Below are 57,274 nucleotides of genomic sequence, written 5' to 3'. Positions count from 1 at the left end.
CGTCGTCGTACCACGCCGGGATTTGATGGCCCCACCACAGTTGGCGCGAGATGCACCAGTCCTGGATGTTGTTGAGCCACTGGTTGTAGGTGGTGCTCCAGTTTTCCGGCACGAACTTGATTTCGCCGTTGGCAACCTTGTCCAGCGCCGTTTCCGCGATCGACTTGCCGGGGAAGAAAGTGCCTTCCGGGGCCGGCTTGCTCATGGCGACAAACCACTGGTCCGTCAGCATCGGCTCGATGACGACGCCCGTGCGGTCGCCGCGCGGCACCATCAGTTTATGGGGCTTGACTTGCTCCAGCAAGCCTTGCGCGTCCAGGTCGGCGACGATCTGCTTGCGCGCGGCGAAGCGGTCCATGCCGCGGTAGGCCTCGGGCGCATCGTCCGTGATCTTCGCGTCCAGGGTCAGGATGACGATTTGCGCCAGCTTGTGGCGTTGGCCGACGGCGTAATCGTTCATGTCGTGCGCAGGCGTAATCTTCACGCAGCCCGTGCCGAATTCCTTGTCGACGTATTCGTCGGCGATGATGGGGATTTCGCGGTCCGTCAGCGGCAGTTTCAGCATCTTGCCCACCAGCGCCGTGTAGCGCTCGTCCGTCGGATCGACGGCCACGGCCACGTCGCCCAGCATGGTTTCAGGACGGGTCGTGGCCACCGTCAGGAAGCCGCTGCCGTCAGCCAGCGGGTATTTGATGTACCACATGGAACCGTCTTCTTCCTCGGAAGCCACTTCCAGGTCCGAGACAGCCGTGCCCAGCACGGGGTCCCAGTTGACGAGGCGCTTGCCGCGGTAGATCAAGCCTTGTTCGAACAGGCGCACGAAGACGTCGGTGACGACTTTCGAGCGCGGTTCATCCATCGTGAAGTATTCGCGCTGCCAGTCGGCCGAGGCGCCCAGGCGGCGCATCTGGCCGGTGATGATGGAACCGGATTTTTCTTTCCATTCCCACACTTTTTCCACGAATTTCTCGCGGCCCAGGTCATGACGCGAAATCTTTTGCGCGTCCAGTTGGCGTTGCACGACGATTTGCGTGGCGATGCCCGCGTGGTCGGTGCCGGGAATCCAGGCCGTGTTGTGGCCCAGCATGCGGTGGTAGCGGGTCAGGCCATCCATGATGGTCTGGTTGAACGCATGGCCCATGTGCAGGGTGCCGGTGACGTTCGGCGGCGGCAACTGGATGCTGAAGGAAGGTTTTCCGGCATCGAGGGTGGCGGTGAAGTAACCGCGCTGTTCCCACTCGGTGCGCCAGAATTGTTCAATGTCGGCGGGCTCGAAAGACTTGGCTAATTCCATGATTTGGCGTGTGATTGGCAAAAGGAACCATTATAAGGGGTGCATAAAGCATGCGCAGCAAATAGCGGCCCTGGATGGGCCGAAAAGCCGCGCACGATTGAGCAATATTGCTTCATTGTATTTTTTCTAAGCTATCATATTTGCAACATTACTTGAAAGCCCAGACTATCATGAAAAAAATGTGGCAATTGGCCGTGCTCGGGTTCGGATTGGCTGCCGGTGGCGCATGCGCCGGCGTTCCGGAGGGGATGGCGGCTTTCCAGGCCGGGCGCTGCAGCGAGGCCGTGAGGCAATTGAGCGGACCGGCGCAAGGTGGCGATGTCGAGGCGCAAAAAGCCCTCGCCGATATCTATCAGGGCGAGCAAGGATGCCGGGACGTGGCGCGCAGCGAGGCCGAAGCCGAGCGCTGGTATTTGCTGGCGGCCAAGGGGGGCGATCGCGCCGCGCAGAAGGCGCTGGTTTTCATGTATGCATACGCGCCGGGCCGCATGCGCAATCCCGCGCGCGCGCGGCCCTGGCTGGGCGTCATGGCCGCGCAGGGTGACGGCAAGCCGCTGCAGGAACTGGCGCAAATGCATGAACGGGGTGAAGGGGGGCCGGTCGACAGGGTGCTGTCGTACGCGCTCAACCTGCTGGCGCAGCAAGACAAGGAGTGGAGCGGCGCGGCCGCGATGGAGAAGTCCCTGCCGGCGCAGCGTGACAGGATGTCGCCGGACCAGGTCGATGAAGCCGTGCGCCTGGCTGCCGGCTGGAAGCGGGGCGCGCCCTTACCGGCGACGTCGCTGACGGGACAGCGTTCGCCGCAGGACTGGTACCGCCGCGCCGCCGAGGGCGGCGACATGGAAGCCGCCTACCAGTTGGGCTTGCTGTGCTGGAAAGGCACGGGCGGCCTGGATGAACCGCAGGCCGCCCGCTGGCTGCGCAAGGCCGCCGAAAGCGGCAGTGCCAAGGCCCAGTTGCAGCTGGCTGTTCTGTATGGAGAGGAGGCGGGCGTGCCGCAGGACTATGTGCTCGCTTCCATGCTGAGCCAGTTGGCGGCGGCGGGCGGCGCGGCGGAGGCCGGCGACGTCGTGGCCCGCTGGGCAAAGAAATTGAATGCGGCGCAACACGCCGAGGCGGATCAGCTGGCGCGGGCATGGAAGGTGGGCATGCCATTGCCGCAGGTCTCCGTGCACGGCATGGAACGCCTGATCAATTATGTGCACGAGGCACGCAACAAGCTGCCGCCGACGCCAGAGGTGACGGCGCTGTTCAAGGCTGCCAGAGAGGGCGATGAAGCGGCCTTCGGCAAGCTGCTTGCCGGTGTCGCCGAGCCGGGCAACTATGCGATCGACAGGCTTCCCTTGCTGAACTATTTGATCTTGCCCCCATCCGGCATGTTCAAAGCCGAAGCGGCATGGCTGAAGGCGCAAACGTGGCGGGACGACGATCAGGAGCGACTGGCGCAGGCGTCGGAGCCGGCCCGCCGCCAGGCGCTGCGTGAGCGGCACGCCGCGCTGTTGCCCACCAAGCTGCGCATGATGACGCTGCTGTTGCAACGCGGCGTGCCGCTCGGCGAAGGCGATACGCTGTACCACGCCGCGCCCCTGCATCTGGCTGCCCTGTATGGCAATGCCGCGATGGTGCGCCTGTTGCTGGCCCATGGCGCCGATGCGCGGCAATACGGCGGCGAAAACCAAACGATGGCGCCGCTGGAATACGCCTTGCAGCAGGAGGATGCGGGCATCTTGCCGGAATTGATCGACGCGAATGAACGGACGGCCAGCATGATCGCCTTGCTCGACGCAGGCGCGGGCCGGCCATATTTGCTGGTGGATCAGTATCTGGCAGAGAAAAAAGCCAAGAAAGGCGGGGCTGCGCAGCCAGCCGAACGGCCGCTGGCCGATTCGTTGACATGGGGGCGCTTGCTGCGCCTGACGCGCGGTACTGAAGTGCTCGACAAAATGCTGGCCACCGGCACCACGCCGAATATTGATGAGCAGGACAAGTCGCTGTACGCCTTTGCCGCCGAAGCGGGCAACGCCGGCGTGCTCGATTGGCTCAAGCAGCGCGTGCCCCGGCATGACGCGAAGGGCAAGGACCGCTGGCTCGATGCCGCGATGCGCGCCATGTACAACCATCAACCGGCGTCCGAAGACGTGCTGCGCCAACTGGTGGTGCCCGGCATGCCATGGCAGCAAGTCGGCCCCGCCGCCGAAGAGTCTTACAAGGGACAGGGGGCGGCGCTCGATTCGCGGCGCCTGGAAAAGGAGACGCTGCTGTGGCATGCCGTGCGCAGCCAGCGGCCAGACTGGGTCACCCGCCTGGCCGCGATGGGCGCGCCCGTCGTCAGCGACGGCTATCTTCCGCCCTTGCTGGCGGCCGTCGAAAATGGCGACGCGGCGATGGTCAAGCTGCTGCTGGGCCTGGGCGCCGATCCGCAAGCCGGGGGGATTTCCGTGTTGAAGATGGCGCAGCAACGGGCGTCGACGTCGGAAAACAAAGCCGTGCTGGCCGCGTTGCGGGCGGCTGCCGCGGCGCGCTAGCATCCGGCAGCCGCACCGCTGCACAGGGCAAGGACAAGGCCGCCAGCCTGCCGCCGCAATAGCGTTAGCCTGGCCGGCATGCGCCGCCTTGCGCGGCGACATCGCTGTGTTTTGGCGGCCTGGCGAGTCGTTTTACTGCAACAGAACGGGGATCAAGGCGCTGCCGATGCTATAATGCCGGCCTCGGCGCCTCCTGCCTCATCCTTGCGGACGGCGCCTGCAGACGCGGTTGTATCAACGTTTCATATCCAACACGCGCCCGCGTCTCAAGGCCAGCGCATCCGCGATGCCAGCCACCTTCAGCGCGTCCCCTTCGGGCCGGGCGCCTGAGCCACGCGCACCGCCAGCGGTGCACCATTCACGGCGGAATACCGCGCGCCATCGTCTTTATCGGCCGCGCCGCCACAGCTTAGCCAGGAATGTTGTTATCTGGCCCGTCGTCTTTCGATACGGCATGTAACTACGGCGCGCCTTGACGCCTGTGGCCGCGCCATGGCCGCGCGCTTTCCTGGTTTTGCCTTTACAAGGAAACCAGCATGAAAAAACTCTCGATCAGTGTCGGCCTCGTTTCGACCATCGCCACCCTGGGCGTCTTGCCTGCCGCCCACGCCCAGTCGTCTGCCGGCCCGTCGTCAGTCATCCCGTCGTCAGTCACCATCTATGGCTTGATGGATGCGGGCCTGGTGCAGGAAGGCGGCGTCAGCAAGCTCACCAGCGGCGTATCGGCCGGCTCGCGCCTGGGCTTGCGCGGCACGGAATCCCTGGGCAATGGCTTGCACGCCGTGTTCACCCTGGAAGCAGGCGTCCTGAGCGACTCGGGCCGCTCCGACCAGGCGGGGCAATTGTTCGGCCGCCAGGCATTTGTCGGCATCGACAGCCCGCTGGGCATGTTGACCGTGGGCCGCCAGTACAACCTGCAAAGCCAGGCGCTGACCGACGTGGCCGACCCGTTCGAGGGCGGCCTGGCCGGCGCGGCGACCAACCTGGCCGGCTATTCGGCCACGCGCATCGACAATACCGTGCGCTACACCTCGCCGGAATGGCGCGGCGTGACGGGCACCGTCATGTATGGTGCCGGCGAGCACACGGGGATTGCGGCAGATCAACGTTCGCTGGGCCTGGCATTGGGTTATGTCAACGGTCCCCTGACCTTGCGCCTGGCGCGCCAGAGCCGTGCCGGCGAGCCGGGCAAGGCCGACGTGAATAACACCATTCTGGCCGGTAATTACAACTTTGGCGTGGCCACGGCGTTTGCCGGCTATGGCCGCAACACGGGCGATGGCAGTAGCATGTTCTTTGCGGAAAATCCGTACGGCGCAGCGCAGGCGCCGGCCCAGTCCACCGACAGCCGCGACGCCATCGTCGGCGTCTCCGTGCCGCTCGGCGCGACGACACTGCTGGCCTCGTATGTGCGCAAGGATGACCGCGATGCGGCCAACCGCGACGCGCAGCAGCTGGCCATTGGCGCCACGTACGCCTTGTCCAAGCGCAGCAAGGTGTATGTTGCCTACGCGCATATCCGCAACCGCAACGACGCCGCCTACATGGTGGGCAATGCAACGGAAGTGGGCAGCGGCAACCGCGCCTTCAACATCGGTCTGCGCCACGCGTTTTAAGCGGGCAGCATGTTGCCTTCGAGCAGCAATGTTTCGAAAGCGGCGGCGGCCAGGGGGCGGCTGAACAAATAGCCCTGCATCTGGTCGCAGCCGTGCTGGCGCAGGAAGTCCAGCTGCTGCGCCGTTTCCACGCCTTCGGCGATCACTTTCAGGCGCAGGCTGTGCGCCAGCGAAATGATGGCGCGCACGATGGCCGCGTCGTCCATGCTGTGCGTGATGTCGCTGACGAAGGTTTTGTCGATTTTCAATACGTCGATGGGGAAGTGGCGCAGGTAGGCCAGGCTGGAGTAGCCGGTGCCGAAGTCATCGATGGACAGTTGCACGCCCAGTCCCTTCAGCTTGGCCATGATGACCGTGGCTTGTTCCACGTCATGCATGACCATGCTTTCCGTCAATTCCAGTTCCAGGTGGGCCGCGGCGAGTCCCGTGTCCGCCAGCGCCTGCGCCACCGCGTGCAGCAGGTTCTTTTGCTTGAATTGCCTCGCCGACAGATTGACGGCCAGGCGCAGCGGGCCATGGCCGGCCAGCTGCCAGGCACGCGCCTGGGCGCATGCCGTGCGCAGCACCCAGTCGCCGATGGGCGTGATCAAGCCCATTTCCTCGGCCAGGCCGATGAAGCTGGCCGGCGGAATCCGTCCCAGCTGCGGGTGGGTCCAGCGCAGCAGCGCTTCCATGCCCACCACCGTGCCGCTGGCCAGGTCCAGCTGGGGCTGGTATTCGAGGTGGAATTGCCCCCGCTCCAGGGCGTGGCGCAACTCGCTCTCCAGTCCCAGCCGTTCCAGGGTGCCCGTATTCATGCTCGCGGCATAGAATTGCCAGTGACCCCGTCCCTGTTCCTTCGCGCGGTACATGGCGATGTCGGCGTGCTTGATCAGCGTGTCGGCATCGTCGCCATCGTCGGGATACACGGCCACGCCCATACAGCAGCTGAGGAAAAATTCATATTCGCCCAGTTGCAGCGGTTGCGTCACGGCGTCCTGGATGCGCTGCAGGATGGCCACGCCCGGTTCGCCATTGCCGTGCTGGGGCAACAGCAGCACGAATTCGTCGCCGCCCAGGCGCGCCACGGTGTCGACTTCGCGCGTCGCGTCGCGCAGGCGCTCGGCCACGCTTTTCAGCACCAGGTCGCCCGCATCGTGGCCCAGGGTATCGTTGACGAATTTAAAGCGGTCGAGGTCGATGAAAACCACCCACAGGGGCAGGCCGCTGCGCCGCGTCACGGCCATCGCCTGCTCCAGCCGTTCGCGCAGCAGGGCCCGGTTGGCCAGGCCCGTCAGGATATCGTGCCTGGCCTGAAATTCCAGTTCCTGTTCGAAACGCATGACGGTGCTGATGTCGTATTGCGCTACGACAAAGTGGCTGACGGGGCCATCGCCATCGTCGCGCACGGGAGCGACGAACAGCTCGCTCCAGTAGCAGCTGCCATCCTTGCGGAAATTGCGCACGATGGCCTTGCCTTCGCGCTGTTCGCGCAGGGCTGCCGTAATGGCGTGCATGTCTTGCCGCCCTTGCTCCGGACCTTGCAAGTCTTCCAGGCGCTGGCCGATGACTTCGCCGGCCGCATAGCCGGTGATGCGTTCGAAGGCGGGGTTGACGTATTCGATCAGGTAGCCGGGCGCGTCGGCGCTGCACAGGATGATGGCATTGGCCGACACTTCGATGATGCGCTCGCGCAGCCGCAGCGACTTTTCATTGTGCATGCGCGCGGCGATGTCTTCGGACAGGCGCAAATTGGCAAACTGCAGCGCCGCCGTGCGTTCGCCCGTGATGCGGGCAATCACGGAATTGCGCGACACCAGCTGATACACATACGCGGCCGCCAGCAGGCTCGACAGCAGACCGCCCAGCAGCACGTACAGCGAGCCGCGGTGGTTGGCGTCCAGACCCATGCCTTTGGCCGGCAGCAGGGCGGCGCCCAGGGTGTGCGCGCTGGCGTGGTACTGCAGCAGCAGCCGGGTGCTTTCCGACTCGATCTGGCGCGCCGAGGCGTAGCACAGGGCCGTCAGGCACAGTCCGAACGCCAGGGTGAGCAGGGCCGAAGTGGAAACGGAAATGGAGATGCGCTTGAAGAATGATTGCATGGTGACGTCCCGTGGCAGCGCCGGTGCCGATCCATGATCAGGCAGGCCGGGCAGTGACTGACTGTAGGGCGGGCGGCGAAATACCGTCCGTTCGCTACCGAACGGACGGCCATGCCGGCAAGAAATATAGTCGGGGCACCGTGCCAGCGCTGTGTTACGCTGCACCACATGGCGGCCCTCGTTCGGACGCCTTTCATCGATCCCCTAGCTGACGACTGGAAACCAGGAAACCTGCCCATGTCGAGTCCGCATGCCCAGCTGCACAACCCGAATCAAAACCATTTGCTCGCCGCCATGCTCGACGCCGATTTCGCGCGCCTGGCCCCGTACCTGGAGCAAGTGTCGATGCTGCTCGGCGACGTGATCTACGATTCGGGCGACAAGCTGCAGCATGTGTATTTCCCCACCACGGCCATCGTTTCCATTCATTACCTGCTGGAAAATGGCGGTTCGTCGGAAATTGCCGGTGTCGGCAATGAAGGCGTCGTGGGCGTGTCGCTGTTTATGGGCGGCAACTCGACGCCGAGCCGCGCCGTCGTGCAGACGGGCGGCGTCGGCTACCGGCTGAAGGCGCATTTGCTGATGGAAGAGTTCGACCGCGCGGGGCCCGTCATGCGCTTGCTGCTGCGGTATACGCAGGCGCTGATCACGCAAATGTCGCAGACGGCCGTGTGCAACCGCCACCATACGGTGGAGCAGCAGCTGTGCCGCTGGCTGCTGCTGACCATGGACCGCTTGCCGAACCGCGAGCTGACGATGACGCAGGAGTTGATCGCCAACATGCTGGGCGTGCGCCGCGAAGGCGTGACGGAAGCGGCCGGGCGCCTGCAGCAGCGCGGCTTCATCAGCTACCGGCGCGGCCATATTTCCGTGCTGGACCGCGCCGGCCTCGAAGGCCATGTGTGCGAATGCTATGGCGTGGTCAAAAAGGAATTTGCGCGCCTGCTGTCGGACGTGCGCCAGCGCCAGTCTTCCTGAAGACCGCACTGCCTCGTATTCTTATCGTTGTCATAGCCCGGGCTACCTCATGCAATCTGTCGAAAACATTCCCCCGCGCGCACCGTCGCGCTGGCCCATGGCGCTGGCGTTTTCCTTCAGCGCCGTCGCGCTGCTGGCCGTCGGCGTGCTGGCCTGGCGCGCGCCGTTCGAGACGGCCTGCGTCATCGACGCGCTGGTCTTCTTGCTGCTGATGCTGCTCGTGGCGCTGTACCGGCGCACGGTGGCGGCCAGCCTGCCGCGCCAGCTGCTCAAGGCGGGCGCCTTGCAGGATGCGATCTTCAACAGTGCCAATTTCTCGTGCATCGCCACCGATGCGCAGGGCGTGATCCAGATTTTCAATGTGGGCGCCGAACGCATGCTCGGTTATGCGGCGAGCGACGTGGTCGACAAGCTGACGCCGGCCGGTATTTCCGATGCGCAAGAAATTGTCGCGCGCGCGGCCGCCCTCAGCGCCGAACTCGACACCGTCATCACGCCGGGCGTGGAAGCGCTCGTCTTCAAGGCCACGCGCGGCATCGAAGACATCTATGAACTGACCTACATCCGCAACGATGGCAGCCGCTTCCCCGCCATCGTTTCCGTGACGGCCTTGCGCGATGCGCAGAGCAAGGTCATCGGCTACTTGCTGATCGGCACCGACAATACGGCACGCAAGCAGGTCGAGGCGGAACAGGCGTTGCTGGATCAGCGCCTGCGCGAACAGCAGGCGTACACGCGCTCGCTGGTCGAAACCAACAATGCCGAACTGAAGAAGGCGCGCCTGGTGGCGGAAAAGGCCAACCGCGCCAAGTCCGAATTCCTGTCGAGCATGAGCCACGAATTGCGCACGCCGCTGAATGCCGTGCTGGGCTTTGCGCAGCTGATGGCGTCCGACGTGCCGCCGCCCACCGTGCCGCAGCAGCGCTCGATCGAACAGATCCTCAAGGGTGGCTGGTATCTCTTGCGTTTGATCAATGAAATCCTCGACCTGGCCATGATCGAATCGGGCAAGGTGACGTTGTCGCAGGAAGCGATGTCGCTGCTCGACGTGCTGCAGGATTGCCAGGCGATGATCGCGCCGCAGGCGGAAAAACGGGGCATCAGCCTGCATTTCCCCCGCTGCGGCGAAGCCTACTTCGTGCATGCGGACCGCACGCGCGTGAAACAGGTGATGATCAACCTGTTGTCGAACGCCATCAAATACAACCAGGGCGGCGGTTCCGTCACCGTCGACTGCAGCCAGCGCGGCGCCAAGGTGCGCGTCAGCGTGCGCGACAGCGGCGCCGGCCTCGATGCGGGGCAGGTGGCGCAGCTGTTCCAGCCCTTCAACCGCCTGGGACAGGAAAACAGCACGGAAGAGGGCACGGGCATCGGCCTCGTCGTCACCAAGCAGCTGATTGAATTGATGGGCGGCACCATCGGCGTCGACAGCACCGTCGGCGTGGGCACCACCTTCTGGTTCGAGCTGGCCGCCAGCAATGCGCCGGCACTGATGCTGGGCGACGGCGACGCGCTGCCGCAGGCGCAGGAAGCGCAGGAAAGCCAGCGCACCTTGCTGTACGTGGAAGACAATCCCGCCAACCTGGCGCTGGTGGAGCAATTGATCGCCCGCCGCAGCGACTTGAAGCTGCTCACGGCCATCGATGCGCACCTGGGCATCGACCTGGCGCGCACGTATCAGCCGGATGTGATCTTGATGGATATCAACCTGCCCGGCATCAGCGGCTATGGCGCCCTGCATATCCTGCACGACGATCCGCTCACGAAACATATTCCCGTGATGGCCCTGTCGGCCAACGCCGTGCCGCGCGACATCGAGAAGGGCCTGGAAGCGGGTTTCTTCCGCTACCTGACCAAGCCGATCAAGGTCGTCGAATTCATGGATGCGCTCGACGTGGCCCTGCACCATGCGGCCGCGCACGGCCTGGCCGACGACACTCATGCAGTACGCTAATTCAGCATTTATTTTTAGGAATACCGCCATGCTTCAAGCCACCGAGATCCTGAACGCCAGCATCCTCATCGTCGATGACCAGGAGGCCAACGTCATGCTGCTGGAACAGGTGCTGCGCAATGCCGGCTATACGCGCATCACCTCCACCATGGACCCGCAAGCCGTGCGCGCGCTGCACCAGCAGCACCGCTACGACCTGATCCTGCTCGACTTGCAGATGCCGGAAATGGATGGTTTTGAAGTCATGGAAGGCTTGCGCGACCTGGAGGCGGGCAGCTATCTGCCCGTGCTGGTGATCACGGCCCAGCCTGGCCACAAGCTGCGCGCGCTGCAGGCGGGCGCCAAGGATTTCGTCAGCAAGCCCTTCGACCTGGTGGAAGTCAAGACGCGCATCCACAACATGCTGGAAGTGCGATTGCTGTACCAAAAGCTGGCCGAATACAACAAGTCGCTGGAACAGATGGTGGAAGTGCGCACGGCGGAGCTGCGCGAAAGCGAAGCGCGCTTCCAGCGCTTCACGGAACTGTCGTCCGACTGGTACTGGGAACAGGATGCGCAGGGCAACTTGACGCGCTTTTCCGGCCCCGTGGCTGAAATGCTGGGCATCGGCAGCGAGGAAGAGCCGCAGCGCTGGAACGCGGCCGAACGCGCCTTGCTCGACGCCAAGATTGCCGCGCGGGAACCGTTTCTCGACTTTATCTACAGCCGCGCCAACCTCGACGGCAGCACGCAATACCTGCAGGTGAGCGGCGAACCGATGTTCGACACGGGCAGCCGTTTCATCGGCTACCGCGGCATCGGCCTCGATGTCACGGAGCGCCATCGCAGTGCCTGATTTATACTGGGCGCCATCGATACAGACCAGGAAAAATCATGACCGACAAATCTCCCTCCTACTGGTTCCCCGCCAAGACCTATGGCTGGGGCTGGGGCTTGCCCATCACCTGGCAAGGCTGGCTGGTGTTCCTGGCCGCGCTGGCGCTGTTCGCCTGCGGCGCCTTCCTGTTCCCCCCGCAAACCATGCTGGTCGGCTACATCGTCTATGAAGTGGCCATCGTTGCCGTGCTCATTTTCATCTGCCAGCTGAAGGGCGAACCGACCAGCTGGCGCTGGGGCAAGAAGAAATAAGCGCGATGGCGTCTGTTGCAATGCAGCAGATGCGCAAAGACGACACCTGCAAGAAATCATCTGGCCACGCGGCGTGAACCGCGTATAATTGGCTCGCTGCCGCAAGGCGGCAAACGCTAGGGGTCCTGCCTTTCGCTGTGGAAACACAGTGCAAGCGCGGGTGAGAAATACCCTCCGAACCTGATCTGGATAATGCCAGCGAAGGGAAGCTTTAGGATGACTGCACCCCGCTTTTCCGCGTGCGCAATTCCGAACCTCCTTAGCTGGCTCCAGGCTTAAAAATAGTCTAGCCAAGGAGCCAAAATGAACGCCAACCCGAAATTCCTCTCCGCCACCGCCACGGTCGACGAAGCCGCCATCGCGCCGTTGCCCAATTCGCGCAAGATTTACGTGCAAGGCAGCCGCCCCGATATCCGCGTGCCCATGCGCGAGATCAGCCAGTCCGACACGGAAGCGTCGTTCGGCGGCGAAAAGAATCCGCCGATCTACGTCTACGACACCTCCGGCCCCTACACGGATCCGGACGTGAACATCGATATCCGCTCCGGCCTCGATACGCCGCGCCTGCCATGGATCATGGAGCGTGCCGACACGGAAGAATTGCCCGGTCCCACTTCCGATTACGGCATCGCCCGCCTGGCGGACCCCAAGCTGGCCGAGCTGCGTTTCAATTTGCACCGCAAGCCGCGCCGCGCCATCGCCGGCAAGAACGTGACGCAGATGCATTACGCGCGCCAAGGCATCATCACGCCGGAAATGGAATTCGTTGCCATCCGCGAAAACATGCGCCGCCAGGAGTATTTGCGCGAACTCAAGGCTTCCGGCCCCATGGGCGAGCGCCTGGCCGACCTGATGGGCCGCCAGCATCCGGGCCAGTCCTTCGGCGCCAGCATCCCGGTCGAAATCACGCCGGAATTCGTGCGCGAGGAAATCGCCCGCGGCCGCGCCATCATCCCCGCCAATATCAATCACCCGGAAGTCGAACCGATGATTATCGGCCGCAATTTCCTGGTGAAAATCAATGCGAATATCGGCAATTCCGCCGTGACGTCTTCCATCGGCGAGGAAGTGGAAAAGATGACCTGGGCCATCCGCTGGGGCGGCGATAACGTGATGGACCTGTCCACAGGTAAACATATCCACGAGACGCGCGAATGGATCGTGCGCAACAGCCCCGTCCCCATCGGCACCGTGCCCATCTACCAGGCGCTGGAAAAGGTCAATGGCAAGGCGGAAGATCTGACGTGGGAAATCTTCCGCGACACCCTGATCGAGCAGGCCGAACAGGGCGTCGATTATTTCACCATCCATGCGGGCGTGCTGCTGCGCTATGTGCCGATGACGGCCAAGCGCCTGACGGGCATCGTTTCGCGCGGCGGCTCCATCATGGCGAAATGGTGTCTGGCGCACCACCAGGAATCGTTCCTCTACACGCATTTCGAAGAGATCTGCGAAATCATGAAGGCGTATGACGTGTCGTTCTCGCTGGGCGACGGCTTGCGCCCCGGCTCCATCTACGACGCCAATGACGAGGCGCAGCTGGGCGAATTGAAAACCCTGGGCGAGCTGACGCAAGTTGCCTGGAAGCACGACGTGCAAGTGATGATCGAAGGTCCGGGCCACGTGCCCATGCAATTGATCAAGGAAAACATGGACTTGCAGCTGGAACAGTGCGGCGAGGCGCCGTTCTACACCTTGGGGCCGCTGACGACGGATATCGCGCCCGGCTACGACCACATCACCTCGGGCATCGGTGCAGCCATGATCGGCTGGTATGGCACGGCCATGCTGTGCTACGTGACGCCGAAGGAACACCTGGGCCTGCCCAACAAGGCGGACGTCAAGGACGGCATCATCACGTACAAGATCGCGGCGCACGCGGCCGACCTGGCGAAAGGCCATCCGGGCGCGCAAATCCGCGACAACGCACTGTCGAAAGCCCGCTTCGAATTCCGCTGGGACGACCAGTTCAATATCGGCCTGGACCCGGACAAGGCGCGCGAATTCCACGATGAAACCTTGCCCAAGGATTCGGCCAAGGTGGCGCATTTCTGCTCCATGTGCGGCCCGCATTTCTGCTCGATGAAGATCACGCAGGAAGTGCGCGAATACGCGGCCGGCATGGGCATCGCGGAAGACAAGGCGCTCAAGCAGGGCATGGAAATCAAGGCCATCGAATTCATCAAGAACGGCGCCGAGCTGTACCGCAAGGTCTGAAGGAGGGCGTGATGACTGCATTGATCGACATCACGCTCAACGGCGCGCCGCACCAGGTGCCGCTGGGGCAAACCCTGGACCAATTGATCGCCGCGCTGTCGCTGGAAAACCAGGCGCTGGCGTTGGCCGTCAACCGCAACGTCGTGCCGCGCAAGGCGTGGCACGACCGGGTCCTGGAAATTCAAGACCAGGTGGAAATCGTACGCGCGATTGGCGGCGGTTAAGTTGAGAATAGACAAGGAAACGCACATGAATACCGCAACAAACAACGATCTGCTGACCATCGCAGGCAAACAGTACCAATCGCGCCTGCTGGTGGGCAGCGGCAAGTACAAGGATTTGCCGCAGACGCGCGAAGCGACGGACGCGGCCGAGGCGCAGATCATCACGGTGGCGATCCGCAGGGTAAATATCGGGCAAGATCCGAACGCGCCCAGCCTGCTCGATTTCGTGCCGCCCGACCAGTACACGATCTTGCCGAACACGGCCGGCTGCTACAACGCCAAGGATGCCGTGTACACCCTGCAACTGGCGCGGGAACTCCTGGGCGGGCGCAATCTGGTGAAACTGGAAGTGCTGGGCGATGAAAAGACGCTGTTTCCGCACATGCCGGAAACCCTGGTCGCGGCCGAAGCGCTGGTCAAGGATGGCTTCGACGTGATGGTGTATTGCAGCGACGACCCCATCCAGGCGAAGATTCTGGAAGACATCGGCTGCGTGGCCGTCATGCCGCTGGCGTCCCTGATCGGTTCGGGCATGGGCATCTTGAATCCGTGGAACTTGTCCTTGATCATCGACCAGGCGAAAGTGCCCGTACTCGTCGATGCGGGCGTGGGCACGGCGTCGGACGCGGCCATCGCCATGGAACTCGGTTGCGATGGCGTGCTGATGAATACGGCGATTGCCGGCGCGCGCGACCCCGTGCGCATGGCGCATGCGATGAAGCTGGCCGTGCGGGCCGGGCGCGAAGCATTTTTGGCGGGCCGCATGCCGCGCAAGTTCGCCGCCTCGCCTTCGTCGCCGATGGCGGGCCGGCTGGCGTGATGGCGCGACGGCGTCCCACCGTGCTCGTGTTTGCCGGTGCCGACCCGTCGGGCGGCGCCGGCATCGCCGCCGATATTCTAGCGATCGCGGCGCAGGGCGCGCATGCCTTGCCCGTCATCACGGCGCTGACGGTGCAGGACAACGACCGCGTGTTTGCTGTCGAGCCCGTGGCGCCGGAATTGCTGCGCCGCCAGACGCAGGCGCTGATCGCCAAGGTCGCCATCGATGCCGTGAAAATCGGCATCCCCGGCAGCGCGGCGAATGCGGCCGTCATCGCGCAACTGATCGCCCAATTGCGGCTGTCCCGCCCAAGCTTGCCTGTCGTGCTCGATCCCGTGCTGGCCAGCGGCCATGGCGACGTGCTCAGCCGGGACGACGCCGTGCTGGCGCTGGCGCCCTTGCTGCCCGTGACTACCGTCATCGTACCGAACGGGCCGGAAGCGCTGGCCCTCGGCGGCGAAGACAACTTGCGCGCGCAAGGCTGTGGACACGTGCTGGTGACGGGCGGCCACGGCGACGGCGAGGAGATCGTCAACCGCTGGCTGGACGGTGACGGGCGCGCGCGCGAGTGGCGCTGGCCGCGCCTGCCCGGAGAGTTTCATGGCAGCGGTTGCACGTTGGCGTCGGCCATCGCGGCCCGCCTGGCATTGGGCCAGCCGCTGGCGCAAGCGCTTGACCGGGCGCAAGCCTATTGCCATGCGGCCCTGGCCGGCGCGTATGCGATTGCGCCAGGTCAACTCATGCCGCAACGATTCATTGAATAAGGAAAACATCATGCGTGGACTGTATCTGGTCACCCCGAACTGGGATGACACCGACCGCCTGCTCGATATCACGGAGCAGGCTTTGCATGGCGGCGTGGCGCTGCTGCAATACCGCCACAAGAGCGCCGACGCGGAGCAGCGGCGCGAACAGGCGGGCGCCTTGCTGATCCTGGCCCGCAAGTATGGCGTGCCTTTCATCGTCAATGATTTTCTCGAGCTGTGCGAAGAGCTGGACGCGGATGGCGTGCACGTGGGCGGCACGGACGCGTCCGTCGCGCAGGTGCGCGCGCGCCTGGGCAAGGACAAGATCGTCGGCGCTTCGTGCTATGGCGACATGGCCCTGGCGCGCACGGCAGCAGAGGGCGGCGCCAGCTACGTGGCCTTCGGCGGCTTTTATCCATCGCTGGTGAAAAAGTATCCGGTGACGACGCCCCTGGATATCGTGCTGCAGGCGAAACGCGAAATCGCCTTGCCCTGCGTGGTGATCGGCGGCATGACGCCGGAGAACGCGGCGCCGCTGGTGGCGCGCGGGGCCGACATGGTGGCGGCGATCAGCAGCGTATTTGGGAAGGGATCTCAGGCGGACGATGTGGATATTGCAGTGCAGCAATTCAATCTGCTGTTTGCGCAGGCCGGGGAGGCGTGAGGGGGCGGATTTGGCGGATAATCGGCATATAATAAGGGCATCATTCATTACCGAGGTCCCTTTACCCATGAGTCAGCCAGCCGCCGCGAAACGCCTTATCCTGATCGTTGACGATGACCAGCTCCTGTTGGAATTCCTTGGCGAAGTCCTGCGCCATGCCGGCTACGAGACGGCCCTGGCCCATTCGGCCGAAGTGGCGCTGCAGCTGATCGCCCAGCGCGAGCCTGACCTGGCCTTGCTCGACATCCACATGCCGGGCATGTCCGGCCTGGAACTGGCCAAGCGCCTGCACGGCGAAACGGCCGTGCCATTCATGTTCCTGTCCGGCAGCGGCGACAGCGAATCGGGCAAGCAGGCGGCCGCCTACGGCGCCGTCGGCTATGTCGTCAAACCCGTCGACGAAGGCCGCTTGATGCCGGCGTTCGAAGCGGGCCTGGCGCGCGCCGATGAAATCCGCCAGCTGCGCCGCACCGAGCTGAACCTGAACGCGGCCCTGGCCGCCGGCCGGGAAACGAGCCTGGCCGTCGGTTTGCTGATGGGCAAGTTCCAGACGGACCGCAACACGGCGTTCGAAGTGTTGCGCGACCACGCCCGCTCCAGCCGCCGCAAGATCAATGAAATCGCCAGCCAGCTGCTGCTGGCCGAGGAAACCCTGAACGGCTTGCACGGCGCGTTTTTGAACCGGGCGAAAACCAAGTAAGAGTTTCAAGTAAGTGTTTCAAGTAAGCGTTGCACCGGCGCCGGCGTGGCACGTCGGCGCCTGCCTTGTTATGATGTGACGATACGGCGCGCTGGCGCGCCTGGTTCAACCATACACAGGACACACATGAAAACCAAAGCAGCGATTGCATGGAAGGCGGGCGCGCCTTTGACCATCGAGGAAGTCGATCTGGCCGGCCCGCGCGAGGGCGAGGTACTGGTCGAGATCAAGGCCACCGGCATTTGCCACACCGATTACTACACCCTGTCGGGCGCCGATCCGGAAGGCATCTTCCCATCCATCCTCGGCCATGAAGGCGCGGGCATCGTCGTCGACGTGGGTCCTGGCGTGAAAAGCCTGAAGAAGGATGACCACGTCATCCCCCTGTACACGCCGGAATGCCGCCAGTGCAAATTCTGCCTGTCGCAAAAGACCAACCTGTGCCAGTCGATCCGCTCGACCCAGGGCCGCGGCCTGATGCCGGACGCGACGTCGCGCTTTTCCATCGACGGCAAGCCCATCTTCCACTACATGGGCACGTCCACCTTCTCGAACTACATCGTCGTGCCGGAAATCGCCCTGGCGAAGATCCGCGAAGACGCGCCTTTCGATAAAGTCTGCTACATCGGCTGCGGCGTGACGACGGGCGTGGGCGCCGTGTTGTTTACGGCCAAGGTCGAGGCGGGCGCCAACGTGGTCGTGTTCGGCCTGGGCGGCATCGGCTTGAACGTGATCCAGGCGGCCAAGATGGTGGGCGCCGACAAAATCATCGGCGTGGACATCAACCCGGCGCGCCAGGCCATCGCGCGCAAGTTCGGCATGACGCATTTCGTCAACGCCAACGAGGTGGAAAACGTTGTGGACACCATCGTGCAGCTGACGGACGGCGGCGCCGACTATTCGTTCGAATGCATCGGCAACACCACCACCATGCGCCAGTCGCTCGAGTGCTGCCACAAGGGCTGGGGCCAGTCCATCATCATCGGCGTGGCGGCGGCCGGCCAGGAAATTTCCACGCGTCCGTTCCAGCTGGTGACGGGGCGCGTGTGGAAAGGTTCCGCCTTCGGCGGCGCGCGCGGTCGCACGGACGTGCCGAAGATCGTCGACTGGTACATGGAAGGCAAGCTCAATATCGATGATTTGATCACACACAGGCTGAAGCTCGATGATATCAATCAAGGTTTCGACTTGATGAAGAGCGGCGAATCGATCCGCTCCGTCGTGCTGTATTAATGAATTGACATACGCCGTACCACGGCGTTTTTGCGGAGGCTGCGGCCTCCGTTTTTTTTGGCTATGTCACCGTCAAATGTGGGAATGCTCCCAGTGTTGCTTTTAATAACGTTTCTGGTGAGCGGATGCGCCTGGCGTCGAGTATCCAGCGCCAGCCCAGGTAATTCGGCAGGTAGCGCGTCGCCACGCCGCGAAAGGGCCGCAGCCAGTCCCGCAGACGGCTGTGATACGCATTGACGTTCTGCACATGCGCGGCGCCTTGCACACGGATGCCGGCGCGCAAGTTGACGGCCTGGTGGCTGATGCCCGCTTCCCTGGCAAACGCCCGGTAGGCGGCATGGCCATCCGTTACCAGCAGGACATCCTTATCGATGACAGGTAACAGACAGCGGTGCAGCTGTGCCTTCGTCAACGCCCCTTTGCCCGTGACGAAATCGAGGGTCTGGCCTGTGCGGTCGCGCGCCACCAGGATACAGACCTGCTCATCGGAAATGCCGCGCTGGCGGGCATGGCCGCCCCGGCGGCGGGCCGGACGCGTCATCTGCCTCGATCCCTTTTCCGATTCCAGCACATATAACTCGTCCGCCTCGGCAATGCCATGCAGGCCATGCGGCCGATCCGTCCTGGCGACGCGGAGAAAACGGTGGCGCCAGCGAAACGTGGTGTTGCGGTGCAATCCCAGCTGCTGAGCGGCCTGGCGTACCGACCTCGAATCGAGCAGGCAATCGGCATAGGCGATCCATAGGGCCTTGTGACGCAAGCGGGACAGCGGCGTGCCCGTCAAGGCATTGAAGGTGCGCCCGCACGGTACACAACGGTAGCGCTGCAAACCATGCGCATGGCCATGCCGGTGCAGCTGATGCGAGTGGCAGGCGGGACAGGCCAGGCGCGGCTGCGCCACGCTTTCCAGCAGCGCGACGGTCGCGTCATGTGGCGCGTTGCCACGCAGCAAGGTTATGCCTGCCTGCCGCTGGCGCCGGTTCAGGTAAGCAAACTGTGCGATAAAGCTGATCCAGTCGGCTGGCTGCATGATCTACTCCCTGCGTGGTGAATATGCAGAGTCAGACAGCGCAGCCAACGGAAGATTCCGGCATTTCCCCTACTTGCCGATGACAGAGCCTTTTTTTTTGCCCGGCATGCCATCCATCGTCCGTGTTTGCCATCCAGGCAGGTCTTTTTGCAGCCTGTCGCACGGCGCTGGAGGCCAGGTCCGCTTGCCGCTACAGTCAACGCTCCACTACTTTTGCGACGAGGCAGCCATGACCACTTCCCATCGTTTGATCCTCAGCCTGGCCGGTATCCTGCTTGGCGGCAGCGCGCTGGCCGTGCAGCCGCCGCAACCGCCCGCGCCACCGGCCCCGCCGGCCGCACCCAGCGTGCAGGTCAGCCGTTCGCTCGACAAGGGCGAAAGCTATGCGCTGGTCGATGGCACCAGGGATAGCGAGGGCGTCATCGTCATCGACAGCGATATTCACTCGGAGCAGGTGGAAAAACTCAAGCGCTCGATCAAGGGGCCGTTCCTGTGGTTCCGCGACCAGGGGCAGGCCTATGTGCTGCAGGATGCGGCCTTGCTGGGCAAGGTGCGCACGGCATGGGAACCCTCGAAACAGCTGGGCAAGGAGATGAGCGCGCTTGGCGATCAAATGGGCGCGCACGGCAAGGCCATGGGGGAAATGGGCCGCAAGATGGGCGCCCGCAGCCTGGAAAAAGGCAGCGCGCGCGAATCGGAACAGCTGCGCTTGCTGGGCCGCCAGCAGCAGGAGCTGGGCCGCAAGCTCGGCGACGCCTCGCGCCGCCAGGCGCTGGCGACGAGCGACACGGCGCGCCGCGCGGCCGAGCGCGACGTGGAAGGCCTGCAGCAGCAGATGGAAGATGCGCAGGACAAGATGGAAGAGATCAACGACCGCATCGCCGACGTACACGAGCGCGAGGCCGAGAAAATGGAGCAGATGTCGCGCCAGATGGAGCAGCGCGGCAAGCCGATGGAAGCGCTGGGCAAGCAAATGGGCGACCTGGGCCGCCAGCAGGAAAAAGTCGTCAAGATCGCGGACAAGACCACGCGCCAGGTGATCGCCCAGGCGCTTAGCGAGGGCAAGGCCAAGCTGGTGCGCTGAAGGAGGTGCTCAATTAGCAGGCCAGTGGCTTGCGCATCAGGCAGCGCAGCGTCGGATCGTGTCCGTCCTGCGCTTCGTGCGCCAGCTTGAGCGCGTGGCCTGCGCCCAGCGCCGCAGCCCCGATTTCGCTGAAACCATGGCGCGCATAGTAGGGTGCGTTCCATGGCAGGTGGCGATACGTGCTGAGCGTCAGGCAGGCGCAGCCCAGCGCCTGGGCATGTGCCGCTGCCGCGTCGAGCAAGCGCGCGCCCACGCCCTGCCGTTGATGCGGCAGGGCAACGGACAATTCCACGATGAACAGTTGCCCGTCGAGCGGTTCGGCGGCCAGGAAGCCTGCTGGCGCGGCGTGCCCATCGGCGGCCACCCATACGCCGCCCTCGCGCTGCAGCGCCTGTAAGGTGCTCAATGGTAAGGGTTCTCCCTGCGCCAGCCACGCCAGTCCGGGGCCGGCCTGCGCAAACAGGGCCGCGGCGCTGCGCTCGACCTGGGCCAGCAGGGGCAGGTCGGCGCTGCTGGCTGTGCGGATGGCGTACTTCACGGCGTATGCCACGCGGCGGCCACGGCGCGGTATTGCGCCGGCAACTGCCTGGCGTCGTCCTCGCTGGCATATGCGTCATCCTGCACCGTGTCCCAGCGCGCGTCGCAGCTGAAACGGTAGACTTGCGCTTCGTCCCCGTAGCGGCATACGGCCAGGCCGTGGATGGCGATGGGGGCGGCGCCATCTTCAGCGGCAACATGGCCGAAAGGCAAGTCGGACCAGGCCCAGGCCAGTACGCGGGCGCCGTCGAGGTGGCTGGGAGGTGTCATGGGCGTTGTTTCCATCGGCTGTGCAGTGATGCCGATTGTAGCGCGCACGCGGCGAATCCGGCGCGACCGCTGGACAAATGCACAGTATTTTTAGCCATGCCGGTATAATCACGGCATGCAAAATCTTCTTCACAACCTCAATCCCGAACAATTGGCTGCCGTCACCTTGCCGGCGCAGCATGCGCTGATCCTGGCAGGCGCCGGTTCGGGCAAGACCCGCGTGCTGACCACCCGCATCGCGTGGCTGATCCAGACCCAGCAGGTATCGCCGCCCGGCATCCTGGCCGTGACGTTTACCAACAAAGCCGCCAAGGAAATGCTCACGCGCCTGTCGGCCATGCTGCCGATCAATACACGGGGCATGTGGATCGGCACCTTCCACGGCCTGTGCAACCGCTTGCTGCGCACGCACTACCGCGACGCGGCCTTGCCGCAAACGTTCCAGATCCTCGATTCGCAGGATCAATTGTCGGTGATCAAGCGCTTGTTGAAGGCGAACAATATCGATGATGAAAAATTCCCGCCGAAGACGGTGATGTATTTCATCAACAACGCCAAGGACCAGGGCTTGCGCGCCACGGATGTGGAAGCGTACGACGCGCACGAGCGCAAGATGGTCGAGCTGTACCAGCTGTACGACGACCAGTGCCAGCGCGAAGGCGTCGTCGATTTTGCCGAATTGCTGCTGCGCACGTATGAATTGCTCAGCCGCAACCAGCCCTTGCGCGAACACTACCAGGCGCGCTTCCGCCATATTTTGGTGGACGAGTTCCAGGATACGAACAACCTGCAATACAACTGGCTCAAATTGCTGGCCGGCCACGGCAGCCGCGATGGCGGCGCCCTGTTTGCCGTCGGCGACGATGACCAGAGCATCTATGCGTTCCGCGGCGCCAACGTGGGCAATATGAGCGCCTTCGAGCACGAGTTCCAGGTGAAGAACTTGATCAAGCTGGAGCAGAACTACCGCTCGCACGGCCACATCCTCGACAGCGCCAACGTATTGATCGCGAACAATAGCAAGCGCCTGGGCAAGAATCTGCGCACGGACGCGGGCCATGGCGAGCAGGTGCGCGTGTATGAAGCCAGTTCAGACTTGCAGGAAGCGCAATGGATCATCGAAGAGGCGAAAAGCCTGATCGCCGATGGCGCGTCGCGCAGTGAAATCGCCATCTTGTACCGCTCGAATGCGCAGTCGCGCGTGATCGAACACGCGCTGTTCTCGGCCGCGATTCCATATCACGTGTATGGCGGCCAGCGCTACTTCCAGCGCGCCGAGGTCAAGCACGCAATTGCCTATCTGCAATTGATGGACAATCCGCACAACGATTCGGCCTTCTTGCGCGTGGTCAATTTCCCCACGCGGGGCATCGGCATGCGCTCGATCGAGCAATTGCAGGCCGCGTCGGAACAGTACGGTATTTCGCTGTATGCGGCCGTGCCGTATGTGGCCGGCAAGGCGGGCAGCGTGCTGGCCGGCTTCGTCAAGCTGATCGAAGGCGTGCGTTTCGAAACGCAGCAATTGTCCTTGCCGGAAATGGTCAGAGTGGTGCTGGAAGCGAGTACCTTGCTGCAACATTATCAGAATGAAAAGGAAGGCGCCGACCGCATCGAGAACCTGGAGCAGATGGTCAGCGCGGCCAGCCAGTTCATTTCCGAAGAAGGTTTTGGCCAGGGCGCACCGGCGCATTTGGGGCCAGCCGCCCAGGCGCAGTCGGGCGCGCCCGTCGTGAACCAGGATGGCATCGAAATCCTGGACGCGGACGCGCCGTTGCCGGCCGTGATGTCGCCGCTCTCCGCCTTCCTGTCGCACGCGTCGCTGGAAGCGGGCGATAACCAGGCGCAGGCGGGCCAGGATGCGCTGCAGATGATGACGGTACACTCGGCCAAGGGCCTGGAATTCGACAACGTGTTCATTACCGGCCTGGAAGAGGGCCTGTTCCCGCACGAAAGCAGCTCGAAGGAAGACAACGGCGTGGAAGAGGAACGCCGGCTGATGTACGTGGCCATCACGCGCGCGCGCAAGCGCTTATATATGAGCTTTTCGCAGACGCGCATGCTGCACGGCCAGACGCGCTACAACATGAAGTCGCGCTTCTTCGACGAATTGCCGGAAGAATCGCTGAAATGGCTGTCGCCGAAGGTGCAGGCGAACTGGTTCGGCAACCGCAAGTCGGCCTGGGACGAGGCGCCGAAGCTGGCCAGCCTGGGTTCGGACAATGCGATTGCGCAAAAGATCGCGCAAAAAGCCACGGGCGGCGGCTGGCGCATCGGCGAATCCGTGGCGCACGCCAAGTTCGGCGAGGGCGTGATCGTCAATATCGAAGGCGGCGGCGGCAATGCGCGCGCGCAAATCAACTTCGGCCAGCACGGCATGAAGGTGCTCGACCTCGGCATCGCCAAATTGGAACGCCTGGGCCGCTAGTTTGCTGAGTAGCAATAAAAAAGGGCAGCCTGCGCAGGCTGCCCTTTTTTCATGCGGCGTGAAAATCAGTCGTTCGGCTTGTCCAGCGACACCGTCTTGCTCTCATCGACGGGCAAGCCGAAGATCTGGCGGTAGGCGGCGTAGAACGAGCAATGCATGATGATGGTCAAGATCATCGACAGCGGCATCATCAGTTGCATCATCAGCGGTGTGCGGCCAAAGATGACGGCCAGCAACTGGCTGGTGACGACGCTGATGGCGAACCAGGTGGCGGCGAAGACGATGAAGGCCGACAGCGAGCGCCAGACGGCGAAAAAGCTGAAAAACAGCGCCTTGCCCAGCCCGGTTTGTTTCCAGTAGATCAGCGGTGCGGCAAAGCAGAAGGCCATGGCGGCCGGCACGTACAGTACGATGGCCAGCAGGATGCCGAGACCCAGGCGCGATTCGGGGATGGCGGTGCGCGCCGCTTCTTCCGTCAATTGCCCCGTGACCAGTTGCCACAGCAAGCCGTCGTCCACCAAAGTCGAGGCGCCGATGGCTACGATGGCCATCAGGATGTACAGCACGCCCAGGCCGAACAGGGAAGGAAAGGCCGGCTTGCGGAAGCCCGAGATCAACAGGCTGGGCAAGACGCGCTTGCCCTGGTCGATGTTCAGGCAGCCTTGCACGAAGGCGACGGAAAACACGGGGACGAGGATGACGGGCAGCATCTGGCCGAGCACGGGCACGATGCTGACGGCCAGCATGCAGAACATATAGCCGAGAAACAGCATCGACATACCGCCAGGTTGCTTGCGAAACAGGGCGAAGCCTTGTTTCACCCATTGCCAACCTGTACTTGCAGGTAATTTTTCCATGTTTAAAACAGTTCCGGAGCAGGTGTGGCGATACGTTCGCGCAGAATGCGTTCGAAATGCGTGGGATCGTGCGGGGTCAGCATTTCCGCTTCGCGCGGCTGGTAATAATCGTACAGGCGCGACAGCCAGAAGCGCAGCGCGGCGGCGCGCAGCATCGGTTGCCATGCAGTCTGTTCTTCATGCGTAAACGGACGCACGGCCCGGTAGGCGTCGAGCAGGGCGCGCACGCGCACCGTGTCGAGCACGCCCGTGGCCAAGTCCACGCACCAGTCGTTGACGGTGACGGCCACGTCGAACAGCCAGGTGTCGCAGCCGGCAAAGTAAAAGTCGAAAAAGCCCGTCAGTTGTTCGCCGTCAAACATGACATTGTTGCGGAACAAGTCGGCATGCACGGGACCGCGCGGGATGGCTTTATAGGTATCGCAGGCAGCAAAGGCGTCCTGGAAGTGGATTTCCGCGCGCAGCAAATGCGCCCTGGCATCGTCGAGGTGGTGCAGGACGAGGGGCGTGGTGGTGTTCCACCAGTCCAGGCCCCGCAGATTCGGCTGTTGCAGGGGGAAATCCTGCGCCGCCAGGTGCATCTTCGCCAGCATGGCGCCCACGGCCGCGCAATGCACGGCTTGCGGCGCCATCTGCGAGCTGCCGTCGAGTTTGCTGACGATGGCGGCCGGCTTGCCTTGCAAGGCCGTCACCAGTTCGCCGTCCGCATTGGCGATCGGCGCCGGCACCAGTACGCCCCGGTCCGCCAAATGGCGCATCAGCTGCAGATAGAACGGCAATTGCTCGAAGCTGAGGTTTTCAAAGATCGTCAGCACATACTCGCCGCGCTCCGTGCTCAGGAAGAAATTGCTGTTCTCGATGCCGGACGCGATGCCCTTGAGCGCCAGAGGTTTGCCGAGTGGAAATTGCGTGATCCACTGGCCGATATCGTCCAGGTGTAGCGCGGTAAAAACTGCCATGGGAAAGAGAGGAATGGTCTAAAAGGTCAAAAAAAGCCGGCTGCCCCGCAGGTGGCCGGGGCAGGGCAGAAGAGAGTGGCTGCTTACTTCGCTGGTGCGGGCGGCGCTGGCGCGTCCGCGGCCTCTTCGTCGCGTTGTTTCTGTTTCTTCTTGCCCAGATCAAATTCCAGCACTTTCCATTGCGGGCCGCGCAGGGCGCCGCTGTGGGCCTGGTCGCCGCCGGCGGCCGGCTTCATGTAATAGGTGCTGCCGCCGCTCGTCACTTTCACTTCGGACGTCACGCCCGCTTCGCGTTTTTCGGTAATCTGCTGCTTGGCCGCGGCCGGCGCCACGGTGATGGGCGCTTCGCCCATTTCCTCGATGCGTTCCAGTTGTGGCGGCGCGTCGCTCGGTTTGGCCGGCGTCTGGGCGCTGGCGATGGCCGAACATGCCAGCAGGGGCAGGGCGAGGAATGTCCAGAGTGTCGATGTACGCATCATGATGGGTTCGCTTCCATGTGAGGGACTGCAGCGTGTGCAGTAGTGTAATGCCGTCAATTTATCTATAAGGCATTGTAACAAACTGGTAGGCAATGCTGTTTAATACGGCTGATTAATGTGCCGAAATGGCCGGCAGTGGCGGCCCGCGCGCCCGCACGGGGCCGCCAGGGTGGCAAAAACGCCGGAAGCGGCAGGCGTTGCGGCCGGTGGCGCGGCCCTAAACTCTGCGATAATTGGGCGATATTCCGCCCGCCCGCCGCTGTTCCTTCCCGGCTGGCGCGGCTCACCTTATTTTATTGGCATTATGCAAAACACCCTGCTGTTAGTCGACGGTTCCAGTTACCTCTATCGTGCCTTCCATGCGCTGCCCGACCTGCGCAGCCCGGACGGTTATCCCACGGGCGCCATGCACGGCATGGTCAATATGCTGCGCCGCCTGCGCGCCGACTACCCGGCCGCCTATATCGCCTGCGTTTTCGATGCCAAAGGCAAAACTTTCCGTGATGACATGTATCCGGAATACAAGGCCACGCGCGCCTCGATGCCGGACGACCTGCGCCTGCAGATCGAACCCATCCACGAAGCCGTGCGCGCCATGGGCTGGCCGATATTGATGGTCGACGGCGTGGAAGCGGACGACGTGATCGGCACCCTGGCCGTGCAGGCGGCGGCCGCCGGCATGGACGTGGTGGTGTCGACGGGCGACAAGGACCTGGCGCAGCTGGTCAACAGCCAGGTGACCCTGATCAATACCATGAGCAATGAAAAGCTCGATGAAGCGGCCGTGCTGGTCAAGTTCGGCGTGCCGCCGAACCGCATCATCGATTACTTGTCGCTGATCGGCGATACGGTCGACAACGTGCCGGGCGTATCGAAGTGCGGCCCGAAGACGGCCGTCAAATGGCTGACCTTGTACGACAGCCTGGAAGGCGTGATGGAAAACGCGGCCAAGGTGGGCGGCGCCGTGGGTGAAAACCTGCGTACGGCCCTGCCATGGCTGCCGCAGGCGCGCGCCTTGATCACCGTCAAGACCGATTGCGACTTGTCCGAACATATGACGACCATCGCCGATTCGCTGGTGGCGAAACACGAAGACAAGGAAGCGCTGCTGGCCTTCTTCCAGCGCTACGGCTTCAAGGCCCTGCTGCGCGAACTGGGCGCCACGCCGCCGCCGATGTCGCCCGTTGGCGCACCGGCAACTGGCGGCGCTGCCGCCAACACGACGGGCGACATGTTTGCCGATGCCGCTCCGGCCGTGGAAGCCGTGTATGAAACCGTGCTGACGGACGAGCAGCTGGACAAATGGATCGCCCTGATCGATGCGGCGGCTTTGACGGCCGTCGATACGGAAACCACGTCGCTGGAACCGATGACGGCGCAAATGGTCGGCATTTCCCTCTCCGTGGCAGAGCACGCCGCCTGCTATATCCCGCTGGCCCACGATTACGCGGGCGCGCCGGAACAGTTGACGCGCGAACACGTGCTGGCGAAACTGCGTCCATGGCTGGAAGATGCGAACAAGCCCAAGCTGGGCCAGAACCTCAAGTATGACAGCCACATCTTCGCCAACCACGGCGTGACGTTGCGCGGCATCGCCCACGATACCTTGCTCGAATCGTATGTGTTCGAATCGCACAAGAAGCACGACATGGACAGCCTGGCCCTGCGCCACCTGAATTACACGACCATCCCGTTCGAGGACGTGTGCGGCAAGGGCGCCAAGCAGATTACGTTCAACCAGGTGGAAGTGGAGCAGGCGGCGAAATACGCGGCCGAGGATGCGGACGTCACCTTGCGCTTGCACAATGCCATGTGGGGCAATGTGGCGAATGATGAGAAGCTGACCTTCATCTATGAAAAGATCGAGATGCCGACGGCCGTGGTCTTGCAAAAGATCGAGCGCAACGGCGTGCTGATCGACGATGAATTGCTCAACATCCAGTCGGCCGAGCTGGCCGTCAAGATTCTCGAACTGGAAAAGAAGGCGTATGAGCTGGCCGAGCAGCCGTTTAATTTAGGCTCGCCCAAGCAGATCGGTGAAATTTTCTTTGAGAAATTGAAACTGCCGGTGGTCAAGAAGACGCCGACGGGCGCGCCGTCGACGGATGAGGAAGTGCTGCAAAAGCTGGCCGAGGATTATCCGCTGCCCAAAGTGCTGCTCGAATACCGCGGCATGGCCAAGCTGAAATCGACCTATACGGACAAATTGCCGAAGATGATCAACGTCACGACGGGGCGCGTGCACACGAACTATGCGCAAGCCGTGGCCGTGACGGGCCGCCTGGCGTCGAATGACCCGAACTTGCAGAATATTCCCATCCGCAGCGCGGAAGGCCGCCGCATCCGCGAAGCCTTCATTGCGCCGCCGGGCAGCCACATCGTCTCGGCCGACTATTCGCAGATCGAATTGCGCATCATGGCGCATATCTCGGGCGATGAAGCCATGCTGCGCGCGTTTGCCGACGGTATCGACATTCACCGCGCCACGGCCGCCGAAATCTTTGGCGTGCCGGCAGCGGAAGTGCAGAGCGAACAGCGCCGCTACGCCAAGGTCATCAACTTTGGTTTGATCTACGGCATGAGCGCATTCGGCCTGGCCGGTAATCTGGGCGTGGACCGCACGGCCGCGCAAAGCTATATCGACCGCTACTTTGCCCGTTTTTCCGGCGTGAAACAGTACATGGAAGACACGCGCCAGCAAGCGAAGGCGCGCGGCTACGTGGAAACCGTGTTCGGCCGCCGTTTGTGGTTGCCGGAAATCAATTCGCCGAATGGCCCCCGCCGCCAGGGCGCGGAACGGGCGGCGATCAACGCGCCCATGCAAGGCACGGCGGCCGACCTGATCAAGCTGGCCATGATCGCCGTGCAAGGCTGGCTGGAAACGGACAACTTGCAGACGAAGATGATCATGCAGGTGCACGATGAACTGGTGCTGGAAGTGCCGGACGCCGAGCTGGAATTGGTCAAGCGCAAGCTGCCGGAACTGATGGCGGGCGTGGCCGCGCTGAAAGTACCGCTGACGGCCGAAGTGGGAATTGGTAAAAACTGGGACGAAGCGCATTAATTAAACACAACATTTTCAGGAGAAACGCATGAGCGACATGATCACCGATTGTGAAAGTTTGCTGGGCCAGAGCAGCTTGTCCGGGCCGGATGGCCGGCGTGGTTTCCTGAAGGTGGCGCTGGGCACGGGTTTTGCGGTGGCCGTGCTGCCCGTTGCGGCGCAAAACGTCGTCAAGACGGATTCCGCCGGACTCGTCACGGGAAGCATGTCGGTGATGGTCGATGGCCAGGCCGTGCCCGTGTATGCGGCCCAGCCGGAAGGCAAGACGGGTTTGCCCGTGGTATTGGTCATTTCGGAAATCTTTGGCGTGCATGAACATATCGCCGACATGGCGCGCCGCTTCGCCAAGCAGGGCTATCTGGCGCTGGCGCCCGACCTGTTCGTGCGCCAGGGCGATGCCACCAAGGTGGCCAGCATTGCCGATTTAATGAAAGGCATCATCGCCAAGACGCCGGACGCGCAAGTGATGGCGGACCTCGATGCGGTTGTTGCATGGGCGAAACAGAATGGCGGCGACACGAGCCGTTTGGGCATCACGGGCTTTTGCTGGGGCGGGCGCATCACGTGGCTGTACGCGGCGCACAATCCGGCCGTCAAGGCGGGCGTGGCCTGGTATGGCCGCCTCGTTGGCGAACCGACTGCCTTGCAGCCGAGCAACCCCATCGATATCGCCGCCAGCCTGAAAGTCCCCGTGCTGGGCTTGTATGGCGGCAAGGATACGGGCATCAGCCAGGAATCGATCGGCAAGATGAAGGATGCGCTGGCCAAGGGCGGCAACCAATCCGAGTTTGTCGTGTATCCCGATGCGGGCCACGCCTTCAACGCCGATTACCGTCCCAGCTATGTGGCGGCCGATGCAAAAGACGGTTATGCGCGTTGCCTGGCCTGGTTCAAAAAGCATGGCGTGGCGTGATGCCGCAACAGAAAAATACCGTATTTCCCAGAAATTGACGCGCAAGCCGCACCGGGCTGTAAAATGCCCGGTGCGCGCCAATGCAGTACAATTGCATCTTCATCGCGCGACGCTGCCGCCAGACGCGCAAAAAATTAAACAATAGATAACAACGCATTCATCAGGCCAGACGCCAGCATCGCGGGCGCCAGTGACCCGGCGCCATTTTGAGGTAAGAAAATCATCGATCCCGTCCTTATATCCATTTTGCTCGCGACCACGATCGCGGGCGTGTTCAGCATTACCGCGGCGGCGATCTTTTCGTTTGCATTCCTCTCCAAAGTGGTCGAGCGCATGGTCAGCTTGTCCGTCGGCATCATGTTGTCGACGTCCCTGCTGCACGCCTTGCCCGAAGCGTTCGAATCGCAGGCGGATCCGCGCAGCCTGTTCGCCACCCTGCTGGCGGGCTTGCTGGCCTTTTTCATGCTGGAAAAATTCGCGATTTTGCGCCATTCGCACCACCACGAAGGCGACGGTCACCACCACGCGCACGGCCACGACAAGCACGAAGCGGGCAAGTCCGGCTGGATGATTTTGGTGGGCGACGGCATGCACAACTTTACGGACGGCATCTTGATCGCCGCCGCCTTCCTGGCCGACCCGAAGCTGGGCCTGGTGACGGGTCTGGCCATCATCGCGCATGAAATCCCGCAGGAAATCGGCGACTTCATCGTGCTGCTCAACGCGGGTTTCTCGCGCCTGCGCGCCTACATCTTCAATCTGCTGTGCAGCCTGATGGCGGTGGCGGGCGGCTTGCTCGGCTATTTCACCCTGGACCGCGCCAGCAACCTGATTCCTTACGTGCTCGTGTTTGCCTCGTCCGGCTTCATCTACATCGCCTTGAGCGACCTGATGCCGCAGATGCAGCGCCGCGCCACCTTGCGCGAAACCATCCCGCAAGTGCTGCTGATCGCGCTGGGCGTGTGCATCGTGCTGTTTTTGACGCATAAGCGCCACGGCGGTTGATGTCCGGCACTGCCGGCGCAGTGCTACCTATGCTATATTGCCTTTCTGACTAACTTGCACAGAAAGGAGGAAAATATCATGGAAGAAAACTTGTTGCTCGCCGTATGGCGCGCACGCTCTTTAAGCGCATTTGCCAGCTCTTGCCCACGTTCTATCGCGCTGCGATAACCTGGCCAGAGCAAAGTTACCCTCCCAGACGAGTCCTTTCCTGGTACTCCGTTGTCGTTAGCGCTCCTGTTAACGCGGATGCTTGCATCCCGAACAAAGACAAGAGCCATGACTACCCTGATCTCGACACAAGCTTTACAACTGGATACCCACGACGGTTTCCTCTTCAACGAACTCGCCTTTACCTTGCGCCAGGGCGACCGCATCGGCCTGATCGGCCACAATGGCTGCGGCAAATCCACCTTGCTGGGCTTGCTCAGCGGCACCCGCGAAGCGACATCCGGCACCATCCATTATTCTCGTGCCTGCCGCTTGCAGCACGTGGAGCAGCACTTGCCGCCGGAACTTGCCAAGCTGAGCCTGTACGACGCCTTGCTGGCACCCGTGCTGGAGCAGCCGGAACTGCATTGGCGCGTCGACAGCCTCTTGGCCGAACTGGGCTTTGATGTTGATACGGCGCAAGTGCCCGTGCATTCCCTGTCCGGCGGCCAGCACACGCGACTGCTGCTGGGGCGTGCCCTGCTGCAAGAGCCGAACGTGCTGCTGCTCGATGAGCCGAGCAATCACCTGGACTTGCCGTCGCTGCTGTGGCTGGAGCAATTCCTGCTGGCCTGGCGCGGCGCCTTCATCCTCGTCTCGCACGACCAGCGATTGCTCGACAACGTGGCCACGCGCAGCTGGATCTTGCGCGATAGCCGTCTCTACGATTTCGACTTGCCGTGCGGCCCCGCGCTGGCGGCGCTGGCCGAGGCCGATATTGCCGCCGCCGCCCGCCATGCGGCCGAACAGAAGGAAATCGACCGCCTGTCGGCCAGCAGCGCCCGCCTGGCCCTGTGGGGCCGCACCTATGACAATGAAGACCTGGCGCGCAAGGCCAAGACCATGCAGCGGCGCATTGACAAGTTAAAGGATGAGCAATCGTTCGTCAGCGATGGCGCGCCGTGGCGCTTGAGTCTGCGCGGCAAGGCGCTGGCGGCCGACCAGCTGCTGGCGCTGGACGGACTGGACGTGCGCGCCGTGCCTACGTCTCCCGTGCTGTTCCAGGTCGGCCAGCTGTGGCTGAAACCGGGCGACCGCATCGCCTTGCTGGGCGCCAACGGCAGCGGCAAGTCGTCGCTGCTGCGCCTGTGCTGGCAAGCGATCCAGGCACAGGAGGAACGTGCGGACTTGCGCTACCACAAGGCGGCAAACATCGGCTATTACGACCAGTCGCTCAAGCAACTGGCCGATACGGCCGACCTGTCCGACGCCCTGTACCCGTTCGCCGTGCAAAACGAGGCTGCGCGCAGCCAGGTGGCGCGCAAGCAGGCGTTGATAGCGGCCGGTTTTCCGTATGCGCGCCATGGCCAGACGGTGGCCACCCTGAGCGGCGGCGAGCGGGCGCGGCTGCTGTTCCTGGGACTGTCGCTGGCCAGCTATCATTTATTGCTGCTGGACGAGCCCAGCAACCACCTGGACATGCAGGGCAAGGGGGAGTTGGGGCAAGCGCTGCGCGGCTTTGCGGGCGGCTGCCTGCTGGTGTCGCACGACCGCGACCTGATTGAGACGGCGTGCAACCGCTACTGGGTGGTGGCCGACGGCGGGCTGGAAGAGTGGCCCGATGCAGCCAGCGCGTATGCACGGCTGAGTCTTGAGGATGGGCAAGCGCCGGGGTCCGCGCCGCGCGTGGAAACGGCTGCGCTTGCGCCAGCGCAAACCGACGTCGACGTGCAGCTGGAACGTTTGTGCGAACTGGAACAATTGCTGGCGGAAGACCTGGCAAGAAAACCGCGCCACCAGAAGCCGGCCAGCCAGCAGGCGTGGCACGAGGAGATCGCGTACCTGAACCGCGCCTTGGGCATCATGCCCTAGTACGGTGCCGGCGCCCGTGGCAGCTTGCCGACGATGGCGTCCACGGGCGGCGGTGGCGCGTTGCAACTGGTGCAGGCCTGCGGCCAGGGCGGGTTCGCCCTGGCCCGCATCAGGACCGCGTTTGCGCCAGGCGCCGCAGTTCAAGCAGTGCGTTGCCGTATTCGGCGTACATCACCATGCCGGTGGCAACCGTCTTTTCAAAAAACTCCCTGGCTTTGAGGCGGTCCTGCTTCAACAGATAGTATTGGCCGACATTAAAATACGCTTCGCACAAGGACAGCAGGCGCTCATCCCCCGTCATTGTGTCGGCTGCCGCCAGCACTTGTTCCGGCGTCGATATGCCGGTGAACAGGCCGTAGGCGGGGCGCGGCCAAGCGCCTTTGGCGTCGGCGTTCAATTCCTGCCTGAGCGCGTCCGGCAAGGCGAGCCCGGCAGAACCCAGCGTCCACAGATACCACAGCCTGGCATACGGCTGTGCCTCCATGTTTGCCGCCGAGATGGCCAGCGGTTCCAGGTCGTCGAGCGCGCGCCGGTATTGGCCCATCTGGTAATAAGTCTGGCCGCGCTGGTAAGCGACTTCGTAGGCATCGTAGCCCAGCAGCCGCGCCTGTTCCAGCTGTTCGATGGCGGACTGGAATTGTCCGCGCTGCACCTGGATCGATGCCAGCGTCATATGGTAGACAGCCGTCGACGGTCGCAGCGCCAGCGCCTGCGTCACGTCGGCCCATGCCAGTTCCGCTTGCTGCAGATCCGCATGGGACGAGCCGCGCAACCAATAGGCTTCGGCCAGTTGCTGCTTGTCTTCCGGCTTGCGTGCGATGGTCGCGCTGTGATCAGCGATCTCTTTTTCCACGCTGCTGCGCATGCGCTGGCCCGGCGTATTGGCCGCGGTGCCCGGTTTGTTGCTGTTGATCCACATTTCCGGAACGCTGAAGGAACCGCCCATCATCTTGCTGATGTGTTGCAGTTGCGCAAAGAATTTGTCCAAGTCGCGCGCCGGCACCGAATCGCCGAGGAAAGTGAGTTCCAGCGCGATGCGCGCCACATTGCCGCGAAATTGCTGGGACTGTTTGTAAGTGAAGAAATCGCCGTCGTAGCGCGTGGTGGTGGGGTCGAGCAAACCGCTGACATTGTCAGGCAGGTTGATCTGAAAGGTGTAGGTCAGCGTCTTGCCCGTGCCTGGCAAGACAAACGGGACGCCGCGCGCGGCCTCGTCCTTGATATGCATTGCTTGAATGAAATTCACCGGCATGAATGCGAAGATCCAGCCTTTGCCCAAGGCGGTCGCGGCATGCTCGATCGTGTAGCGGTCGACCATCGTGATGTGCGCGCCGGGCCGGTAGTCGGCCAATTCTGCGGTACCAAGGCGTTGCGCGCCCGGATAGCGCGCCTGGGTCATGGCCTGGTCCGCCTGCGCATAGCCGGCCATGCGCGTCGCTGCGCCTTCCTGCACCTTGTCCGCCAGCATGCCATCGTAGCTGTTGCGTTTTTCAAGCAGCACTGGCTGGTCGAATGCCCTGACGGTCATGGTTTCCTTCAGTTCATACGCGGCCAATGGTTTTTGCGCGGCGGCAGGCAGGCTGAATGCCAGGCATAAGCTGGCCAGTACGCTCAAGGCGGATCGTTGCATGAATCATTCCTGATGATGATAGAGTTCGGCGATATGGCGCCGTACGGCGCCGCGTCACCGGCTTATGCCAGGCCAGTCGCCACGGGCCGCGCCGGGTCGGCGCACCATTCGCTCCACGAGCCCGGATACAGGGCCGCGCCAGGCAAGCCGGCCACTTCCAGTGCCAGCAAGTTGTGGCAAGCCGTCACGCCGGAGCCGCATTGCAGGATGGCCGCTTGCGGTGCATCAAACAATGCGCTGAAATCGCGCCGCAGTTCCTCGGCACTTTTAAAGCGGCCATCCGCTTGTAAATTATCCTTGAAGAAACGGTTTTTCGCGCCGGGGATGTGGCCGCCCACGGGATCGATGGTTTCATTCTCGCCCCGGTAACGGTCGGGGGCGCGCGCGTCAATCACGGTCAGGGCCCGGGTGTCCAGGTTGGCGATGACGTCTTGCACGGTTACCGTGCGCGTCAGGCTGGCTTTTTCCGTGAGCTTGCCGGCAGGGCGGGGCGCCACGGGCGTGACCAGCGGCAAGCCTTGTGCCTGCCAGGCGGCCAGGCCGCCGTCGAGCACGGCCACGGCTGGATGGCCGACCCAGCGCAGCAGCCACCACAAACGGGCGGCGAACATGCCGCCTTGCCCGTCATAGGCGACCACTTGCGTGTCGTCATCGATGCCCCAGTCGCGCAGGGTGGCCAGCAGGGCGTTGCGGTCGGGCAAGGGATGCCGGCCCGTGAAGGCGGGGCCGCGCGCCGTCTTGGGGCCGGACAGGGCCGTGTCGATATCGGCGAACTGGGCGTTCTGGATGTGGCCGGCGGCAAACGCGTCGCTGCCGGCCGTCGGGTTGAGCAAGTCGTGGCGGCAATCGAGGATGACCCAGTTGCTGTCATTCACGTGGCTGGACAAATCATTGCTGTTGATCAAGGTCGTATACAAGGTCATGACTCCTTACACTTCGCTGGCGATGGGATCCGTGCGCGCGATCGCCGCGCCACGGGCCGTGTTGCGGGTATTGTAATAGGTTGCCGCGATGCCGGAAGCGAGAATGATGCCGATGCCGGCCCAGCCATGCCAGTCGAACAAATCGCCAAAGATGACCACGCCCCAGAAGCTGGAAAAGACGATGCCCGTGTACTGCAGATTGGCCACCACGAGGGTCTTGCCCAGGCGATAGGCGCGCGTCATGGCCATCTGCGCCATGGTGGCGCACAGGCCGATGGCGGCCAGCAAGCCGATGCCATAGCCGCTCGTGTGCGCATGCCAGACGACGGGGCCGCCGCCGGCGCTGGCCACGTGGCCGATCACGCCGGCGAGGAAATTGACGACCGAGAAATAGAATACGACCCGGTATTCGGGTTCGCCCAGCAAGCCCAGCTTGCGCACTTGCAGGTAGGCGAGGGCCGACAACATGCCGGAAATCAAGGCCGTGATGGCGCCAGCAGCCTGGTCCGTTTCGAACACGGGTTGCAGCAGCAGGGTCACGCCGACAAAGCTCATGGCGATCGCCGCCACCAGCGGCCACTCGACCTGCTGCGTCGCCTTCCACCAGCCGCCCGCCAGCAGGATCACGGCGATCCAGATGGGCGCCATGTAATTGAGCGTCATGGCCGTGGCCAGCGGCAGGATGGCGATCGCATAAAACCACAGCCACAGGGCGATCACGCCCACGATGCCGCGCCACAGATGCTGGCCCGGCATCGTGGTCTTAAAGCTGCCGCCCTGGTACAAAATCGTGCAGCTCATGACGGTCATGCCGATGATGCCGCGGTACATGACGATTTCAGACGTCGAATACATGTCCGACGCCAATTTGACGCACACGCCCATGATGGCAAACATGAAACTTGCAAACAGCATCCAAAGAGATTGCATCTGATTCCTGAAAAACGCGGGGATAAAAAAAGGCCGCACGAGGCGGCCCTTGAGGGATTACAGTTCGATATTGTTGCGGTACCACTCGTGGAAATGCTGCATGCCATCTTCCATCGGCGATTGGTAAGGACCCACTTCGCTCACGCCGCGCGCCATCAGGGTCTTGCGGCCCGCATCCATGCGCTGGGCGATTTCATCATCCTCGACGCAGGTTTCCATGTAGGCAGCCCGTTCCGCTTCGACGAAGTCGCGCTCGAACAACACAATTTCTTCTGGGTAATAGAACTCCACCACGTTGCGCGTCTTTTGCGGGCCGTCGGGCCACAGGGTCGAGACGACCAGCACGTGCGGATACCATTCCACCATGATGTTCGGATACAGGGTCAGCCAGATGGCGCCATACGGCGGCGCTTCGCCGCCGCGGAATTGCAGCACCTGCTCCTGCCATTTCTTGTAGGCAGGCGAACCGGCTTGCTGCAAGCCGCGGTGCACGCCCACCGTCTGCACGCTGTAATCCTTGCCGAATTCCCAGCGCAGGTCGTCGCAGCTGACGAAGCTGCCCAGGCCCGGGTGGAACGGTTCGACGTGATAGTCTTCCAGATAGACTTCGATGAAAGTCTTCCAGTTGTAGTCGCACTCGTGGATTTCCACGTGGTCGAACATGTAGCCGGAAAAATCGAGGTCTTTCGAGACGGACAAATCTTTCAATTTTTCCATCACGTTGTAGCCGTTTTGCTCGAACAGCAAGCCATTCCAGCTTTGCAGCGGCGTTTTCGACAGGTTCAGGCACGGCGTCTCGGGGAAATGCGGCGCACCGATCAGTTCACCCTTGAGGTCGTAGGTCCAGCGGTGCAGCGGGCAGACGATATGGTTCGCATTGCCGCGGCCATTGAACATCAGCGCCTGCCGGTGGCGGCACACGTTGGACAGCACTTCGATGCCATTGGCGTTGCGCACGAGCATGCGCCCTTCGTTCTCAGACGCCAGGGTCGCAAAATCGCCGGTTTCCGGCACCATCAGCTCATGCCCGACATAGCGCGGGCCGGCTTGGAACAATTGCTGCATTTCACGCTGCAACAGCGTTTCGTCAAAATAGACGTGGACCGGAAGTTGCGCGTTTGAGCGCGCCAGCTTGGCGTGAGTAGCCAGATCGGACATCCCAACCCCCCATAAATGTACAACGGTCAGCAGTGCCCCAGGCCATTCCCTGGGCAACCGCTACAGAGAGAAAGAATCCGCAAAGACCTGAATTCAAATTTGTTGAAACGGTATTTCGGACAGAACCGGCGATTATAGCGCGGATCGGCCTCGGCATTATCAAAACCCCCCGGCAAATAGGCTTTTAATGAGAAACATTGTCATTTGGCGCGCAATTTCCGGCGCAGAGGGGCGATTCGGCTAAAATCTACTGACAAGCTGGCAACGCTATTGACTTTGAGCGCGTCGATTGCGCTTTAGTTTTCACTTAATAGTGTGGTTTGTTCTAAAATAACGCTTCTATGCTGGCCGGGAATCCCCGGCGTCTCCCTACAAGCCCCTCGTGCCACGAAGAGATCTGAGTCTATGTCGAAGAAATTAACTGCCGCTGCCGCAGTGCCGGCCTCGTTTGAAGAGGCAATGGCGGAACTGGCGCAGCTGGTAACGCAAATGGAAGCGGGCCAGTTGCCGCTGGAAGCATCGGTCGCGGCGTATCAGCGCGGCTCGGAACTGGTCAAGTATTGCGCGACCCAGCTCGACAGTGTCGAAGCGCAGGTGAAAGTACTCGAAGGCGACATGTTGAAACCGTTCACGGATGCCGGCGAGGCCGCCCAATGATGGCCAGCATGCAACAAGACGGCGTGACCTTCGGCGACTGGATGCAAAGCACCCAGTCCGGCGTGGAAGGCCGGCTCGACCAGTTCCTGCCGGCGGCGGACGCCGTGCCGCACAAGCTGCACGCTGCCATGCGCTATGCGCTGCTGGGCGGCGGCAAGCGCGTGCGCCCGCTGCTGGTGATGGCGGCTGGAGAACTGTTTGATGCCGATCAAGATACCCTCGCGCGCGCTGCTTGCGCGCTGGAAATGATTCACGTGTATTCGCTCGTGCATGACGACATGCCCTGCATGGATGACGATGCCTTGCGCCGTGGCAAACCCACCGTGCACATCGCCTATGACGAGGCGACGGCCCTGCTGGTCGGTGACGCGCTGCAATCGCAGGCGTTCATGCTGCTGGCCGACGGCGCGGCCATTCCTCCCGCGCGGCAGATGGCCATGATCAAGCTGCTGGCGCACGCCTCCGGTTCTGCCGGCATGTGCGGCGGCCAGGCGATCGACCTCGACAGTGTCGGCCTGGCCTTGACCTTGCCGCAGCTGGAACAGATGCATCAACTCAAGACGGGCGCCTTGCTGCGCGCGGCCGTGATTCTCGGCGCGCTGGCCGGCAAGGACTTGACGGCGGACGAGATGACGGCGCTGAACGCGTATGCGCGCGCCGTGGGCCTGGCGTTCCAGGTGGTCGACGACGTGCTTGACGCAACGGCCGATTCGGCCACCCTGGGCAAGACGGCAGGCAAGGATGCGGCCGCCAACAAGCCCACCTACGTATCGATACTGGGGCTGGAACCATCGAAAGCCCTGGCAGAACAATTGCGGTGCGACGCCCATGCGGCGCTGGCGCCATTCGGGGACAAGGCACGCCGTTTGCGCGAGCTGGCGGACCTGGTCGTGCAGCGGAAGGCATAAATGAAACTGTTAGAAACCATCAATGAACCAGCGCAAGTGCGCAAGCTGGCCCGCTCGCAACTGGTGCCGCTGGCCCAGGAATTGCGCAGCTTCCTGCTCGATTCCGTTTCCAAGACGGGCGGCCACCTGTCGTCCAACCTGGGCACGGTCGAGCTGACCGTCGCGCTGCATTACGTCTTCAACACGCCGCACGACCGCATCGTCTGGGACGTGGGCCACCAGACCTATTCGCACAAGATCCTCACGGGTCGCCGCGAGCGCATGCACACCCTGCGCCAGAAAGACGGCATTTCCGGCTTCCCGAAGCGCGACGAGAGCGAATACGACACCTTCGGCACGGCGCACTCGTCGACGTCCATTTCCGCCGCGCTGGGCATGGCGCAAGCGGCCAAGATCAAGGGCGACCCGCTGCACGCAATCGCCGTGATCGGTGACGGCTCGATGACGGCCGGCATGGCTTTCGAGGCGATGAACAATGCGGGCGTGCAGGAAGACGTCAACCTGCTGGTGATCCTGAACGACAACGACATGTCGATCTCGCCGCCCGTGGGCGCGCTGAACCGCCACCTGGCGCGATTGATGTCGGGCCAGTTCTATGCGGCCGCGAAAAACGTCGGCAAGTCCGTCTTGCCCGGCCCCGTGCTGGAACTGGCGAAGCGCTTTGAAGAGCATGCCAAGGGCATGGTCGTGCCCGCCACCATGTTCGAGGAATTCGGTTTCAATTACATCGGCCCCATCGACGGCCACGACCTCGATTCGCTGATCCCGACCTTGCAAAATATCAAGCAATTGAAGGGTCCGCAATTCCTGCACGTGGTGACCAAGAAGGGGCAGGGCTACAAGCTGGCCGAAGCGGAACCGATTTTGTACCACGGCACGGGCAAGTTCAACCCGGCCGAAGGCATCAAGCCGGCCACGGCGCCCGCCAAGATGACGTACACGGAAGTGTTCGGCAACTGGCTGTGCGACATGGCCGCGCACGACAAGCGCCTGGTGGGCATCACGCCGGCCATGCGCGAAGGCTCGGGCATGGTCAAGTTCGAACAGAAGTTTCCGACCCGCTACTTCGACGTCGGCATTGCCGAGCAGCATTCCGTGACGTTCGGCGCGGGCCTGGCTTGCGAAGGCTTGAAACCCGTCGTGGCCATCTATTCGACCTTCCTGCAGCGCGCCTACGACCAGCTGATCCATGACGTGGCCCTGCAAAACCTGGACGTGACGTTCGCGCTGGACCGCGCCGGCCTGGTGGGCGCCGACGGCGCCACGCACGCGGGCAACTACGACATGGCGTTCCTGCGCTGCATCCCGAACATGGTCATCATGGCCGCGTCGGATGAAAACGAATGCCGCCAAATGCTGACCACGGGCTACCACTACCCTGGCCCGGCCGCCATCCGCTATCCGCGCGGCGCCGGCGCGGGCGCGGCCATCGTGCCGGAACTGACCAGCATCGAGATCGGCAAGGGTGAGATCAAGCGCCAGGGCCAGCGCATCGCCATCCTCGCCTTCGGCTCGATGGTGGCGACTAGCGTGGCAGCGGGCGAGAAGCTCGACGCGACGGTGGCCAATATGCGCTTCGTCAAGCCGCTCGACGTGGCACTGGTGAAACAGCTGGCTGCCGAGCACGATTACCTAGTGACGGTGGAAGAGGGCTGCATCATGGGCGGCGCCGGCTCGGCCGTGGCCGAGGCCCTGGCGGCGGAGGGCATCGTCAAGCCTATCCTGATGCTGGGCTTGCCCGACACCTTCATCGACCATGGCGACCCCGTGCAATTGCTGAAAAGCGTCGGCCTGGACGCCAGCGGCATCGCTGCGTCGATCGAACAGCGCTTTGGCGGCACGCAGCCGCCGCGCCTGGCAGCCGTCAGCTAAGCTGGCTTGCCTACAGAAAAGCGACACCGCGGTGTCGCTTTTTTTTTCGCTCTCGGGGATTTTACGCTGCACTGCAACATTTTTCGCCCGGGAATGCTACGATGACGCTTTGATACCCTTTCAAAGTCCAACTTGTATCTCAGGAAACTTCACCGCCGTTCGCGCGCACTGGCCGGCCGCTGGCTGACGGGCGTGCACGCCTATACCGACACCCTGGCGCAGCGCCGTCCCCTGTGGATGGTCAGCCTGGCCATCGATGAAACGAATCTGTCCGAAGGCTTGCGGGCCGCGTGCGCCTCGAGCGCCATGCTGCTGCTGGGCCTGCTGTTCGACCATCCCGATTTTTCCTGGGCCGCCATCGGCGCCTTCTGGACCTGCCTGGCCGACGCGGCCGGCACGCGGCGCATGCGCTTCGTCTCGATGGTGGGCTTCGGCTTGCTGTCGACGGTGGCCGGCGGCCTGACGGCGCTGGCGGCCGGCCATGGCGTGGCGACGGCCGCCATCGCCGTGCTGCTGTTTTCCTGGGCCGGCGCGCTGGCGCGCATCTGGGGCGCGGCCACGGCGCAAGTGGCCATCCTGGCCGCCACGGCCTGCGTGGTGATGGTCACGCATCCGCTGGCATCGATGACGCAGACGGCGCCTTTCCTGGGCCTGTACATGTTCGGCTGCCTGTTCGCCACCGTGCTCAGTTTTACCGTCTGGCGCATCCACCCGTTCGGCCCGAGCCGGCGCGCCATCCGCGCCGCGTATTCGCGCCTGGCCGGCATCGCGCGCGACAATGCGCGCTTCCTCGCACATGATGCGGCGCAGGCGGACGTTGCCGCGCATGGCGCCAGCTACCGTTCGCAGGCGCGCGCCGCGCTGGAAGCGGCGCGCGTGGCGCTGGCCGCCGTACCGCCCGCGCGCGCCGGCCGCAGCGCCCTGTACGACAACCTGCTGCTGGCGCTCAGCGACGCCGAGCGCATCTTCGCCTATCTGATCGCCGTCACGCATACGTGCGAGCGCGAGCAGCAGCGCCTGCGCCAGGACCCGCGCGCGCGGCGCAGCCTGGAAGTGATGGCCGTGCTGCTGCGCCGCCTGGGGCAAGCCGTGCAGCGCCAGCCGGAAACGCCGCCCCTGGAATTGCAGCGCCGCCTGGCTGGCTGCGGACGGCGCCTGGAAGCGGCGCTGGGCGCCTTGCTGCCGCTGCGCCTGAACGTGGACTTCATGGAGCTGGGCTTGCCGCGCGCGGCGCAGCTGCCGTGGCGCGAAGCGGCCTTCCTGGCGCTGGGGCAGGCGTGGCAGACGGCGAAAGTCAACGCCACGCCGCAGTCGCTGAGCTGGCGCCATGCGGCGCGCGTGTCGCTGGCGACGACGGCCGGCTTCCTGCTGGTCGAGGCGCTGCACATTCCGTTCGGCTACTGGGCCACCATGGCGACCTTATTGATACTGCAGCCGTCCGTGTCGACCACCTGGCCGCGCGGCATCGAGCGGGTGGCGGGCAGCGTGCTGGGCGCCGTGCTGGCCGTGCTGATCGGCCTGGTCATTTACACGCCGCTGGGCATCTCGCTGGTGGTGTTTCCCCTGATCGTCGCCACCATGGCCTTGCGCCGCGTCAGCTACAGCCTGCATGTGCTGTTCATGACGCCCGCCTTCGTGCTGGTGGCCGACTATGCGGCGCCGGCCAGCGAGATGGTGTATGCGATGAGTCGCCTGGGCAACAATGTGCTGGGCTGCGTGCTGGCCTTGCTGGCCACGTTTTTCCTGTGGCCCGACCGCGAGGCGGACGACCTGGACCAGCGCCTGGCCAAGGCTGTGTCGGCCAACCTGAAATACCTGCTGGCCGTGCTGGCGGCGGGCGGCAAATGGGACAGCGCCATCGCGCGCCTGCGCCGCGAGGCGGGGCTGGCCAGCAATAACGCGGAACAGGTCTTGCAGCGCTTGCGCATCGAGCGCCGCCTGGACCGCAGCAGCGGCGTGGGCCTGGCGGCGCTGCGCACCTTGCCGCTGCTGCGCCGCGTGGCGGGCAGCACGGCGCGCATCAGCCTGAGTCCCCAGGCCGAGCCGGCGCCGCCCGCACTGCAGCAGTGGATTGCCGGCGTCAGCGGGGAAATCGACGCCTTGCTGCGCGGCGCCGCCGACGCCAGCGCGCCTGGTCCGTGCATTGCCGACAGCCTGACGCCGCTGCAGGCCGATGCCGTGGCGCAGGTGCAGTTGCTGCGCGGCTTGCTGCGCGAACATGTGCAGGCGCAGGCGGAGCAAACGCCGGGAAAATTGACGCAGATCGCCGAATAGACAAGCCCTGTCCCCTTTCGCTGTGCTGTTGCCATGTTGCTGGTTATCATTGCTCGAAGCCAGCGTACAAAAGAGGAATGAGCGACGTGTATAGATTTACAGCAGGAAAGACCGGATGGGTGGCCGCAGCGCTGCTGGCCATGACAGTGGGATTGCCTGCAGGAGGGGATGCGGCGGCGCGCGAAGCCACTACCACCGTTTGCGCCACGCCGGCGGGCTGGAATGCAGCCTGTCTGCGCCAGGCGTATGCCCGTCCCATTGCCGACTGGCCCCGTCCGCACCTGCCCGTTGGCGTGGCCGCCGCGGAAATGGCGCCCGTCTCGGCCATACCTGTGCCGCCCGTGGCACCGGCCGTCGCGGCGCTGGGGCAGCGCTTGTTCAATGACCCGCGCTTGTCGCGTGCGAACGCGGTGGCCTGCATCAGCTGCCACAGTCCCGCCCACAGCTTTGCCGACAGCAAGCGCGCCTCCGTCGGCCACGAAGGCCGCCTGGGCCAGCGCAATGCGCCGGGCCTGCTGGGTGTGGGCCAGATCAAGTCGCTGTTCTGGGATGGCCGCGCCGCCACCCTGGAAGAGCAGGCGCTGGGGCCCTTGCAGCATCCGGACGAGATGGCCATGGACGTGCCGGCCCTGGCGGCCAAGCTGTCCGCGCTCGATGACTATCCGGCGCAATTCGACGCCGCCTTCGGCCGGGGCGCCGGCGTGACCTTGCCGCGCATCCTGACGGCGCTGGCCGACTACCAGCGCATTTTGTTGCCGCCTGTCACCCGTTTCGATACCTTCCTGGAAGGCCGGCGCGCGGACTTGAACGACCGCGAGCTGCTGGGCCTGCACCTGTTCCGCACCAAGGCGCGCTGCATGACTTGCCACAGCGGCGCCTTGCTGACGGACCAGCAATTCCACAACCTGGGATTGACGTATTACGGGCGCAATAAATACGAAGACCTGGGACGCTACCTGGTGACGGGCAAGGATGAGGACGTTGGCAAGTTCCGCACGCCCGGTTTGCGCGGCGTGGCGCAATCGGGGCCGTGGATGCACAACGGCCTGTTCCCGCAGATGGTGGGTTTGCTGAACATGTACAACGCGGGCATGTCGCGCCCCGTGCCGCAGAATGCGCAGCAGGCGGCCGATCCGAAGTTTCCCGTCACGTCGCCCCTGCTGCAGCGCTTGCAGCTGACGTCCGATGAAATCATTGCGTTGAAGAGTTTTCTGGAAGTGCTGTAGCCGCTCGGCCGGCTGCGCCCGCAGCCGGCCTTTACCTGCTTGCGGCGCCGATATTGTATAGACGTTTGGCGCCTCCCAATCTCTCCAAATTCCACATTCGATGGGCTTTCCCGATATATTTTCCAAAGTGGAAATTTATCGAAAGGAAACGTTGACTCTAAAATAAGTGCGGTCTATATTCGATTTTGTAGCAAGCAAAGATGAAATTTCTTACGACTGGTCTGACGCGATTGCCTGAGGCAATCGCCAACATGGAGAGTAGTAAATGAAAAAGATTGCAGCATTTATTTTTACCCTGGGATTGAGTGCTTCCTATGCCTACGCTTCGGATATCGGCTGCTCTGCCTGCGAGGAAGAATGGCGGGAATGCACGATGCAAAATGGCGAGAGGTCTCCATTTTGCATCGGCAGTTACAAAGCCTGCCTGAAAGTCTGCGAAATCGGTGCCTGATACCCGTGCGTTGCAAGGCGGGCGGCAAGCGCATGCTGCGTCGTCCGCCATCGATCATTTTCGCCTCTGACAATACTTATGATGCAGAAAAAAATTAAAACCATCGCCATGTATGGCGTGATATTGGCCGCCGGCCTGGGCAGCGGTTATGGCCTGTCTTTATTGCCTGGTTTATTCAAATCGACTTACACGGAAGGCAATTACGCCGCGTATTTCCCGAATGCCCAGGCGAAGGTGGTGTTGTACGGCACGGACTGGTGCGGCTATTGCGCCAAGACGCGCGCGTACTTCAAGGAAAACAAGATCGACTTTGTCGATCTCGATATCGAAAAATCGCCGGAAGCGAGAAAAGCCCATGAAGAACTCGGCGGCGGCGGCGTGCCCGTGGTGTTGATCGGCAACCGCAAGATCCAGGGTTTCAATACGGGCGCGCTGGAAGCGGCGCTGAAGAAAATCTGACGTTTCAACGTATTCACCTGAAAGGCTGACCATGTCCAAAAAGATTGCCGCTTTTCTGTTTGCCGTCGGCGCCGCCCTGTCCTTCAGCGCCCAGGCATTTGGCCCTGACTGCACCTTTGTCTGCGAACGCAACCTGCTCGATTGCGTGGAATTCGGCCAGCCGGCCTGCATGGAGAATTATCAGGCTTGCCAGAAGGAATGCCTGCGCCCGCCACGTAATTGACGCGCGGAGGTCATACCCGTTTATGGATGGCGCGTAAGAGACGGCGCGCCATGGATGTTGCCCCTCGTCTGACATTTCTGCAAAGGAGTACCGATGTTTAAAAAACTGGGTTTCTTTTTGTTTGCCATGGGCGTCAGCGCCTCGTATGCGATCGCCGGCGGCGGCGATCCGGAATGCTACTCGCAGTGTAACGCCGAGCTGGAACAGTGCATGACCAGCCAGCCGGGGTCGCCAGGCGCGTGCAGAAGGATGCAACAGATTTGCTACGCCAGCTGCGATCCGATCTTGCCATAAATGAGGATGGCCGGTCGCCAGCATCCTGGCTGGGCCGGCTGCATCACCTCAACCGTCCTGCAGTCCCTCATTCCCGAAAAGGAGTGCTTATGTTCAAAAAGCTGGGTTTCTTTTTGTTTGCCATGGGCGTTAGCGCTTCGTATGCGATCGCCGGCGACGAGCCGGAATGCTATTCGCAATGCGATGAAGGGCTGGACCAGTGCATGACCGACCATCCAAGGTCGCCAGGCGCCTGCACCAAGATTCATCAGATGTGCTACAACAGCTGCGCGCAAGAGTAACATTCAATAAAGTTTGCCGGCTGGCCAGTATGCTGGCCAGGCCGGCGTAGGCGGCTTATCCCCGCGTGCGGTCATGCCGCCACAGCACGTCGCTGCCGCCGGCAAAGCGGTTCAGCACGCGCGACAGCACGAACAGCAGGTCCGACAGGCGGTTCACGTACTGGCGCGGATGTTCGTGCAGCGGTTCCGCATTGGCCAGCGCGACGATGCTGCGCTCGGCGCGGCGGCACACGGTGCGGCACACATGCGCCAGCGAGGCGGCGCGCGAACCGGCCGGCAGGATGAATTCACTCAAGGCCGGCAAGTCCGCATTGTATTTCGCCAGCAGGTCGTCGAGGCGCAGCACGTGCTCTTCCTTGATCAGCTGGTAGCCGGGGATGCAGATTTCTCCGCCCAGGTCGAACAGATCGTGCTGGATGGCCACCAGTTCGCCGCGCAAGGCGTCGGGCATGGCTTCGCACAGCAGCAATCCCAGATTCGAATTGAGTTCGTCCACGTCGCCCATGGCATGGATGCGGACACTGTCCTTGCTGGTGCGGCTGCCGTCGCCCAGGCCGGTGCTGCCATTGTCGCCCGTGCGCGTGGCGATTTTCGAAAGTCGGTTGCCCATGATGTCGATCCTGTAAAGAAGAATGGGGGCAGCATACGACACCGCGCACCGCCTGGCCCCGGATTTGCCCGCAAATAGGACAAAAAATGCGCTGTGCGCCGCTTTTGTGCTTACAATCGTTGCACGCCCATGCACTTTTGCTCACATCCTATGCTCAATGCCGCCCCTGAATCCGGATTGACCGCCGCGCGCCAGCAAGCCGTCGTCGCGGCCCTGCTGACCGTGCTGCCGGCCCGCTGCGTGCTGTCCGACGCCGAAGATACGCGCCCGTACGAATGCGATGGCCTGGCCGCCTACCGCCAGCTGCCGATGGTGGTGACGTTGCCGGATACGGAAGAACAGGTCATCGCCATCCTCGGCGTCTGCCGCGCGTTGAAGGTGCCGATCGTGCCGCGCGGCGCGGGCACGGGCCTGTCGGGCGGCGCCTTGCCCATCGCTGATGGCGTGGTGCTGTCGACGGCGCGTTTGAACCGCATCGTGCGCCTTGACGCGTATGCGCGCACGGCCGTGGTGCAGCCGGGTGTGCGCAACCTGGCCATTTCCGAAGCGGCGGCGCAACATGCCTTGTACTACGCGCCCGACCCGTCCTCGCAAATCGCCTGCAGCATCGGCGGCAACGTGGCGGAAAACTCGGGCGGCGTGCATTGTCTGAAATACGGCTTGACCGTGCACAATGTGCTGCGCGTGCGGGTTGTTACCATTGACGGTGACGTGCTGGAACTGGGCGGCGAATGCCTCGATTCGCCCGGCCTCGACTTGCTGGCCGTCTTCATCGGCTCCGAAGGCATGCTGGGCATCGTCACGGAAGTGACGGTCAAGCTGATCCCGAAGCCGGCCACGGCGAGGGTCATCATGGCGTCCTTTGACGACGTCGTCACGGGCGGCAATGCCGTGGCCAACGTGATCGCGGCCGGCATCATCCCGGCCGGCCTGGAAATGATGGACCGGACGTCGTCGCGCATGGTTGAACCGTTCGTCAAGGCCGGCTACGACATCGACGCGGCCGCCATCTTGCTGTGCGAAGCGGATGGCACGCACGAGGAAGTGGAAGAGGAAATCGCCCGCATGACGGCCGTGCTGGAAGGGGCGGGCGCCAGCGCCATCGCCGTGTCGCAGTCGGAAGCGGAGCGCATGAAATTCTGGTCCGGCCGCAAGAACGCCTTTCCCGCAGCGGGGCGCATCTCGCCCGACTACTACTGCATGGACGGCACCATCCCGCGCAAGCGCCTGGCCGAAGTCCTGACGGGCATCGCCGGCATGGAAACGACGCATGGCTTGCGCTGCGCCAACGTGTTCCACGCGGGCGACGGCAATTTGCACCCCTTGATCCTGTTCGATGCCAACATGCCCGGCGAATTCGAGCGCGCCGAAGCGTTTGGCGCGGACATCCTGGCCCTGTGCGTGGCCGTGGGCGGCACCATCACGGGCGAACATGGCGTGGGCATGGAAAAGATCAATTCCATGTGCGTGCAATTTACGCGCGCCGAACTCGATGCCTTCTTTGCCGTCAAGCGCGCCTTCGATCCCCACGCCTTGCTGAACCCGGACAAGGCGATTCCCACCTTGAACCGCTGCGCCGAATTCGGCAAGATGCATGTGATGGCGGGACGCCTGCCGTTCGCCAATCTGCCCCGTTTTTAATTTTCCGGAGACTCTTTTGCAAGCGATAGCGGAACAATTCAGGCAGCAGATCCTGGCGGCCAGCGCGGCGGGCCGCCCCTTGCGCCTGCGCGGCGGCGGCACGAAGGACTGGTATGGCCAGCAGCTGGCCGGCGAGGTGCTCGATACGCGCGCGTACGCGGGCATCATCGACTATGAACCGACGGAGCTGGTGATCACGGCCCGCTGCGGCACGCCGCTTGCCGAGATCGAGGCGGCGCTGGCCGCGCGCAACCAGATGCTGGCCTTCGAGCCGCCCCATTTCGGGCCGGGCGCCACGGTGGGCGGCGTCGTCGCCAGCGCCCTGTCCGGCCCGCGCCGGGCCAGCGCGGGAGCCTTGCGCGACTTTGTGCTGGGCGCCGTGCTGATGGATGGCCACGGCCAGCGCCTGGCCTTCGGCGGGCAAGTGATGAAGAACGTGGCCGGCTACGATGTCTCGCGCCTGCTGGCGGGGTCCCTGGGTACCTTGGGCCTGATCCTGGAAGTGTCGCTGAAAGTGCTGCCCTTGCCGCTGCGCGAAGCGACCTTGCGCCTGGAATGCGCGGAAATTGCCGCCTTGCGCATGCTCAATGAATGGGCGGGCAAGCCGCTGCCCATTTCCGCCAGTTGCTGGCATGACGGCGTCTTGAGCGTGCGCCTGTCCGGCGCCGAGGCGGCCGTGTCGGCGGCCCTGCAATCCTTGAAAGGCGGGCTGCTGGCAGCCGAAGACGCGGCCGCCTTCTGGCTGTCCGTGCGCGAGCAGACGCACGATTTCTTTGCCGGCCCGGGCAGCCTGTGGCGCCTGTCGCTGCCGCCGCACGCCAGCGCCGTGATTTTAAAGGGGCGCCAGCTGATCGAATGGGGCGGGGCGCAGCGCTGGCTCAAGCTCGACGGCGACGCCGATGCGGCAGGCAGTCAGCACATCCGCCAGGCCGTGGCCGCGCTTGGGGGCCACGCCACCCTGTTCCGCGGCGGCGACAAGGCCGTGGGCGTGTTTCATCCGCTGGCGCCGGCCATTGAAAAAATCCACCAGCGCCTGCGGCACGCTTTCGACCCGGCCGGCATCTTCAACCCGCACAGAATGACTTGAGCGCATGCAAACCAATCTCGCCGATTTCATCAAGAATACGCCGGCAGGCGACGAAGCCGAAGCCATCCTGCGCGCCTGCGTGCATTGCGGCTTTTGCACGGCCACCTGTCCCACCTACCAGTTGCTGGGCGATGAACTCGATGGCCCCCGTGGACGCATCTACCTGATCAAGCAAGTGCTCGAAGGCGCGCCCGTCACGGCCAAGACGCAGACGCATCTGGACCGCTGTCTGACCTGCCGCAACTGCGAGTCGACCTGTCCGTCCGGGGTGCAGTACGGGCGCCTGGTCGACATCGGCCGCAACGTCGTCGAACAGCGGGTGCAGCGCCCCTTGCGCGAACGGGCGCTGCGCTTCGCCCTGAAGGAAGCCTTGCCGCGCCGCTGGCTGTTTACGCCCGTGTACAAGGCGGGGCAGGCGCTGCGGCCCTTGCTGTCGAAAGGCTTGCAGGACAAGCTGCGTCCCGGAGAAAAGGCCGGGGCATGGCCCGCGCGCCGGCATGCGCGCACCATGCTGCTGCTCGACGGCTGCGTGCAGCCGGCCATGTCGCCGAACATCAACGCGGCCACGGCGCGCGTGCTCGACGCCCTCGGCGTGCAGCTGATCGTCGCGACCAAGGCGGGCTGCTGCGGCGCGCTGCGCCATCACTTGAACGACCAGGAAGCGGCGCTGGACGACATGCGCCGCAATATCGACGCCTGGTGGCCCTACGTAGATTGCGTGGACAGCGCGGAAGCCATCGTCATGACGGCCTCCGGCTGCGGCGCCACGGTGAAGGAATATGGCCATCTGCTGGCGCACGACGCCCGCTATGCGGACAAGGCGCGGCGCATCGCAGAATTGACGCGCGACTTGTCCGAGATCATGCCCGCGTTCGAGGCGGAGCTGGTGGCGCTGCTGCAAGGGCGCATCGGCAAAAGAGTGGCGTACCACCCGCCGTGCACCCTGCAGCACGGCCAGCAGGTGCGCGGCAAGGTGGAGCAGGTGCTGCGCGCTGTCGGCGTCGACGTGCGCCTGTGCGCCGACAGCCATCTGTGCTGCGGTTCGGCGGGCACGTATTCGATCCTGCAGCCGGCACTGTCGCAACAGTTGCGCGACAACAAGGTGGTGAACCTGGAAGCGTGCGAGCCGGAGATGATCGTGTCGGCGAATATCGGCTGCCTGAGCCACCTGCAGTCGGGCACGGAGACGCCCGTGCGGCACTGGATCGAATTGATCGACTCCGCCTTGACCCCGGTCAAATAGGCACTTCGCTGTATTGGGCGATGCGCCACTGCGGCGCCGGGATGAAATTGTTCGCCCACTCCAGCACGGCGTCGGCCGGCATGGGCCGGGCGATGCCGTAGCCTTGCGCCAGGTCGCAGCCCAGCTGGATCAATCGCGCGCCATGCTCGACGCTTTCCACGCCTTCGGCGATCACCGTCAAGCTGAAGGAGCGGGCCAGGCCGATGACGGCGCGCACCAGGTGCAGGTCGTCGCGGTCGTTGAGCATGTTGCGCACGAAGCTCTGGTCGATCTTGACGATATTCGCCGGCAGGCGTTTCAGGTATGACATCGAGGAGTAGCCGGTGCCAAAATCGTCGAGCGCAAACGTGATGCCCAGCGCCTGGCAGGCGCGGATGATGCGGCGCACGTCTTCGATGTCGTGCAGGGCCGACGATTCGAGGATTTCCAGTTCCAGCATGCTGGCGCGCACGCCGGGAAATTCGCCGAGGATGGTTTCCAGGCGCGAGACGAAGTCCGGTTGCTGGAAGTGGCGCGCCGCGATATTCACGCTGACGACCCAGTGCTTGCCGCAAGCGACCCAGCGCTGCATCTGCCACAGGGCCTGGCGCAGCACCCATTCGCCGATGTCGATGATCAAATCCGTCTGTTCCACCAGCGGCAGGAATTGCGCGGGCGCCAGCACGCCGCGGCGCGGGTGCTGCCAGCGCAGCAGCGCTTCCATGCCCACCACCGTGCCGGCGCGCATGTTCACCTTGGGCTGGTAGTACAGCCGCAGTTCGCCATTGATCAGGGCCTGGCGCACTTCCGTGCGCTGGTTGTGGTGGGTGCGCACTTCTTCATCGAGGTTGGTGTCGAAGAAGTGGTACTGGTTGCGCCCCGTCAGTTTCGCCTGGTAGACGGCGTGGTCGGCGTGGCGCAGCAGGCTTTCCGTATTCAAGTCCTTGCCCGCGTAGACGGCGATGCCGACGCTGGCCGTCACGTGCAGCGCCTGCTGGTCGCCCTGGTAGGGGCGGCTCAGTTCCTGCAGCAATTGCGTGATGTTCTGTTCGATGCTGGCGATGCTGGCCTGGCCGCACAGCAGCAGGACGAATTCATCGCCGCCCAGGCGCGCCGCGTAGTGGATCTGGCCCGTAAAGCCGTGCAGGCGGCCGGCCACCTGCTTGAGGATTTCATCGCCCGCTTCGGCGCCGTAGCGGTCGTTGATGGCCTGGAAATGGTCGAGGTCGAACAGGCAGACGGCCAGCAGGCGCTGGCGTTCGCGCGCCAGGAACAGCTCCTGTTCGAAGCGGGCGGCCAGCGCGGCGCGGTTGGGCAATCCCGTCAGCACGTCATTGTAGTTTTGCCATGACAGCTTTTGCAGCGCCTGCTGCATGTGCACGGTTTCGTTCAACTGTTCGCCCAGCTGGCGCTGGCTGGTCTTCAGCGAGGTCAGCAATTCTTCGATATCGCCGGCCATGCCGTTGAACGACTGCGACACGGCTTGCGCTTCGGGCGTGGTGCCGGCCGCCAGGCGCACGGCGAAGTTGCCATCGCGGAAGCGGTCCGTCGCCTGCACGAGCCGCGCCAGCAGCTTGCGGTGCGACGCCAGGATCAAGCCCAGCAGGAGGAAGACGAGGACGATATTGATGGTGCTGAGGACGGCTTGCCCGCGCACCCGTTGCCACACCTGCGCCAGGGGCAGGCCGGGCGTGTAATGCACGTCGAGGATGCCGTCGCCGCCATCCGGCAGCGCCACCGTCAGGCGGCTGCGGATGGCTGCCATGCCCGCCAGGCGTGCAAACCACGCCGGCACGCCGTCGGCCAGCGTGTCGGTCAGCTTGTTGTCGGCCAGCACTTCGACATGCGCGCCAGCCGTATCCCAGCGCATGGCGGCGAGGCTGCGGTTCAGCGGCAGGGCGCTGCGCAGCACTTGCCGCACGCTGTCGTGCATCGCATGCCGGTCCGTATGCACGGCCAGCGGCAGCACGCTATTGGCCAGGAACAGGTCGAGTTGCCGGGCCTCGCTCTGGTAGCGGGCATTGGCCAGCGCCGTTTCCGTCCCGAGCAGGGCGTGATAGCGAAAGGCGGAAACGGCGAGTATCAGGAAGGTAATAGGGATGAAGAGGCGGGAATAACTGCCCATCCGCATCCATGAAGATAATATTTTCCCAAAGACTGGCATCGTTTTATGATCGATATCTGCGAATAATTATGTAAACATTATCACCGATATTTGCTATTTGAAACACAATATTGATATCAAGCATGAAATAAATACAGTTTTATTGATTTCGCATGATTGTTGTCTTAAGTCAAAGTATTGCGCTTCTACTCTTGTAGCAATTGCCGTATGTCGGCCGCCAGGCTGGCCGGCTTGCTGGCCGTCGCATAGCGGCGAAATACGCTGCCATCCTTGCGCACCAAAAACTTGGTGAAATTCCATTTGATCGATTGCGTGCCCAATATGCCGGGCGCCGCCTGTTTTAATTGGGCAAAGACGGGATGGGTATGCGGGCCATTCACGTCGACCTTGGCAAACAGGGGAAAGGTGACGCCGAAGTTTTTTTCGCAAAAGGCGCCAATTTCCTCGTTCGAACCCGGTTCCTGCTGGCGGAATTGATTGCAGGGAAAACCCAGCACGACCAGTCCCTGGTCGTGGAATTCGCGGTACAGCGTTTCGAGCCCCTGGTATTGCGGCGTGAAGCCGCAGGCGCTGGCCGTATTGACGATCAGCAGTACCTTGCCCTTGTAGCGCGCCAGGTCGATCGGCGTGCCGTCCAGTGCCTCTGCCTGGAAATCGTGGATGTTGGTCATGTCAGAGTAGTCCCAGTTTGGTGGCGCCCGCCTGCGGGGCCGGTTCCGGCGCCGCTGCGCCCTTGAGCTTGATCGTCAGGCGCAGGTCGTTGACGGAATCCGCATTGCGTAGCGCGTCTTCATAGCTGATGGCGCCCGCCTCGTGCAGGTCGAACAGGGCCTGGTCGAAAGTCTGCATGCCATGCTCGCGCGATTTTTTCATCAATTCCTTGATCTCGTGCACCTGGCCCTTGAAGATCAGGTCGCTCATCAGCGGCGAATTGAGCAGGATTTCCAGCGCCGCCTGGCGCCCGCCGCTATCCTTGTTGGGGATCAGCCGCTGCGAAATCATGCCCTTCAAATTCAGCGACAGGTCCATCAGCAACTGCTGGCGCCGCTCTTCGGGGAAGAAATTGATGATGCGGTCCAGCGCCTGGTTGGCGTTGTTCGCGTGCAAGGTCGCCAGGCACAGATGGCCCGTCTCGGCAAACGCGATGGCGTGGTCCATCGTGTCGCGGTCGCGGATTTCGCCGATCTGTATCACGTCGGGCGCCTGGCGCAGGGTGTTTTTCAGGGCCGTGGCCCAGTCGTCCGTATCGACGCCCACTTCGCGCTGGGTGACGATACAGTTGCCATGCGGATGGATGAATTCCACGGGGTCTTCGATGGTGATAATGTGGCCGTGGCTGTGGGCGTTGCGGTGGCCCACCATGGCCGCCAGGGTGGTCGACTTGCCGCAGCCCGTGGCGCCCACCATGATGACGAGGCCCCGCTTGCTCATCACGATGTCTTGCAGGATGGCGGGCAAACCCAGCCCATCGAGCGTGGGGATGGCGGTATTGATCAATCGCAAGACCATGCTTGCCTGGCCCATCTGCACGAAGGCGGATACGCGGAAACGCCCGAGTCCCTCCGGGCTGATGGCGAAATTGGCTTCGCGGCTGGACTCGAACTCGGCCGCCTGGCGCTCGTTCATGACGGCGCGCACGTAGCCGGCCGCCTGGGCCGCGTCAAGCGCGCCGCCAGCCAGCGGCGTCAGCTTGCCGTCGAGCTTGATGGCGGCGGGAAAGCCGGCCGTGATGAACAGGTCGGAGCCGCCCCGTGCGCGCATCTGCGCCAGCAGCGCATGCATGGCGCCATAGTGTTCGTGCGTCGTCTGCATGGCTTATCCGGGGAAGTTTTCAGGGGACTTGGCGGCCGAGCGGGCCGTTTCCGCCGAGATCGTGCCGCGCCGCACCAAGTCGGTGAGGCACTGGTCCAGGGTTTGCATGCCCACGTTGCTGCCCGTCTGGATGGCCGAATACATTTGCGCCACTTTCGCTTCGCGGATCAGGTTGCGCACGGCAGGCGTGGCCAGCATGATTTCATGCGCGGCCACGCGGCCCGCGCCGTCCTTGGTTTTCAGCAAGTTTTGCGAGATGACGGCTTGCAAGGATTCGGACAGCATGGCGCGCACCATTTCCTTTTCCTCGGCAGGGAAGACGTCGATGATGCGGTCGATCGATTTCGCCGCCGACGAGGTGTGCAGGGTGCCGAACACGAGGTGGCCCGTCTCGGCCGCCGTCAGCGCCAGGCGGATGGTTTCCAGGTCGCGCAATTCGCCCACCAAAATCACGTCCGGGTCTTCGCGCAGGGCCGAGCGCAGCGCATTGCTGAACGAATGCGTGTGCGAGCCCACTTCGCGCTGGTTGATCAGGCATTTCTTCGGTTCATGCACGAACTCGATCGGGTCTTCGATGGTCAATATATGGTGGTTCAGGCGCTCGTTGACGTGGTTCACCATGGCCGCCAGGGTGGTCGACTTGCCGGAACCCGTCGGGCCCGTCACCAGCACGAGTCCCCGCGGACGCATGGCCAGCTCGCCGAAGATGCGCGGCGCATTGAGTTCTTCCAGCGTCAGCACCTTGGAGGGAATCGTGCGCAGCACGGCCGAGGCACCCCGTTCCTGGTTGTAGGCGTTGACGCGGAAGCGCGCCAGGCCGGGAATCTCGAACGAGAAATCGCATTCCAGCGCTTCTTCATACGCCTTGCGCTGGCTGTCGTTCATGATGTCGTAGATCATGCTGTGCACTTCCTTGTGCTCGAGCGGCGCCACGTTCAGGCGGCGCACGTCGCCATTGACCCGTATCATCGGCGGCAGGCCGGAAGACAGGTGCAGGTCGGAAGCCTTGTTGCTGACGGAGAAAGCGAGTAGTTCGGAGATGTCCATTTATAATCCCTGTGCCTGCATTGATGGGCTGGCGCACTGTGCCGCCGCCCCTATACACTAGAAAATGATTATGTCCACAATCGAACAGAACTTGCAAGCCGTGCGCGACAGTATTGCGCAGGCCGCCTTGGAGGCGCAGCGCGCCCCTGGTGACGTGACCCTGCTGGCCGTGTCGAAAACCTTCGGCGCGGACGCCGTGCTGGCAGCCATGCGCGCGGGCCAGGCGGCGTTTGGCGAAAATTACCTGCAGGAAGCGCTCGACAAGATTAGTGCCGTCAAGCTTGCGCTGCCGCAAGGCGCACCCGTCTGGCATTTCATCGGCCCCATCCAGAGCAACAAGACGCGCCCCATCGCCGAACATTTCGACTGGGTGCATACGGTGGAACGGGAAAAGATCGCCGCCCGCCTGTCCGAACAGCGCCCGGCCGGCTTGCCGGACCTGAATATCTGCCTGCAAGTCAATATCAGCGGCGAAGCCAGCAAAAGCGGCGTGACGCCGGCTGACTTGCCGGCGCTGGCGCATGCCGTGGCGCAATTGCCCCGTTTGCGCTTGCGCGGCCTGATGGCCATTCCCGAGCCGGAAACGGATGTCAACCTGCAGCGCGCCGCCTTTGCGCAATTGCGCGCGCTGTACGACCAATTGAAGGCGGACGGCCTGGCGCTCGATACCTTGTCGATGGGCATGTCGGCCGACTTGCGCGCCGCCGTGCTGGAAGGCGCCACCATCGTGCGCGTGGGCAGCGCCATTTTCGGTTCCCGCAATTACTCTTAACTGATTGATAGAAAGCATAGCCATGACGACAGAATTGAATATCGCCTTTGTGGGCGGCGGAAACATGGCGGCGGCCCTGATCGCCGGCCTGGCGGGTAAATTGACCCTGGGCGGCAACATCCACGTGATCGACCCGCATGCGCCCGCGCTGGAAAAACTGCAGGCGCAATTCGGCGTGACGACGGCTTCCGCCGCCGGCGACGCGCTGCGCGGCGTGGACGTGATCGTGCTGGCCGTGAAACCGCAAAGCATGCGCGACGTGGCGGCGCAGTTGCTGCCCTTCCTCGACGGAAACAAGGCGCCATTGATCCTGTCGATCGCGGCCGGCATCCGCGCGGCCGACCTGTCGCGCTGGCTCGGCGATTACCGCGCCATCGTGCGCTGCATGCCGAACACGCCAGCCCTGATCGGCATGGGCATCACGGGCATGGTGGCCAGCAGCGGCGTCAGCGATGAGCAAAAGAAGACGGCGGACGCCATCCTGCGTGCCGTCGGCCAGACCGTCTGGCTCGATGATGAAGCGAAGATCGACCCTGTGACGGCCGTGTCCGGCAGCGGTCCCGCCTATGTGTTTTACTTTATCGAAGCGATGCAGCAGGCGGCCGCCGAGCTGGGCCTGACGCCGGAGCAGGGCACGCAGCTGGCGATTGCCACCTTTACGGGCGCGGCGCAACTGGCGGCGAACTCCAGCGAACCCGTGTCCTTGCTGCGCGAGCGGGTCACGTCGAAGGGCGGCACGACGTATGCGGCGCTCACCAGCATGGAAGAGAGCGGCGTGAAGGCGGCCATCGTCAAGGGCATCAAGGCGGCCGCGCAGCGGGGGCGCGAGATGGGTGATGAGCTGTCGAAG

Annotated in this window: 50 protein-coding genes, 2 pseudogenes and 1 riboswitch (2 of these 53 running past the window's edge); of the genes and pseudogenes, 35 read left to right on the top strand and 17 right to left on the bottom strand. The window is 63.3% G+C overall.

The features are described from left to right. On the bottom strand, positions 1-1,294 hold the 5' end (the start) of the coding sequence (locus tag O0879_RS26870) for a valine--tRNA ligase (protein WP_289919673.1). 1,514 nt of this gene lie to the left of the window's left edge; 1,294 of the gene's 2,808 nt are visible here — the first part of the coding sequence; its start codon is at positions 1,292-1,294; its stop codon lies beyond the left edge, outside the window. Positions 1,295-1,578: 284 nt separating this feature from the next. Between O0879_RS26870 and O0879_RS26865 the strand changes: the two genes are divergently transcribed. Both O0879_RS26865 and O0879_RS26860 read left to right on the top strand, forming a co-directional pair. Beyond that, positions 1,579-3,819 (top strand): ankyrin repeat domain-containing protein, encoded by a 2,241-nt coding sequence (locus O0879_RS26865; protein WP_289919671.1) that lies wholly within the window; start codon positions 1,579-1,581, stop codon positions 3,817-3,819. 536 nt (positions 3,820-4,355) lie between these two features. Beyond that, a complete protein-coding gene (locus tag O0879_RS26860; RefSeq protein WP_289919669.1) occupies positions 4,356-5,435 on the top strand; it encodes a porin in 1,080 nt (359 codons plus the stop codon). Here the strand turns inward: O0879_RS26860 and O0879_RS26855 are convergent. Further along, positions 5,432-7,516 carry an EAL domain-containing protein gene (locus O0879_RS26855; RefSeq protein ID WP_251351010.1) on the bottom strand — a complete coding sequence of 695 codons (2,085 nt, stop codon included), beginning with the start codon at positions 7,514-7,516 and terminating at the stop codon, positions 5,432-5,434. The two genes, O0879_RS26860 and O0879_RS26855, sit on opposite strands and share 4 nt — an antisense overlap. 237 nt (positions 7,517-7,753) lie before the next feature. On the opposite strand from O0879_RS26855, the gene O0879_RS26850 reads away from it, so the two are divergent. From O0879_RS26850 to O0879_RS26800, 11 genes are all read left to right on the top strand, one after another. Next, positions 7,754-8,494, top strand: a complete 741-nt coding sequence (locus tag O0879_RS26850) for a Crp/Fnr family transcriptional regulator (RefSeq protein ID WP_099665503.1) — start codon at positions 7,754-7,756, stop codon at positions 8,492-8,494. A gap of 49 nt (positions 8,495-8,543) precedes the next feature. Then, positions 8,544-10,448, top strand: coding sequence for an ATP-binding protein (locus tag O0879_RS26845; protein WP_289919667.1), 1,905 nt, complete (start codon positions 8,544-8,546; stop codon positions 10,446-10,448). Positions 10,449-10,476: 28 nt separating this feature from the next. Next, the gene (locus O0879_RS26840) at positions 10,477-11,283 is read left to right on the top strand and encodes a response regulator (RefSeq protein WP_099665502.1); all 807 of its coding nucleotides are present in this window, start codon (positions 10,477-10,479) and stop codon (positions 11,281-11,283) included. Positions 11,284-11,321: 38 nt separating this feature from the next. After that, positions 11,322-11,576 (top strand): hypothetical protein, encoded by a 255-nt coding sequence (locus O0879_RS26835; protein ID WP_077399591.1) that lies wholly within the window; start codon positions 11,322-11,324, stop codon positions 11,574-11,576. 108 nt (positions 11,577-11,684) lie between these two features. Continuing rightward, a riboswitch (TPP riboswitch) is annotated at positions 11,685-11,800 on the top strand. A gap of 79 nt (positions 11,801-11,879) precedes the next feature. Further along, positions 11,880-13,793, top strand: a complete 1,914-nt coding sequence (thiC, locus tag O0879_RS26830) for a phosphomethylpyrimidine synthase ThiC (protein ID WP_289913600.1) — start codon at positions 11,880-11,882, stop codon at positions 13,791-13,793. 20 nt (positions 13,794-13,813) lie between these two features. Next, on the top strand, positions 13,814-14,017 hold the full coding sequence (gene thiS / locus O0879_RS26825; RefSeq protein WP_289919779.1) for a sulfur carrier protein ThiS: 204 nt from the start codon (positions 13,814-13,816) through the stop codon (positions 14,015-14,017). Between the two features lie 25 nt (positions 14,018-14,042). Then, positions 14,043-14,837 carry a thiazole synthase gene (locus O0879_RS26820; RefSeq protein ID WP_289906799.1) on the top strand — a complete coding sequence of 265 codons (795 nt, stop codon included), beginning with the start codon at positions 14,043-14,045 and terminating at the stop codon, positions 14,835-14,837. After that, complete coding sequence (locus O0879_RS26815) at positions 14,837-15,601, top strand: hydroxymethylpyrimidine/phosphomethylpyrimidine kinase (protein ID WP_289919666.1); 765 nt, start codon at positions 14,837-14,839, stop codon at positions 15,599-15,601. Before O0879_RS26820 ends, O0879_RS26815 begins: the two co-directional genes overlap by 1 nt. Positions 15,602-15,611: 10 nt before the next feature. After that, entirely contained in the window at positions 15,612-16,247 is a 636-nt protein-coding gene (gene thiE, locus O0879_RS26810; protein ID WP_289919664.1) for a thiamine phosphate synthase, read from the top strand. A gap of 67 nt (positions 16,248-16,314) precedes the next feature. After that, the gene (locus O0879_RS26805; RefSeq protein WP_034749164.1) at positions 16,315-16,947 is read left to right on the top strand and encodes a response regulator; all 633 of its coding nucleotides are present in this window, start codon (positions 16,315-16,317) and stop codon (positions 16,945-16,947) included. A 126-nt stretch (positions 16,948-17,073) separates the two neighbouring features. Next, positions 17,074-18,180, top strand: a complete 1,107-nt coding sequence (locus tag O0879_RS26800) for an S-(hydroxymethyl)glutathione dehydrogenase/class III alcohol dehydrogenase (protein ID WP_034749160.1) — start codon at positions 17,074-17,076, stop codon at positions 18,178-18,180. 61 nt (positions 18,181-18,241) lie between these two features. Here O0879_RS26800 and O0879_RS26795 read toward each other — a convergent pair whose 3' ends face one another. Then, positions 18,242-19,210, bottom strand: a complete 969-nt coding sequence (locus tag O0879_RS26795; RefSeq protein WP_289913603.1) for an IS1595 family transposase — start codon at positions 19,208-19,210, stop codon at positions 18,242-18,244. 229 nt (positions 19,211-19,439) lie between these two features. On the opposite strand from O0879_RS26795, the gene O0879_RS26790 reads away from it, so the two are divergent. Then, positions 19,440-20,294, top strand: a complete 855-nt coding sequence (locus O0879_RS26790) for a hypothetical protein (RefSeq protein WP_143451388.1) — start codon at positions 19,440-19,442, stop codon at positions 20,292-20,294. A gap of 13 nt (positions 20,295-20,307) precedes the next feature. On the opposite strand, the gene O0879_RS26785 is transcribed toward O0879_RS26790, so the two are convergent. Next, entirely contained in the window at positions 20,308-20,832 is a 525-nt protein-coding gene (locus O0879_RS26785) for a GNAT family N-acetyltransferase (protein WP_289919662.1), read from the bottom strand. Further along, positions 20,829-21,101: a hypothetical protein gene (locus O0879_RS26780; RefSeq protein WP_289919661.1), complete on the bottom strand. Its 273-nt coding sequence runs from the start codon at positions 21,099-21,101 to the stop codon at positions 20,829-20,831. The genes O0879_RS26785 and O0879_RS26780 overlap by 4 nt, the downstream gene beginning before the upstream one ends. A gap of 115 nt (positions 21,102-21,216) precedes the next feature. On the opposite strand from O0879_RS26780, the gene O0879_RS26775 reads away from it, so the two are divergent. After that, a complete protein-coding gene (locus O0879_RS26775; RefSeq protein ID WP_099665494.1) occupies positions 21,217-23,526 on the top strand; it encodes a UvrD-helicase domain-containing protein in 2,310 nt (769 codons plus the stop codon). A gap of 65 nt (positions 23,527-23,591) precedes the next feature. Here O0879_RS26775 and O0879_RS26770 read toward each other — a convergent pair whose 3' ends face one another. The 3 genes from O0879_RS26770 to O0879_RS26760 form a co-directional block, all read right to left on the bottom strand. Continuing rightward, positions 23,592-24,383, bottom strand: coding sequence for a BPSS1780 family membrane protein (locus O0879_RS26770; RefSeq protein WP_034784808.1), 792 nt, complete (start codon positions 24,381-24,383; stop codon positions 23,592-23,594). A gap of 2 nt (positions 24,384-24,385) precedes the next feature. Then, the gene (locus O0879_RS26765; RefSeq protein ID WP_289906805.1) at positions 24,386-25,342 is read right to left on the bottom strand and encodes a homoserine kinase; all 957 of its coding nucleotides are present in this window, start codon (positions 25,340-25,342) and stop codon (positions 24,386-24,388) included. Between the two features lie 83 nt (positions 25,343-25,425). After that, complete coding sequence (locus O0879_RS26760) at positions 25,426-25,821, bottom strand: hypothetical protein (RefSeq protein ID WP_070278239.1); 396 nt, start codon at positions 25,819-25,821, stop codon at positions 25,426-25,428. A 304-nt stretch (positions 25,822-26,125) separates the two neighbouring features. Here O0879_RS26760 and polA point away from each other — a divergent pair, with 304 nt between their 5' ends. The 4 genes from polA (at position 26,126) to O0879_RS26740 (ending at position 32,822) form a co-directional block, all read left to right on the top strand. After that, complete coding sequence (polA, locus tag O0879_RS26755; RefSeq protein ID WP_289919659.1) at positions 26,126-28,885, top strand: DNA polymerase I; 2,760 nt, start codon at positions 26,126-26,128, stop codon at positions 28,883-28,885. 28 nt (positions 28,886-28,913) lie between these two features. Then, positions 28,914-29,798: a dienelactone hydrolase family protein gene (locus tag O0879_RS26750; protein WP_099665491.1), complete on the top strand. Its 885-nt coding sequence runs from the start codon at positions 28,914-28,916 to the stop codon at positions 29,796-29,798. Between the two features lie 246 nt (positions 29,799-30,044). Continuing rightward, positions 30,045-30,803 (top strand): ZIP family metal transporter, encoded by a 759-nt coding sequence (locus tag O0879_RS26745; protein ID WP_099665490.1) that lies wholly within the window; start codon positions 30,045-30,047, stop codon positions 30,801-30,803. A 276-nt stretch (positions 30,804-31,079) separates the two neighbouring features. Next, positions 31,080-32,822, top strand: coding sequence for an ATP-binding cassette domain-containing protein (locus tag O0879_RS26740; protein ID WP_289919657.1), 1,743 nt, complete (start codon positions 31,080-31,082; stop codon positions 32,820-32,822). Between the two features lie 109 nt (positions 32,823-32,931). Here the strand turns inward: O0879_RS26740 and O0879_RS26735 are convergent, their stop codons facing one another. Both O0879_RS26735 and O0879_RS26730 read right to left on the bottom strand, forming a co-directional pair. Then, positions 32,932-34,452 (bottom strand): hypothetical protein, encoded by a 1,521-nt coding sequence (locus tag O0879_RS26735; protein WP_289919654.1) that lies wholly within the window; start codon positions 34,450-34,452, stop codon positions 32,932-32,934. 62 nt (positions 34,453-34,514) lie between these two features. After that, entirely contained in the window at positions 34,515-35,369 is an 855-nt protein-coding gene (locus tag O0879_RS26730; protein ID WP_289919777.1) for a sulfurtransferase, read from the bottom strand. 472 nt (positions 35,370-35,841) lie between these two features. Here O0879_RS26730 and O0879_RS28605 point away from each other — a divergent pair. Continuing rightward, a pseudogene (locus tag O0879_RS28605) lies at positions 35,842-35,958 on the top strand (hypothetical protein); the annotation flags it as partial. Here O0879_RS28605 and O0879_RS28600 read toward each other — a convergent pair. Together O0879_RS28600 and O0879_RS26720 are read right to left on the bottom strand one after the other, a co-directional pair. Beyond that, positions 35,913-36,290 (bottom strand): annotated as a pseudogene (locus O0879_RS28600) (EamA family transporter); the annotation flags it as partial. The pseudogenes O0879_RS28605 and O0879_RS28600 overlap by 46 nt on opposite strands. A gap of 72 nt (positions 36,291-36,362) precedes the next feature. Further along, positions 36,363-37,463, bottom strand: coding sequence for an aromatic ring-hydroxylating dioxygenase subunit alpha (locus O0879_RS26720; RefSeq protein WP_289919652.1), 1,101 nt, complete (start codon positions 37,461-37,463; stop codon positions 36,363-36,365). Positions 37,464-37,868: 405 nt separating this feature from the next. Here O0879_RS26720 and O0879_RS26715 point away from each other — a divergent pair, with 405 nt between their 5' ends. From O0879_RS26715 to O0879_RS26670, 10 genes are all read left to right on the top strand, one after another. After that, a complete protein-coding gene (locus O0879_RS26715; RefSeq protein WP_251351026.1) occupies positions 37,869-38,120 on the top strand; it encodes an exodeoxyribonuclease VII small subunit in 252 nt (83 codons plus the stop codon). A gap of 8 nt (positions 38,121-38,128) precedes the next feature. Beyond that, entirely contained in the window at positions 38,129-39,028 is a 900-nt protein-coding gene (locus tag O0879_RS26710; RefSeq protein WP_289919650.1) for a polyprenyl synthetase family protein, read from the top strand. Beyond that, on the top strand, positions 39,029-40,900 hold the full coding sequence (gene dxs / locus O0879_RS26705) for a 1-deoxy-D-xylulose-5-phosphate synthase (protein ID WP_289919649.1): 1,872 nt from the start codon (positions 39,029-39,031) through the stop codon (positions 40,898-40,900). It abuts the gene before it with no gap. A 132-nt stretch (positions 40,901-41,032) separates the two neighbouring features. Next, positions 41,033-43,174, top strand: coding sequence for an FUSC family protein (locus O0879_RS26700; RefSeq protein ID WP_289919648.1), 2,142 nt, complete (start codon positions 41,033-41,035; stop codon positions 43,172-43,174). Positions 43,175-43,260: 86 nt separating this feature from the next. Next, positions 43,261-44,400 (top strand): cytochrome c peroxidase, encoded by a 1,140-nt coding sequence (locus O0879_RS26695; RefSeq protein WP_289919646.1) that lies wholly within the window; start codon positions 43,261-43,263, stop codon positions 44,398-44,400. 265 nt (positions 44,401-44,665) lie between these two features. Next, on the top strand, positions 44,666-44,851 hold the full coding sequence (locus O0879_RS26690; RefSeq protein WP_289906814.1) for a hypothetical protein: 186 nt from the start codon (positions 44,666-44,668) through the stop codon (positions 44,849-44,851). Between the two features lie 78 nt (positions 44,852-44,929). Next, positions 44,930-45,310, top strand: a complete 381-nt coding sequence (locus O0879_RS26685; protein WP_289913612.1) for a glutaredoxin family protein — start codon at positions 44,930-44,932, stop codon at positions 45,308-45,310. Positions 45,311-45,341: 31 nt separating this feature from the next. After that, the gene (locus O0879_RS26680; RefSeq protein WP_289913613.1) at positions 45,342-45,533 is read left to right on the top strand and encodes a hypothetical protein; all 192 of its coding nucleotides are present in this window, start codon (positions 45,342-45,344) and stop codon (positions 45,531-45,533) included. Positions 45,534-45,626: 93 nt separating this feature from the next. Then, the gene (locus O0879_RS26675; protein WP_289919643.1) at positions 45,627-45,827 is read left to right on the top strand and encodes a hypothetical protein; all 201 of its coding nucleotides are present in this window, start codon (positions 45,627-45,629) and stop codon (positions 45,825-45,827) included. Between the two features lie 89 nt (positions 45,828-45,916). Continuing rightward, the gene (locus O0879_RS26670; protein ID WP_289919640.1) at positions 45,917-46,108 is read left to right on the top strand and encodes a hypothetical protein; all 192 of its coding nucleotides are present in this window, start codon (positions 45,917-45,919) and stop codon (positions 46,106-46,108) included. Between the two features lie 55 nt (positions 46,109-46,163). On the opposite strand, the gene O0879_RS26665 is transcribed toward O0879_RS26670, so the two are convergent. Then, the gene (locus O0879_RS26665) at positions 46,164-46,718 is read right to left on the bottom strand and encodes a cob(I)yrinic acid a,c-diamide adenosyltransferase (protein ID WP_289919638.1); all 555 of its coding nucleotides are present in this window, start codon (positions 46,716-46,718) and stop codon (positions 46,164-46,166) included. Between the two features lie 150 nt (positions 46,719-46,868). On the opposite strand from O0879_RS26665, the gene O0879_RS26660 reads away from it, so the two are divergent. The 3 genes from O0879_RS26660 to glcF are packed head-to-tail and all read left to right on the top strand — an operon-like array spanning position 46,869 to position 50,689. Next, on the top strand, positions 46,869-48,359 hold the full coding sequence (locus O0879_RS26660; RefSeq protein ID WP_289919636.1) for an FAD-linked oxidase C-terminal domain-containing protein: 1,491 nt from the start codon (positions 46,869-46,871) through the stop codon (positions 48,357-48,359). 16 nt (positions 48,360-48,375) lie between these two features. Further along, positions 48,376-49,446: a glycolate oxidase subunit GlcE gene (gene glcE / locus O0879_RS26655; RefSeq protein WP_289919635.1), complete on the top strand. Its 1,071-nt coding sequence runs from the start codon at positions 48,376-48,378 to the stop codon at positions 49,444-49,446. 4 nt (positions 49,447-49,450) lie between these two features. After that, the gene (glcF, locus tag O0879_RS26650; RefSeq protein ID WP_289919634.1) at positions 49,451-50,689 is read left to right on the top strand and encodes a glycolate oxidase subunit GlcF; all 1,239 of its coding nucleotides are present in this window, start codon (positions 49,451-49,453) and stop codon (positions 50,687-50,689) included. Here the strand turns inward: glcF and O0879_RS26645 are convergent. From O0879_RS26645 to O0879_RS26630, 4 genes are all read right to left on the bottom strand, one after another. Then, the gene (locus O0879_RS26645) at positions 50,682-52,793 is read right to left on the bottom strand and encodes an EAL domain-containing protein (RefSeq protein ID WP_289919633.1); all 2,112 of its coding nucleotides are present in this window, start codon (positions 52,791-52,793) and stop codon (positions 50,682-50,684) included. The genes glcF and O0879_RS26645 overlap by 8 nt on opposite strands. 185 nt (positions 52,794-52,978) lie before the next feature. Beyond that, positions 52,979-53,464, bottom strand: coding sequence for a glutathione peroxidase (locus O0879_RS26640; protein WP_289919632.1), 486 nt, complete (start codon positions 53,462-53,464; stop codon positions 52,979-52,981). Between the two features lies 1 nt (position 53,465). Further along, the gene (locus O0879_RS26635; protein ID WP_289919630.1) at positions 53,466-54,605 is read right to left on the bottom strand and encodes a PilT/PilU family type 4a pilus ATPase; all 1,140 of its coding nucleotides are present in this window, start codon (positions 54,603-54,605) and stop codon (positions 53,466-53,468) included. A 3-nt stretch (positions 54,606-54,608) separates the two neighbouring features. After that, positions 54,609-55,652: a type IV pilus twitching motility protein PilT gene (locus O0879_RS26630; RefSeq protein ID WP_099665476.1), complete on the bottom strand. Its 1,044-nt coding sequence runs from the start codon at positions 55,650-55,652 to the stop codon at positions 54,609-54,611. Between the two features lie 70 nt (positions 55,653-55,722). Between O0879_RS26630 and O0879_RS26625 the strand changes: the two genes are divergently transcribed. Both O0879_RS26625 and proC read left to right on the top strand, forming a co-directional pair. Continuing rightward, positions 55,723-56,424 carry a YggS family pyridoxal phosphate-dependent enzyme gene (locus tag O0879_RS26625; RefSeq protein ID WP_289919628.1) on the top strand — a complete coding sequence of 234 codons (702 nt, stop codon included), beginning with the start codon at positions 55,723-55,725 and terminating at the stop codon, positions 56,422-56,424. 22 nt (positions 56,425-56,446) lie between these two features. Continuing rightward, positions 56,447-57,274, top strand: partial view of a pyrroline-5-carboxylate reductase gene (gene proC / locus O0879_RS26620; RefSeq protein ID WP_099665474.1) — the 5' portion only. 3 nt of this gene lie beyond the right edge of the window; the window shows 828 of its 831 coding nt (coding positions 1-828); the start codon lies at positions 56,447-56,449; its stop codon lies beyond the right edge, outside the window.

Source organism: Janthinobacterium sp. SUN120, assembly GCF_030397735.1.
Taxonomy (GTDB): Bacteria; Pseudomonadota; Gammaproteobacteria; order Burkholderiales; family Burkholderiaceae_D; genus Janthinobacterium; species Janthinobacterium kumbetense.
The sequence above is the reverse complement of the archived record's forward strand: the minus strand, read 5'-3'. Positions and strand labels throughout refer to the sequence as shown.

Bases quoted from the DNA above. Each gene is read 5' to 3' on its own strand.
- O0879_RS26630 (WP_099665476.1), bottom strand. From the start codon at position 55,652: ATGGACATCTCCGAACTACTCGCTTTCTCCGTCAGCAACAAGGCTTCC.
- O0879_RS26790 (WP_143451388.1), top strand. From the start codon at position 19,440: ATGACCACTTCCCATCGTTTGATCCTCAGCCTGGCCGGTATCCTGCTT.
- O0879_RS26640 (WP_289919632.1), bottom strand. From the start codon at position 53,464: ATGACCAACATCCACGATTTCCAGGCAGAGGCACTGGACGGCACGCCG.
- O0879_RS26665 (WP_289919638.1), bottom strand. From the start codon at position 46,718: ATGGGCAACCGACTTTCGAAAATCGCCACGCGCACGGGCGACAATGGC.
- O0879_RS26645 (WP_289919633.1), bottom strand. From the start codon at position 52,793: ATGGGCAGTTATTCCCGCCTCTTCATCCCTATTACCTTCCTGATACTC.
- O0879_RS26850 (WP_099665503.1), top strand. From the start codon at position 7,754: ATGTCGAGTCCGCATGCCCAGCTGCACAACCCGAATCAAAACCATTTG.
- O0879_RS26855 (WP_251351010.1), bottom strand. From the start codon at position 7,516: ATGCAATCATTCTTCAAGCGCATCTCCATTTCCGTTTCCACTTCGGCC.
- thiE (WP_289919664.1), top strand. From the start codon at position 15,612: ATGCGTGGACTGTATCTGGTCACCCCGAACTGGGATGACACCGACCGC.
- polA (WP_289919659.1), top strand. From the start codon at position 26,126: ATGCAAAACACCCTGCTGTTAGTCGACGGTTCCAGTTACCTCTATCGT.
- O0879_RS26685 (WP_289913612.1), top strand. From the start codon at position 44,930: ATGATGCAGAAAAAAATTAAAACCATCGCCATGTATGGCGTGATATTG.
- O0879_RS26625 (WP_289919628.1), top strand. From the start codon at position 55,723: ATGTCCACAATCGAACAGAACTTGCAAGCCGTGCGCGACAGTATTGCG.
- O0879_RS26635 (WP_289919630.1), bottom strand. From the start codon at position 54,605: ATGCAGACGACGCACGAACACTATGGCGCCATGCATGCGCTGCTGGCG.
- O0879_RS26845 (WP_289919667.1), top strand. From the start codon at position 8,544: ATGCAATCTGTCGAAAACATTCCCCCGCGCGCACCGTCGCGCTGGCCC.
- O0879_RS26765 (WP_289906805.1), bottom strand. From the start codon at position 25,342: ATGGCAGTTTTTACCGCGCTACACCTGGACGATATCGGCCAGTGGATC.
- thiC (WP_289913600.1), top strand. From the start codon at position 11,880: ATGAACGCCAACCCGAAATTCCTCTCCGCCACCGCCACGGTCGACGAA.
- O0879_RS26710 (WP_289919650.1), top strand. From the start codon at position 38,129: ATGCAACAAGACGGCGTGACCTTCGGCGACTGGATGCAAAGCACCCAG.
- O0879_RS26770 (WP_034784808.1), bottom strand. From the start codon at position 24,383: ATGGAAAAATTACCTGCAAGTACAGGTTGGCAATGGGTGAAACAAGGC.
- O0879_RS26660 (WP_289919636.1), top strand. From the start codon at position 46,869: ATGCTCAATGCCGCCCCTGAATCCGGATTGACCGCCGCGCGCCAGCAA.
- O0879_RS26840 (WP_099665502.1), top strand. From the start codon at position 10,477: ATGCTTCAAGCCACCGAGATCCTGAACGCCAGCATCCTCATCGTCGAT.
- O0879_RS26690 (WP_289906814.1), top strand. From the start codon at position 44,666: ATGAAAAAGATTGCAGCATTTATTTTTACCCTGGGATTGAGTGCTTCC.
- O0879_RS26680 (WP_289913613.1), top strand. From the start codon at position 45,342: ATGTCCAAAAAGATTGCCGCTTTTCTGTTTGCCGTCGGCGCCGCCCTG.
- O0879_RS26815 (WP_289919666.1), top strand. From the start codon at position 14,837: ATGGCGCGACGGCGTCCCACCGTGCTCGTGTTTGCCGGTGCCGACCCG.
- O0879_RS26805 (WP_034749164.1), top strand. From the start codon at position 16,315: ATGAGTCAGCCAGCCGCCGCGAAACGCCTTATCCTGATCGTTGACGAT.
- O0879_RS26720 (WP_289919652.1), bottom strand. From the start codon at position 37,463: ATGTCCGATCTGGCTACTCACGCCAAGCTGGCGCGCTCAAACGCGCAA.
- O0879_RS26800 (WP_034749160.1), top strand. From the start codon at position 17,074: ATGAAAACCAAAGCAGCGATTGCATGGAAGGCGGGCGCGCCTTTGACC.
- O0879_RS26780 (WP_289919661.1), bottom strand. From the start codon at position 21,101: ATGACACCTCCCAGCCACCTCGACGGCGCCCGCGTACTGGCCTGGGCC.
- O0879_RS26735 (WP_289919654.1), bottom strand. From the start codon at position 34,452: ATGCAACGATCCGCCTTGAGCGTACTGGCCAGCTTATGCCTGGCATTC.
- O0879_RS26740 (WP_289919657.1), top strand. From the start codon at position 31,080: ATGACTACCCTGATCTCGACACAAGCTTTACAACTGGATACCCACGAC.
- dxs (WP_289919649.1), top strand. From the start codon at position 39,029: ATGAAACTGTTAGAAACCATCAATGAACCAGCGCAAGTGCGCAAGCTG.
- O0879_RS26835 (WP_077399591.1), top strand. From the start codon at position 11,322: ATGACCGACAAATCTCCCTCCTACTGGTTCCCCGCCAAGACCTATGGC.
- O0879_RS26820 (WP_289906799.1), top strand. From the start codon at position 14,043: ATGAATACCGCAACAAACAACGATCTGCTGACCATCGCAGGCAAACAG.
- O0879_RS26795 (WP_289913603.1), bottom strand. From the start codon at position 19,210: ATGCAGCCAGCCGACTGGATCAGCTTTATCGCACAGTTTGCTTACCTG.
- O0879_RS26675 (WP_289919643.1), top strand. From the start codon at position 45,627: ATGTTTAAAAAACTGGGTTTCTTTTTGTTTGCCATGGGCGTCAGCGCC.
- O0879_RS26670 (WP_289919640.1), top strand. From the start codon at position 45,917: ATGTTCAAAAAGCTGGGTTTCTTTTTGTTTGCCATGGGCGTTAGCGCT.
- O0879_RS26775 (WP_099665494.1), top strand. From the start codon at position 21,217: ATGCAAAATCTTCTTCACAACCTCAATCCCGAACAATTGGCTGCCGTC.
- O0879_RS26750 (WP_099665491.1), top strand. From the start codon at position 28,914: ATGAGCGACATGATCACCGATTGTGAAAGTTTGCTGGGCCAGAGCAGC.
- glcF (WP_289919634.1), top strand. From the start codon at position 49,451: ATGCAAACCAATCTCGCCGATTTCATCAAGAATACGCCGGCAGGCGAC.
- O0879_RS26760 (WP_070278239.1), bottom strand. From the start codon at position 25,821: ATGATGCGTACATCGACACTCTGGACATTCCTCGCCCTGCCCCTGCTG.
- O0879_RS26860 (WP_289919669.1), top strand. From the start codon at position 4,356: ATGAAAAAACTCTCGATCAGTGTCGGCCTCGTTTCGACCATCGCCACC.
- O0879_RS26715 (WP_251351026.1), top strand. From the start codon at position 37,869: ATGTCGAAGAAATTAACTGCCGCTGCCGCAGTGCCGGCCTCGTTTGAA.